Genomic DNA, 57,671 nt, shown 5'->3' with positions numbered 1-57,671 from the left:
GCATCTGCATCATTTTCAGCATCTTTGAATTTTGCCCAGATTAACTGTCCATTTTCGTCTTGAAAAACAAGGCTGTTATCTTTAGGCTCAGCTGTTCCACTGAAAAAGCCTTCAATAACAATTGTCTCGCCATTTTTAAGGCGAATGACTGCATTGGTTCCCTCCCTATTCACTACCAATACATCACTGGCAGCCACTTTTACTAATACCACCGATGCTTCTGTAAGCGATGCGGAAGTTCCCTTGATGGTTGACAAGGTGTCGTGACTATCCTTGGCAATAATTTGTATTTCAGGCATATCTGTATTCCTTTTATATTATTGATTTAAATGATTTTATGTATAATTCTTTTTACTTAATGTTTTCAAGTTTTTGACCTACAACTTAAAAACATTAAGTAATGTGATCATTTTTACATTAAACACTTTAAAATAAAAAAAACAAATACTAAAGTACCTATAGAAAAAATTTTAATTAATACAAATTATATATAAGTCTTCTTTAAGTTTTTCTTGTGTTAATTTAACTAAAAATTGCATTAAATGTTTTATATATAAAACAAATTTAATCTTTTATTATTTACCATTTGTTGAAATGTCATTTAATTAAAATATTCATATAACAATTAATAATATCTTAATAAAATAAAATATATTATTAATGATATATATAGAAAAAAAAGGCTTTAGGTAATATTTTACTATTACACTAAAACCTAATTTTTAAATATCTTATAAAATTTAAAACTGCAAATATTTAGAAATTATCAGGACTCTCAAATCGTTTTACTTCTTGTAACTTATTTGGGTCATGCATTGTTGCAATTCCATCTTCAGTTTTTTGATCTACCAGAATATCCGGATTAAAAACGGTAATTGTTTCTCTACCCAGTGCATCCTCTCCAACAATATATTGAAAGCCTCTCCGATTCATCTTATGACACAATCTTTGATATAGACCTTTTAAACCTTCGGTTTCTTCATTCGGATTGTAATAAAAAGCATTCATCACAGCAGGCAGACCCAAACCACATACAATGCCTGACAACAACACACTAATAAAAGTATAGCCAATCAGGATACTACTATAGGGACTTAATGCAGGAATATTGGCAACTGCCAAAATCAATGCAAGTGAAATTCCGCCTCGTACCCCACCCCAAGATAGAATCGTTAGACTACCATTATAACTTTTCATTTTCCGCATGTTCGGAAAAAAGGCAAAAGCCATAAAGTTGGCAGCAAAACGAGAGATATGAAGTATAAAGAATGCAACAATACCACCTAAAATTAGACTAAAGTTTAAATCAAGAATAAATAACTCTAAGCCAATTAAAGTAAACAGGAATGAGTTGATGATTCCTTCTACGGTATGCCAAAAATGATTAACTTCTTGAATCTCTCGCTCTTCGCGTATTTCTTTCCATTTATTTCCAACAATTAAACCGCCAATTACACAAGCAATCGGTGCTGATGCATGTGCAAACAAAGCAACTAAATATGCTCCACTCGCGAGCAAAGCTGTTGTGAGAATCAGAGACTCCATTTCGTGTTTACCACGTAATAGACGTAACACCCCTACCCCAAATGCCCAACCAATCCCGACCGCAACAACAATTTCATAGAGTAAAGCTTCTAATGTCGCTATCAATGAGAAATGTTCGCCCTGCAAAACATTGAGCAAGGTCATAAATAATGCAATACACATTGCATCATTAAATAGTGACTCGCCTTCTAGCTTAACAATCAAATGATGCGGTGCACGAATCGAACTAAGTACACCTTTAATACCAATAGGATCTGTTGCCCCTAAAGCTGCACCTAAAAGTAAAAGCACCAGAATTGGCACATGATATCCAACCAGTAGTTGAAACCCATAGAGCAATCCACCAAATAAAACGGCGCAAATGACTAATGCAATGGTGGCCAAAATACTGATTTGCTTCCAGTAACTCCTTAAATCAGAAATTTTAAATTTAAGTGCTGAAGAAGTTAGAATAAAACAGATCACCCCATTAATTAAAAAATCGTAAAAGTCGATCTGGCGTACTACTTCCTCAATATGGTGGATATTGATGGTAATAAATTCGTTACCATTTAACAGACTAGCCCCCCATTGCAAAATAAAGACAAAAATTGCCGAAACCAGAGGTACACCAATAGCCTGTGGAAAGCCCAAAATACGCTTATTAAAAATCGTGGTGGCTATTGAGAGCGCAAAAATCACTGTAAATGCTTGTAGTAGAAAAAAATTACCCATGAATACCCTTCTTCTGGGTCAACGACCAAATAAAAGAAACTTTGCTAGATCGACCAAACTGAACAAAAAAACTGGCATTAACAATGCCATAATCTTAAAAACAAAAACTAGGATACAAGTTTAACGAATTGATTGAACAATCCATCACTCTGTTAAATTTCTTAACATTATTTATAGTTATGATCTAAAAAAAATGGATGAGCTTCTTAAATATGTTTAACAAGACTCATCCTAGAAAAGATTACACTGGATTATTAAAAGTATCGCATTGGTTAATATCGCCAGTTTTTAAACCAACCTGAAACCAGTGCATTCGCTGTTCACTACTACCATGAGTAAAGCTATCTGGAACAACCTGACCAGTAGAGCGCTTCTGTAAATAATCATCTCCAATTTTTTGAGCAGCATCCATCGCTTCTTCAATGTCACCTTGCTCTAAAAATTGAGTACGTTGCTGATTATGACTCGCCCAAATACCGGCTAAACAATCGGCTTGCAATTCTTGGCGAACAGATAATTGATTACCTTCTCTCTGGCTTGCTTGTGCACGGGCTTGTTGTACTTGTGAGGAAATACCAAGCAAGGTTTGAACATGATGCCCTACCTCATGGGCGACAACATAAGCTTGAGCAAAATCGCCAGCCTGATCTTGTCTGGAAAGTTCAGATTGGTTTTGCTCACCAGAAATTCCCATCTGCTGACGCATATCTTTAAAGAATTCTGTATCGATATAAACCTTCTGATCTGCCGGACAATAAAATGGTCCCATTGCAGATTGGGCAGTACCACACCCTGACTGAATCACTCCACTAAACAACACTAATCTTGGCGGTGTATATGTTTTACCTAACTGTTTAAATATAGGAGTCCACGTATCCTCAGTATCAGCCAAAACAGTTCCAACAAAATCAGAGGCTTCTTTTTGCTCGGCTGTTAAACTTTCTGGTGCAGTTGCATTTGACTGTTGTGATGCAGTGACCTGCTGAGTTGCCTGATAAGCCTGTTGGGGATCAACCCCAAAAAACTTCCACGCAACAAATGCAACAACCAAACCAATAATGCTGATACCACCTGCTCTAACACCGCCACCACCTCGACGATCTTCAACATTGGTACTAATTCGACGACCTTTCCAGCGCATAATTTCCCTCTTATTTTAGAATGGCATCATGAACCCGATGCTTTTTTTGGCCACATTTTTTGTATTAAGCTCACGATTAATAGAACAATTGCACCTGCAACAAGTCCTATTCCCAAATTAATTAGTGTGGGTGTTAAAGCGCCAATAATATTTCCTACCGCTGGTATAGTCTCAACATGATCAACTGTATTCTCAGTCAGATGGTGAAGTAATGGAATCGTATGGTTAATAATCCCACCGCCTACCAAAAACATCGCGATAGTGCCGACAATAGAGAGTAATTTCATCAAAATAGGTGCAAATGCGAGCAAGCCACGACCTAAAGTCTGCTTAAAAGATGCCGTTTGATCTGTTAGATATAATCCAAGATCATCAATCTTAACAATCATGGCAACCAAGCCATAAACACCAATCGTCATCACAATTGCAATAACACTTAGAACACTTACCTTAGTCATTAAGGTAGCTGTAGCAACTGTACCGAGAGTAATCACGACAATTTCGGCAGATAAAATAAAGTCTGTCCGAACAGCCCCTTTGATTTTATCTTTTTCAAATGTTGCTAAGTCTAATTCTTCACTTTCAAGTTCTGCTTTGGCCTCCTCTGGAGTAGAGGACTTTTTATGCATAATGGTATGAAGAACTTTTTCTACTCCCTCATAACATAAAAACAAACCACCTAGCATTAACAAAGGGTTAATGAGCCAAGGTGCAACCACACTAATTAATAGTGCTAAAGGTACTAAAATGAGTTTGTTAACAAATGAACCCTTCGCCACCTTCCAAACGATAGGTAACTCTCGGTCTGAGCGGACGCCTGTAACTTGCTGAGCATTCAAGGCTAAATCGTCACCTAAAACTCCGGCAGTTTTCTTTGCTGCCATTTTGCTCATTAAAGCAACGTCATCTAAAATTGTTGCAATATCATCTAGTAGTAAAAGTAAGCCACTTGCCATTTCTTATCCAAGTTTGTATTTATTAAGCTATTGTAAGATGATTTTTTTGAATTTCTGTAATTTTACTGAATAAATTCACAATATTATTTTAAGAAAAGTTTACCCAATCGCTGACGAATTTTTTTTATTTCCCGTACAATAATGCCAATCTTTTATATTGCAGGGCTTACTACCCCTGATTAAGCCAATAAGACAGTGGAATAAATAATGAGTAATGTTGATCAGCGTCCAATTATTTTGACAGGCGACCGCCCAACCGGACAACTTCATCTTGGGCATTTTGTCGGTTCTTTGCGTTCTCGTGTAGGTTTACAGGATAGCCATCATCAACATCTCTTATTAGCAGATGCTCAAGCATTAACAGACAATGCAGATAATCCAGATAAAGTCCGTCGCAATATTTTGGAAGTTGCTCTAGATTATTTAGCTGTAGGCATTGATCCAACAAAAACCACGATTTGCGTACAATCATGCTTGCCAGCACTTAATGAGCTCACCATGCTCTATCTTAACTTCGTGACGGTTGCACGCTTAGAACGTAACCCGACCATTAAGTCTGAAATTCAAATGCGCGGTTTCGAGCGTGACATTCCGGCTGGTTTCCTCTGCTACCCTGTTGCACAAGCTGCTGATATTACTGCTTTCAAAGCGACTGTGGTTCCAGTGGGTGAAGATCAGATTCCAATGATTGAACAAACCAATGAAATTGTACGTCGAATAAACCGTCAAATCGGCCAAGACCTTTTGCCTGAATGTAAAGCTTTGCTTTCAAATATGGCACGCTTACCTGGTTTTGATGGCAAGGCAAAAATGTCTAAATCATTAGGTAATACCATTGTTTTAAATGCTTCTGATAAAGACATCAAAAAAGCTGTAAACGCAATGTATACCGACCCAAATCATCTTCGTATTGAAGATCCAGGTCAGGTTGAAGGAAACATTGTATTTACTTACTTAGATGCATTTGATCCAAATAAAGAAGAAGTTGAAGAATTAAAAGCGCATTATCGTCGCGGCGGTCTAGGTGATGGAACTGTTAAAAAACGTCTTGAAGGTGTTTTGAAAGAATTGATCACCCCTATCCGTGAACGTCGTGAAGAACTTGCTAAAGATCCAGATTACATTATGGATGTTTTACGTCAAGGTACAGATAAATGTCGTCTTATTACTCAACAAACATTAGATGAAGTTAAAGACGGTTTAGGATTATTTAAATTCTAATTCCTTTAAAAACTAAAAGCCCTTCGGGGCTTTTTTTTGGCTCATCAGACTCACTTTTTTAGAATTCCTAATATATTCCTTCTTATTCACATGCTTTTACCCTATTAACGTGAAGTAACACTTATTAACGCTAATAGCGATGAAGAATTTCTTAACTATCTCTATTATTTGTTATGTAGGTTACATCATATGAACCTCACGACATTTCTCCTTAAACCGAAACTGTTTTTACAGATTCGTTGTTCTACGCAATGATCACCCCAATCATTGCGTATTTTTTTTGCTTAAACATTTTATTTTGTCTTCTTTAGAAATTTTATTTTTGATTTATAGATAAAAAAACACCGCATCATTTTCAGATGCGGTGTTTTTTAAGATTCAGGGTAAAGCGATTAAGCTAAACCTTTCTCTTTTAAAACTTGCAACATTGTTGAACCAAGCTCAGCTGGGCTACGAGTGTAAGCCATTCCCGCGCGTTCAAATGCAGCGAATTTCTCTTCAGCAGTACCTTGACCACCAGAAATGATCGCACCAGCGTGACCCATACGCTTACCTTTAGGTGCAGTTACACCAGCAATGTAACCTACTACAGGCTTAGTCACGTTAGATTTGATGAATTCAGCAGCTTCTTCTTCCGCTGTACCACCGATCTCACCGATCATGATGATAGCATCAGTATCTGGATCGTCTTGGAACAATTGAAGAGCTTCGATTTGGTTCATACCTGGGATTGGGTCACCACCAATACCGATACAAGTAGACTGACCTAAACCAAGCTTAGTTGTTTGAGCAACAGCTTCATAAGTCAATGTACCTGAACGTGAGATGATACCAATACGACCTGGTTGGTGAATGTGACCAGGCATAATACCGATCTTACATTCGCCTGGAGTGATCACGCCTGGGCAGTTAGGACCAACTAAACGAGTACCGTTACCGTTAGTTTCTAAGTAGCGTTTTGCTTTAAGCATGTCGATTGTTGGAACACCTTCAGTGATCACAACAATTAGGCCAACACCTGAGTCAACCGCTTCAACGATAGAATCTAAAACGAATGGAGCTGGTACATAGATTACAGATGCATCTGCATTTGTTTCACGTACAGCTTCTTTCATTGTGTTGAATACTGGCAAGTCAAGGTGAGTTGTACCACCTTTACCTGGAGTAACACCACCAACAACTTTTGTACCGTAGTCTAAAGCTTGTGCAGAGTGGAAAGTACCGTTTTTACCAGTAAAACCTTGTACCAATACTTTAGTGTCTTTATTAATTAATACGCTCATGATTGATACTCCCCTTACGCTTTAACTGCAGCTACAACTTTTTCTGCGGCATCAGACAAGCCGTTCGCAGAAATTAATTTCAAACCAGATTCATCAAGTAATTTAGCACCTAATTCAGCGTTGTTACCTTCTAAACGAACAACAACTGGAACAGTTACGTTTACTTCTTGAACCGCTGCAATAATCGCTTCAGCAATCATGTCACAACGTACGATACCACCGAAGATGTTGATTAAAACACCTTGTACAGATGTATCAGCAAGGATGATTTTGAACGCTTCGATTACACGTTCTTTAGTTGCACCGCCACCAACGTCAAGGAAGTTTGCAGGCTGACCACCATAAAGTTTAATGATGTCCATAGTTGCCATTGCAAGACCAGCACCGTTAACCATACAACCAATGTTACCTTCTAAAGCAACATAGTTAAGATCAAATTCAGATGCTTTTAATTCACGCTCATTCTCTTGAGATTTGTCACGTAAAGCAGCAACTTTAGGTAAACGGTAAAGCGCGTTAGAGTCGATACCAACTTTTGCATCTACACATAAAATATCGCCATTTTCACGAACTGAAAGTGGGTTAATTTCGAATAATGCAAAGTCATTTTCTACAAATGCTTGGTAAGCAGCAGCCATAATTTTAACAAACTGGCTGATTTGCTTGTCTTTCAAACCTAAAGCAAACGCAACTTCACGCGCTTGGAATGGTTGTAAGCCAACTAATGGATCAACTTCAACTTTGATAATTTTTTCTGGAGTTTCTTCTGCAACTTTCTCGATTTCTACACCACCTTCTGTAGAAGCCATGAAAGTAATACGACGGCTAGAACGGTCTACAACCGCGCCCAAGTAAAGCTCACGCTCAACTGGGTATACGTCTTCAGCAACAATAATGCTGTTTACTGGTTGACCATTTGCATCAGTTTGATACGTTACAAGACGAGTACCAATAATGTTGTTTGCAAATTCGATAACATCTTCTTTAGATTTTGCAACTTTAACGCCACCAGCCTTACCGCGACCACCAGCATGAACTTGCGCTTTCATTACCGCGAATTTACCACCAAGCTGTTCGAATGCAGCAACTGCTTCGTCTGCATTGGTTGCCAAGATACCTTCTTGTACCGGCATACCATATTCTTTCAATAACGCTTTAGCTTGATACTCATGTAAGTTCATTTAGTTACCTACTTAACTTTGTTTGTTGTCTTCAATTTGCGCAACATTCTCATGTTGTATATGCAAATTGCTGTCTACCTCTATCACCTTGATGTTTTTTTAATCACACCATCAAATGTGAAAAAGAGCGGAGAACCGCTCTTTATTTTATTTACGCTTACGTTGAATCGCGTGAATTGCACGACCATCTACAGCAAGTGCAGCTTCATGAACAACTTCAGAGAATGTTGGATGACCAAATGTCATTAACTGAAGATCTTCAACAGAAGATACAAATTCAAGTGCGATCATACCTTGGTGTACGATATCAGATGCAGCAGGTCCAATGACATGCATACCTAATAAACGGTCAGTTTTTGCATCAGCAACAAACTTAACGAAACCAGCACCTTCACCCGCTGCTAAAGCACGACCATTTACAGCAAAACCGAATTGACCAGTTTTAACTTCATGACCTTTTTCTTTAGCTTGTTCTTCAGTTAAACCAACCCATGCCGCTTCCGGATGTGTATAGATAACAGAAATGATTGTGTCATAGTTCACTTGAGCTGCATGACCGTGGATACGCTCAACAGCCATTACACCTTCTTCCATTGCTTTATGAGCAAGCATTGGACCACGAACCAAGTCACCAATTGCATATACACCTTCTACAGAAGTTGCACAGTAATCGTTTACTTCAACTAAACCACGTTCAGTCAATTTAATGCCTGAATCATCTGCCAATAAACCTTCTGCATAAGCTTTACGGCCTACACAAACGATTAATTTGTCAAAAGTTTGAGTTTTTTCTTCGCCACCTTGGGTGTATTTAACAGTCACTTCACGACCATTGATTTCAGTACCAGCAACTTTAGCGCCAATACGAATATCAAGACCTTGCTTAGTTAAAAGTTTTTGATAGTCTTTTGCCAAAGCTTTATCAGCCATTGGTAAAAATGCATCCATTGCTTCAAATACAACAACTTCAGCACCAAGACGACGCCAAACAGAACCAAGCTCTAAACCGATTACACCAGCGCCAATAACACCTAAACGTTTAGGTACTTCTTGGAAGTTTAATGCGCCAGTTGAATCAACAATAATATCTTGATCTACAGGAGCTACTGGAATATTTACAGGTACAGAACCAGACGCAAGAATCACATATTTAGGTTCTAAAACTTGAGTTTCACCTTCGTGCGAAACAAACTCAACTTTTTTACCAGCAAGTAATTTACCAGTACCTTTTAACCACTCAATACCATTGCCTTTAAGCAATTGATCGACACCGCCAGTTAATTGGTCAACAACTTTGTCTTTACGAGCAAGAAGCTTAGCAAGATCAAAATTCACTTCACCTGTAGTAATACCGTGATCAGCTAAATGATGCACTGTATCTTCATAACGATGTGAAGAGTCAAGTAATGCTTTAGAAGGAATACAACCTACGTTTAAGCATGTACCACCTAAAGATGGCTTACCGTTGTGAATACGTTTTTCGATACAAGCGACTTTAAAGCCTAGTTGAGCAGCACGAATTGCAGCTTCATAACCACCAGGACCACCGCCAATAACAACAAGATCAAATTGTTGAGACATTGTTTATCTCCATGGTCCGAGATAGAGGATCGCTCTATCTCGGTAATATTATTCGAAGAAATTAAAGATCAAGGATGAGTTTAGCTGGTTCTTCTAACAATTCTTTGATTGCTACCAAGAAACCTACTGCTTCTTTACCATCGATCATACGGTGGTCATAAGAAAGCGCTAAATACATCATTGGCAAGATTTCAACTTGACCATTTACAGCCATAGGACGCTCTTGGATTTTGTGCATACCCAAGATACCAGTTTGCGGCTGATTCAAAATTGGAGTTGAAAGTAATGAACCGAAAGTACCACCGTTAGTAATAGTGAAAGTACCACCAGTCATTTCTTCGATAGATAATTTACCATCGCGCGCTTTAGCAGCATAAGCACCAATACCTGCTTCAACTTCTGCATAGCTCATACGATCAGTATCACGTAATACTGGAACAACAAGACCACGATCAGAAGATACTGCAACACCGATGTCATAGTAACCGTGATAAACAATATCATCGCCATCAATTGAAGCATTTACCGCAGGATAGCGCTTAAGTGCTTCAGTTACAGCTTTAACAAAGAATGACATGAAGCCTAAACGAGCACCATGACGTTTTTCAAACGCATCTTTATATTGCTTACGCAATTCCATGATTGGCTTCATGTTAACTTCGTTAAATGTAGTTAACATTGCAGTTTCTTGAGTTGCAGAAAGAAGACGCTCAGCTACACGCTTACGTAAACGAGTCATTGGAACGCGTTTTTCGATACGCTCACCAACAGCTACGCTTAACGGAGTAACGTTAGCAGCTGGTTTAGTTTGATGGTTTGCCACATCTTCTTTAGTGATACGACCACCGCGACCAGTACCTTGTACGTCAGCAGCAGCAATACCAGTTTCAGACAAAGCTTTACGAACTGCAGGAGCTTGACCAGATACAGCTTCAGTGCGCTCAACAACAGGAGCCGCACCAGCTTGAGTTTGAGCAACTGCTTGCTCTACTGCAGGAGCAGCCGCTGCACCAGCACCAGCTTCAAACTGAGCAATCACTTCGTCAGAAAGAACTGTATCGCCTTCACCTTTAATGATTGCAACTAAGCTACCATCTGCAGGAGCAACCACTTCTAAAACAACTTTGTCGGTTTCAATATCACAGATTACTTCATCACGTGATACAGGTTCACCCACCTTTTTGTGCCAAGTTGCGATGGTTCCATCTGCAACAGACTCTGGGAATACCGGTGCTTTAATTTCGGTTGCCATTATTGAGAATCTCCTGATTGTTCAGCTTCGATTGCCAATGCATCATTAATTAGCTGAGCTTGTTGTTTTGCATGCAAGTACGGTGAGCCACAAGCTGGTGCAGCAGAAGCTTCACGACCTGCAAAACTGATACGGATTTGTTTGCCAGATTTTAAGATATCGTCGTATAAACGCGGTGCGATAAATAACCAAGCGCCTTGGTTCTTCGGCTCTTCTTGTGTCCAAACAAGTTCTTTCACGTTTGGATATGCAGCCAAGATTTCCGCAAGACGTTGTTCTGGATATGGATATAACTGTTCAATACGTACGATTGCGACGTTAGTTAAGTTTTGTTCACGACGTTTTTCAAGTAAGTCGTAATAAACTTTACCACCACAAAGTACAAGACGAGTTACATCTGACTTGTTAATTTGATCGATTTCGTCAATTACGGTCTGGAATGAACCATTTGCAAGCTCTTCTAAAGTAGAAGTCGCAAGTTTATGACGAAGTAAAGATTTCGGTGACATTACAATCAATGGCTTACGAATTGGGCGTACAGCTTGACGACGTAATGCATGGAAAATCTGTGCAGGTGTCGTTGGAGTGATCACTTGCATGTTATCTTCAGCACATAACTGTAAGAAACGTTCTAAACGAGCTGATGAATGCTCTGGACCTTGACCTTCGAAACCATGTGGTAACAACATTGTTAAACCACAAACTCGTTCCCACTTAGTCTCACCAGAAGCAATAAACTGGTCAATTACAACCTGAGCACAGTTTACGAAGTCACCAAATTGTGCTTCCCAAATAATTAAGCTCTTAGGAATTGTAGTTGCATAACCATATTCAAATGCAAGAACAGCTTCTTCAGATAATAAAGAATCATAAATTGCAAAACGAGGCTGGTTTTCTTTAACGTGACAAAGCGGAATATACGTTGAGCCATCTACCTGATTATGCAATTTTGCATGACGGTGCGAGAATGTACCACGCCCAACGTCTTCACCAGTAATACGAACAAGGTAATCTTCATCGATCAAGGTTGCGTAAGCTAAAGTTTCAGCAGCACCCCAGTTCAATGCAGTTTCACCAGTTTGCATTTTCACACGATCTTCAATTACTTTTTGCACTTGACGCTGCATAACAAATCCTTCCGGAAGTTTGCTCATGCCCTCGCCTAATTCTTTTAAGCGATTTAAGTCAAATGAAGTATCCCAATCATCTGTATAGTCATGGCCCAAATAAGGTGTCCAATCAACAAACATTTTTGTATTTGGTTCAAGCACCAAAGCATTTGCCACATGGTTTCCGGCTTCTAAATCTGCACGGTAATCTTCAACCATTTGATCTGCTTCCGCACGATCAATTACTTTGTTTTGAACAAGTTGATCTGCATAGAGTGTACGAGTTGTTGCTTTTTTAGCAATCACTTGATACATCAATGGCTGTGTACCAGACGGCTCATCTGCTTCGTTATGACCACGACGACGGTAACAGAACAAGTCAAGTACTACGTCTTTACGGAATTCGTGACGGAAATCATGTGCTAATTGAGTAGCAAAGATTACTGCTTCAGGATCATCGCCATTCACATGGAAGATTGGCGTCTGAATCATTTTTGCAACGTCAGTACAATATTCAGTAGAACGCGCATCACGTGGATCAGAAGTTGTAAAACCAACTTGGTTGTTCACGATAATGTGTACAGTACCACCAACCGTATAGCCACGAGTTTGTGACATCTGGAAGGTTTCCATGTTCACACCTTGACCTGCAAATGCAGCATCACCATGAACAATTACTGGTAATACATCATCACCGCCGATGTCTCTACGACGCACTTGACGTGCACGTACAGAACCCTCAACTACAGGACCAACGATTTCCAAGTGAGATGGGTTAAATGCTAATGCCAAGTGAACTTCGCCACCTGGAGTCATTACATTACTTGAGAAACCTTGATGATATTTAACGTCGCCAGAACCTTTCTTATGAATAGCTTTACCTTCAAACTCGCCAAACAAGTCTGCAGGGTTTTTACCCATAATATTAACAAGAAGGTTTAAACGGCCACGATGTGGCATACCAATAACAACTTCTTTACAACCAACAGCACCAGCACGTTGAATGATTTCATTCACCATAGGAATAAAAGATTCACCACCTTCTACACCAAAGCGTTTCGCACCAACGTATTTATTACCTAAGAATTTTTCAAGCCCTTCTGCAGCGGTTAAACGCTCCAAGAACCCTTTCTTTTGATCATTTGTAAAATTAAGCTGACCACGAACACTTTCAAGACGTTGTTGAATCCAACGCTTTTCTTTTGTGTCCACGATATGCATATATTCAACACCGATTGAACCACAATAGATTGCTTCCATTGCTTCAATCATTTCAGCAAGCGTTGCTTCGCTTTTGCCAATCTCAAGATTGCCTGTGTTGAATACTGTGTCTAAATCTGATTTGGTTAAACCATGTGCTGAAAGATCTAAATCAGGAATATCTTCACGCTTAGCAAGACCTAATGGATCTAATTTAGCTTTTTGATGTCCACGATTACGATAAGCAGCAATAAGTTGTAAAACGCCAATTTGACGACGTTCATGCTCAGTACTTACCGTACTTTGTACAACAGGTTGAACACGATTAGCATTACGTCCTAGTAATAGGAATTGCTCACGCACAGCGCCGTGTGGTTGGTCACCCTTTGGATATTTATCGAAATATTGGCGCCAGTCCTCAGCTACAGAGGTTGGGGAAGACAGGTACTGCTCGTAAAGTTCTTCAATATACGCTGCACTATCAGCGGAAAGTTCAGTGTCAAGACGCAATGCGTCAGCAACTTCTTGCATTTGTGGACCCATTTCCTATTGCAAAAAATATTACAGGCTGCCTTTTAAGCACACCCATGATGCATAATGCCAAATTGGTAAAAAAGGCATTACTTACCCAACAGGTCTTTAAGACCATGGGGCGTCATACTACCTAGAGAGGAAACTCCATAGGTAATTAATGAATCACAACACCCTCAATGGCATCATCACTCACCTTATACTCGATTAAAACCGAGCAATTTTTTGCAAATCTTTTTAGAAAAATTAACTTTAAAATTAACTTTTCTAAAATGACTTTAACCATAAAAATTAAGCACAGATCTAAGATCGTGCTACTTAAATTAATTTCACTAGTATACGCTTTTTTCACCTATAACTTTGTGGCAAATCGTATCATGTTCTTAACGAACGATTGATTTTTTTGACACATACCACCTATAAACTGGCGAAATACATATGCGATTTTATCTTTTAATATATGGTGCAATATATAAAAACCTCATCTTTTTCGACCAAAGTCTAAAGTTTACATTATAAAGTTAAAAAAAAACGCACATCAAGGATGTGCGCTTTCTATTTGTGCAGAATTAACCCGCTTGATCTAATAGCATATTACGGATGTGACCGATTGCTTTTGTAGGATTTAGACCTTTAGGACATACTGACACACAGTTCATAATACCTTTACAACGGAACAAACTGAATGGATCGTCAAGACGAGACAAACGGTCTGCAGTAGCAGTATCACGAGAATCAATAATAAAACGGTATGCATTCAACAATGCTGAAGGACCCAAGAACTTGTCAGGGTTCCACCAGAATGATGGGCATGAAGTTGAACAACATGCACAAAGAATACATTCATACAAACCGTTTAAGTGTTCACGCTCTTCTGGAGATTGTAAACGCTCTTTAGGTGGAGCTGGTTGGTTATTAATCAAGAATGGCTGAATCTTGTCATATTGATCATAGAATTGGTTCATATCAACAACCAAATCTTTAACTACCGGCAAACCTGGTAATGGACGAATTACGATTTTCTCTGGTAAATCATTCAGGTTTTCTAAACAAGCCAAACCATTTTTACCATTGATATTCACACCATCTGAACCACAAATACCTTCACGGCAAGAGCGACGGAATGTTAACGTTTCATCTTGAACTTTCAATGCAAGTAATGCATCAAGCAACATACGGTGCTTATCAGTCAATTCAAGCTTGAAAGTTTGCATGTACGGCGCTTTATCCTTATCAGGATCATAGCGGTAGATTTCGAATGTACGAGTACCTCTACTCATCTTTATACTCCCGATTAGAATGTACGTGGTGCTGGCGGAATTGCATCAACAGTCAACGGTTTGAAGCGCACTGGCTTATATTCCAAACGGTTATCTGATGAATACCATAACGTATGTTTCATCCACTCATCATCACGGCGACCGTATGAATAAGTTGGGTGATCAGCTGGTAATTCATAATCAACTACAGTATGCGCACCACGACACTCTTTACGCGCAGCAGCTGAAATTAGAGTTGCTTTTGCAACTTCATACAAGTTTTCAACTTCAAGCGCTTCAACACGTGCAGTGTTAAATACTCTAGATTTATCTTTTAAGTGGATATTACGCACACGTGGCTCAAGAGCAAGGATCTCTTTTACACCCTTATCAAGTAATGCTTGAGTACGGAATACACCAGCGTGATCTTGAACGATATCACGAATTGCATCAGCAACTTCTTGAGCATTTTCACCAGAAGTTGAGTCATCCAACTTACGTACGCGAGCAAGTGTTTGCCCTAATACATCTGTTGGAAGAGGTGCATATTCATCACCATGATGCTTAGTTACGTAATCGATAATGTGCTCACCAGCAGCTTTACCAAATACAACCAAGTCAAGAAGTGAGTTAGTACCTAAACGGTTTGCACCATGTACAGATACACAAGAACATTCGCCAATTGCATAGAAACCTTTTACAGGTTTAGTGTAGTTGTCCGTACCCGCTTCAGGTAAGCACACTTGACCATGCATATTTGTAGGAATACCACCCATTTGATAATGGATTGTTGGTACTACAGGAATCGCTTCTTTTGTAATGTCAACGTTCGCGAATTTTTTACCAATCTCAAATACAGATGGTAAACGCTTCATGATTGTGTCAGCACCCAAGTGAGTCATATCAAGTAAGATATAATCACCTTTTGGACCACAACCACGACCTTCTTTAATTTCCTGGTCCATAGAACGTGAAACGAAATCACGTGGAGCCAAGTCTTTTAAAGTCGGTGCATAACGTTCCATGAACGGTTCGCCGTCTTTATTACGAAGGATTGCACCTTCACCACGACAACCTTCAGTCAACAATACACCAGCGCCCGCAACACCCGTTGGGTGGAATTGCCAGAACTCCATATCTTGCAATGGAATACCAGCACGAGCAGCCATACCAAGACCGTCACCAGTGTTGATATAAGCATTTGTTGATGCACGGTAAACACGACCAGCACCACCAGTAGCAAATAATGTCGCTTTTGCTTGGAATACTGAAATGTTACCAGTTTCTTGGTCAATCGCTGTTACACCAAGAACATCACCAGCTTCGTTACGGATCAAATCAAGAGCGATCCACTCAACGAAGAATTGAGTACCCATTTTCACGTTGCTTTGATAAAGCGTATGCAATAATGCATGACCTGTACGGTCCGCAGCTGCACAAGCACGTGGAACTGGTTTATCACCATAGTTAGCAGAGTGACCACCGAACGGACGTTGATAAATTGTACCATCAGCGTTACGGTCAAACGGCATACCCATGTGTTCAAGTTCATACACAACTTTTGGCGCTTCACGACACATAAATTCAATTGCGTCTTGGTCACCTAACCAGTCAGAACCTTTTACTGTATCGTAAAAATGGAAATGCCAGTTATCTTCTTGCATATTACCTAACGACGCACCGATACCACCTTGAGCAGCTACAGTGTGCGAACGTGTCGGGAAAACTTTAGTCAGTACTGCAACTTTCAAACCCGCTTGAGCGAGTTGGTAAGATGCACGCATACCAGAACCACCACCACCAACGATAACTGCATCGAAAGTGAGGTTTTGAATATTTGAATAATCTTCTTTAGGGGTTATCGCGCCCATGATGTCTTCCTATCAATTCGCCCAGAAAATCTGGATACCCCAGATTGCGTACACAAACACTGCAATAATGACAGCCGTCGTCAGTACAAGGCGTAAACCTTTCGCTGAAGGACCCATTTGACGAGTAGTGACATAGTCAGTAAAAACTTGCCACATACCAATCCATGCGTGTGCGATAAGCGATAAAATTGCCAATAAAGAAAAAATCTTCATTGGTAATGTCATCATGAAACCAGCCCATTGTTGATAGTCAAATCCGCCTTTGCAGAGAATCCAACCCAAAAGAACAACAGTATAGGCTGCTAGTACAACCGCACTTACACGCTGGATAAACCAATCACGAGAACCTGAACCAGTTAAACCTGTAGCACTTTTCATTAGAACATAATCCATACAAAGGCTGCGATAATGGCTACCACAGATAAGATCAATGAAATTGTCGCTGCAATACGACCACTTTGCAGTTCTTCAGCAAAACCTAAATCTGCAAGTAAGTGCTTCACTCCAGCAATAAAGTGGAATAATAAGCCGGCTACAAATACCCAAACGATAAAACGTACAAGGATATTTCCAAACACGACATTTTTAACGTAGTCAAATCCTTCTGGTGAAGATAATGATTTATCTAAAATCCATAATAGAACTGGTACTAATAAGAAAACGATGACACCTGATAAACGGTGTAAAATTGATGCAATAGCCACGGGTGAGCGTAAATTTACCGCTAACACCTGACCCATGGACAAATTGACAGGTCTGTTGCTTTTCACAGCGGGCATCCTGTAGGTAGAAACTCCGACCGGAGTTTGTTGAATTAATTCCAAGGAAAGCTGGCATTGTTAGGCAAGCACAGCTCATGCCTAACCTATAAACGACACTGAATTATAAAACGCGAAGTATCAAAATACAAACAATCCACTTTCCCATTTAAGCAAAAAACAATTAAATAAGAATCATTCACAATGATATCGCCCTATTAACCCTATAAAAAAGGTATACATAGTTCCACCATGTTATTGTTTAAAATAACTTTTTATTTAATTTCATTTTTTCTGAAATTTCTTTTAAATAAGTAAGTTTTAGACTAAAGATAAAGTTATAAATTCATCATATAAATAGAAAAATGTTAGTAACTCCTCATATTTTCAATAAAAGCTACTATTCAAATAAGTGAACATACTTATATTCCACCCAAATCAGTCAATCTAAAATACATTTTAGAAAGCAATTTTTACTGCGAATAAGAGTTTTTATTATTTTAATGCAGTTCAATTAGCTATTTTTTATACAATTAAACTTAAAAAAACAGCAATATTCTTTGTTACAACTAAATAAAAATAGAGTTTTTTTTGATTGGCAATTTGAAATTACACCATGAGTTTTATGATTTTTTTAATTGGATTGGCATTTTCTACCGACTTGTCATTTTTAATCTTGATTTTAAAATTTGCTTACAATTGTACTCATACTTCATTTTTTTTCTGCACGTTCTTGTTGAATTGACTTATTATACCATCCCGATGCAGTGATTTTACTGACTTTTTTGCTCGGGTCTTGATGACTAACTCTCTGTGGGATCGTCATTTTTTATCCATAAGTATAATTGACAAAATTTCAGTACTCACTAATCTTATAGCAAATTTTGACACCGTCTGATTCGCACATGAGAACATTAGGATTTCGGGTCAGATCAACATTCACCAGGACAGGAGATCTATTGAATGTCTGAAGCAAATGGCAAAAAAGCCGTATTACATCTTGATGGCAAAGAAATTGGATTACCAATCTACAGTGGCACTTTAGGTCCAGATGTAATTGATGTCAGCAGCATATTGAAAGAAGGTCATTTTACTTTCGATCCTGGTTTTATGGCGACAGCTGCATGCGAGTCTAAAATTACGTTCATTGATGGTGACAAAGGTATTTTATTACACCGCGGCTACCCAATTGATCAGTTAGCAACTCAAGCAGACTATCTTGAAACTTGTTATTTATTATTAAATGGCGAGCTCCCAACTGCTGAACAAAAAACAGAGTTTGATGCCAAAGTTCGTGCTCACACTATGGTTCACGATCAAGTTAGCCGTTTCTTCAATGGTTTCCGTCGTGATGCTCACCCAATGGCAATCATGGTTGGTGTTGTTGGTGCATTATCTGCGTTCTATCACAACAATCTTGACATTGAAGACATCAATCACCGTGAAATCACTGCGATTCGTCTCATTGCAAAAATTCCAACACTTGCTGCTTGGAGTTACAAATACACAGTAGGTCAACCATTCATCTATCCACGTAATGATTTAAATTACGCGGAAAACTTCTTACATATGATGTTTGCTACCCCTGCTGACCGTGATTACAAAGTAAATCCTGTTCTTGCTCGCGCAATGGATCGTATCTTCACGCTTCATGCTGATCACGAACAAAATGCTTCGACATCTACAGTACGTCTTGCTGGCTCTACTGGTGCAAACCCATACGCATGTATTTCTTCAGGTATTTCTGCACTTTGGGGACCTGCTCACGGTGGTGCAAACGAAGCTGTACTTAAAATGCTTGATGAAATCGGTAGTGTAGAAAACGTTGCCGAGTTCATGGAAAAAGTAAAACGTAAAGAAGTTAAACTCATGGGCTTCGGTCACCGTGTTTACAAAAACTTCGACCCACGTGCAAAAGTCATGAAACAAACTTGTGACGAAGTTCTTGCAGCATTAAATATCAATGATCCTCAATTAGCGCTTGCTATGGAACTTGAGCGTATTGCATTGAACGACCCGTACTTCGTTGAACGTAAACTTTACCCTAACGTAGATTTCTACTCAGGTATCATCCTTAAAGCGATTGGTATCCCTACAGAAATGTTTACGGTAATCTTTGCACTTGCACGTACAGTAGGTTGGATCAGCCACTGGTTAGAAATGCACAGCGCACCTTACAAAATTGGTCGTCCTCGCCAGCTTTATACTGGCCCGACTCAACGCGATATCAAACGTTAATATTCGAAAGAAAATTAATGATAAAAAAGCTGCCTTCTGGCAGCTTTTTTATTGAGATATCTTCAATTCAATCTACAAACCTATTCTTCGTCAAACACACTTAATAAGTGATGACTAATTCCATCAGCTCTCAACCAAGCCAACTCATAACTCGCTTTAGCTAAAGCTAAAACGCGCCTTTCGAATTCAACCCATATTGTTTTGACTTGAGCATCTGAAATACCTAAACCACTTTCTGTTGCCAGATGCTTATTTTTCTCACATATTTTTAAAGCGTGATAGAGCTTGCGGCCTTTGCTCGCCCCTTCCATTAACCGAACACGTTTACTTAAAATAAATCCTTCTACATGCTGCAAGTTCGCATGAGGTAACATGGGCACTAGGATTTGATTCAACTGATCATCTAAACGCCTCCATACAGCCAAACGTTGCTCTGCTGTATAAGTATTCCATTGAATCACTTCATGGTTAAAACGACGACAACCACGGCAAACCTGATCACCAAAAACTGTTGAACAACGCCCTGCACATGGGGTGAGAGAGAGCATTCGATGATCACTACTCAAAACCGACTCCTTAAATAAACCATATACTTTTTATGGTTTTCTCGCTTATTACAAATTTTCGCGCTAAAATATGCGCCTTAAATTTCTATCTTAATACATTTGGAGTTTTCCATGAACGCTACTGTAGAACAGCTTGCACCTGTAGAACAGCAAGCGACCGCGGGTTGGGTTGTTGCAGCACTATATCAATTTAAAGAAGTTCAAGATCCTGCCGATCTTCAACAACGTTTATTAGACTTAGTGAAAACAATCAACCTTTGCGGAACTCTGATTGTAGCAGGTGAAGGAATTAATGGTACTGTTGCAGGCGATCGTGTAGCAATTGATAGTCTCTATCAATTTTTACTCAATGAAGGTTTTGCCTCTATGGAATATAAGGAATCTCATAGCTCTGACAAACCTTTCCGTAAAATGAAAATTAAACTTAAAGAAGAAATTGTGACTTTAGGTGTTGAAGTTAAACCTCGTGACTTAGTGGGCCACTACCTTGATCCAAAAGAATGGAATGATTTAATTGCACGTGATGATGTAATTTTAATCGATACGCGTAATGATTATGAGTATAAGGCGGGTACTTTCAAAGGTGCTATCGACCCTAAAACTGAAACATTCCGCGAGTTCCCAGAATACGTTAAAAAAGAATTAGAACAGCATAAAGATAAAAAAATTGCGATGTTCTGCACAGGTGGTATTCGCTGTGAAAAATCAACCTCTCTACTTCTTCAAGAAGGATTTACAGAGGTTTATCACCTTAAAGGCGGTATTCTTAAATATTTAGAAGAAACCCCTGCCGATGAAAGTTTATGGGAAGGTGAATGTTTTGTTTTTGATGGCCGGACTGCTGTAACTCATGGCGTTGAAGAAGGCGTAAATGTTAAATGTCATGCTTGTGGTTGGCCTTTGACTCCAGAAGAGTCTGCTTTACCAAGCTATGAACATGGTGTTTCTTGTGTGTATTGCATCGACAAGACAACTGAAAAACAAAAAGCTGGCTTCCGTATGCGCCAGTCACAAATTGCGGCTGCAAAACGTAAACGTTTATAAGTCACTATAGCTAGTTTTCTGAAGGCACTTAAATTCTTAAGTGCCTTTTATCTTTATATAAGTAAATTTCTCACAATAAAAAACGCCCTAGAAAGGACGTTATTTACTTAATTTTTAAAGTTTAATTTGGCGTATGATACATTAAGTATAATTCATTCAAATTATCTGGGATTTCTTCTGCCAGTTCATCCATTAACTGTCCATTACGACGGAAAGATTCCATCTGTGGATCTTCTTCATCAATTCCACTAAATACCATCATTGGTAAAGTTAAATCAATTAATTGTTCTTCATATTCAGGTGCAAACCATGCATCTTCATTTAAGAACATTGCATCAACAAATCCCACACTCCAGTCACCTAAGCTAGACTCAACATCAGCTTCTTCAACTTCAAATGGAAATGCAATTCCATTTTCATTTGCTAAATCTTGTCGAATTGACTCCAACCATGCCTTGATTTGCTGAATAATTTCAGCAGGAACCTTCTTATGGTTATTATCAAACAGCTCATCTAACCAACGGTCAAACTGAGGGCCTACTGCAATTGCACACAGAAAGCCATGAGTTGCAGCGAAATCTAAACCATACTCATTGTGGTCTCCATCTAGATATTCACTTAATTGGTCTAAATCTAACGCACTCATTGTGTTACCTGACTATAAAAAAGAAATCTACGATAGCATAGCATTTAAGCTGACGATGCCCTATTCAGATTTGATTAGTCTTCATCATCAAGATCATCATCGTCTAAATCATAATCAAAATCTTTCAACTCACGCTCTAAACGGCGTTGAGCTAATAGATCATCGATTAATCTACGTTTTTCTAATGATTCTTTCGCAGTGATTTTGCCTGATGACTCATCAAAACCGACATCATCATCATCACCGTAGTTATCATCTAGTTCAAAATCTGTAGAAGACACTAAAACTACCTCTAATGAAAAAATGTGAATGGGTCTAGGCGCTATTTATCTCTCTTACAGAACCATGTCAAGTTTTATTTATATTTTTTTCATTAAACTGCATATTTGTACTTTTTTTCACCCAAAAAATTGTGTATTTATAAAACTGAACTATTTTTTTAATCAAGAAAAAATTCTATGATCTTTTCCATGATTTAAGCTTGAAAAAAATGATTTTAGCCCAATATCAAAAAAACAGACGTGAATTCAAAGATATTTTTTATTTAACGGTTACCGATCAAATCCAAAATATTTCAAGCAAATTGTGCTATCATGCACGGTTTTTCACTGCCACAGATTCAACGAAGAGTAAGCAAAGATGAGCGATATGCATTCCCCTACTTCTCAAGTAGCGGCTCTGATTAGCCGAGGCAAAGAACAAGGTTACTTAACTTACGCTGAGGTTAACGATCATCTGCCGGACTCGATTACTGAAAGCGAACAGATTGAAGACATTATTCAAATGCTTCAAGACGTTGGTATTCCTGTACACGAGCGTGCACCTGAATCTGACGATACCATGTTCGGTGAGTCAACTGACACAGCCGATGAAGTTGCTGAAGAAGAAGCTGCTGCCGTACTTGCATCGGTTGAAAATGAGCCTGGGCGTACGACAGACCCTGTACGTATGTACATGCGTGAAATGGGTACAGTTGAACTGTTAACCCGTGAAGGTGAAATCAGCATTGCAAAACGTATTGAAGAAGGGATTCGTGATGTCCTTAATTCAATTGCGTACTGGCCAAATGCTGTTGAAGTTGTATTAAAAGAATATAATGATTTCTTGACTGGCGAACGTCGCCTTGCCGATATTTTATCTGGCTATCTTGATCCAGAAACTGACGAAGATATTCCTGAAGTTCTAGAAGAAGAAACAGAACTTGAGGAAGAAGCAGCGCCAGCTACACCAGCAAAAGAAGTTAAGCTTGACGATGATGAAGAAGATGAAGAGTCAGAAAGCGACGATGATTCTGAAGGTGAGTCTGGACCAGACCCTGAAGTTGCAAAAGTTCGTTTTAATGAACTTGAAGCTGCATGGACTAAAACAAAAGCTATTATTGAGAAACATGGCCGTAACAGCCCAGAAGCAGATGATGCTTTAGAAGCTTTAGCTACTGTGTTCATGATGTTTAAATTTACACCACGTTTATTTGACATCATCTCTGAAATGATTCGTGGTACACATGAGCAAATTCGCGCTAACGAACGTGAAGTTATGCGTTATGCAGTTCGTCGTGGCCGTATGGATCGCACTCAATTCCGTACATCTTTCCCTAAGCAAGAATCTAATCCAGCTTGGTTAGATGAACAGATTGCTAAAGCTCCTGCTGAGATCAAGGCGCATTTAGAAAAGGTTCGTCCGGATGTTTTAGCATTCCAGCAAAAGATTGCAGATATTGAGAAAGAACTTAATTTAAGCGTTGCTGAAATTAAAGATATTTCTAAGCGTATGGCGATTGGCGAAGCGAAAGCACGCCGTGCTAAGAAAGAAATGGTAGAAGCCAACCTTCGTTTGGTAATTTCGATTGCGAAAAAATATACCAACCGTGGTTTACAGTTCCTTGACTTGATTCAAGAAGGGAACATTGGTTTGATGAAAGCTGTAGACAAGTTTGAATATCGTCGTGGTTATAAATTCTCGACTTATGCAACTTGGTGGATTCGTCAGGCGATTACCCGTTCGATTGCCGATCAGGCTCGTACAATCCGTATTCCTGTGCATATGATTGAAACGATTAACAAGATCAACCGCGTATCTCGTCAATTGTTACAAGAAATGGGCCGTGAACCGACACCTGAAGAATTAGGTGAACGTTTAGAAATGGACGAAGTTAAGGTTCGTAAGGTACTTAAAATTGCCAAAGAACCAATTTCAATGGAAACACCTATTGGTGATGATGAAGATTCGCATCTTGGTGATTTCATTGAAGACCAAAACATCACTTCTCCAATTGATGCTGCGACTTCAGAAGGCTTAAAAGAAGCAACACGCGAAGTACTTGAAAACTTAACTGAACGTGAAGCAAAAGTCTTGAAGATGCGTTTTGGTATTGATATGCCAACCGATCATACACTAGAAGAAGTGGGTAAGCAGTTTGACGTAACACGTGAACGTATTCGTCAGATTGAAGCGAAAGCGTTGCGTAAATTGCGCCACCCTTCTCGTTCTGAACACTTGCGTTCTTTCCTTGAAAATGACTAAGTTTTGAAAGCTTGAAATTTCAAAACCAAGCCCCATTTAATAGAAAGAGCTATAAACGCCTGCGATGATGCAGGCGTTTCAAATCATGAGGTAACTTATGTTAGACCGCACTCCATCTCGCGAACTACAAGAACATCTTTGGGTATTTCCGATGGATTATCCAATTAAACTTATTGGCGATGCGGGTGAAGAATTACGTGTTGCTGTACTCGATATTTTGGTAAAACATTTTCCAGACTTCGACCATACAACACTAAAAGTTCAAGAATCTCGCACCGGCAAGTATCATTCTTTAACAGCACAATTGCGCTTTGAAGAATTGGAACAAGTTCATGCACTTTATGCTGACTTGGCTGCTTGTCCGCAGATTAGAACTGCGCTTTAATTTTAAGTTCTTCAATCAATACCACAGTCAGACATTCTTACTGTGGTATTTTTTTGGAAATTTTAAAACCAATCTATCGTGAAAAAACCATACAAAGATTTAGAATTCCTCTTATAAAATCCTTTAAAATTACAAGGTTTTCGGCTTCTATCTTGCAGATATTAACTGGCGCCGCATGAACTAACTTATAGGAATATTTTGTGATGAGCCTTGATAAACCCAACTTGATCATTCGGCAATGGAACGATTTACAAGATTATCAAAGCAAATTTGAAACCATGAAACTCTTAACAAACGAGCGTGATCAAGATACGCCTGATGAGCTGTGGTTACTTCAACATCATAATGTGTTAACTCAAGGTCAAGCTGGTAAACCAGAACATATCCTAATTTCATCAGACATTCCTATAGTACAAACTGACCGTGGCGGGCAAGTGACTTGGCATGGTCCAGGTCAACTCGTCGCTTACTTCATGTTTGATCTTAATCGTCTAAAATGGAACGTACGCACATTGGTCAGTTTTGCTGAACAATTCATGATAGATGTTTTGAAAAAATATGGAATTGAAGCTTATGCCAAGCCTGACGCACCCGGAGTATATGTAGATGGCCGCAAGATTGGTTCCTTAGGTTTTAAAATTCGTCGTGGCCGTAGTTACCATGGGTTAGCACTCAATCTGGACTGTGCCTTAACTGGGTTCCAAACAATCAATCCTTGCGGTTATGCAGGCTTAGAAATGGTACGGATACAAGATTTAGTGACTCCTTATCCATCATTTGGTCAACTTTGTCAGGACTTTATTGAGTATATTAATAGCACTGGGTACTTTAATGACCCTAAAGTCAAATATGAATAAATCGCTTTGCGATGAAATAAAAATGGATTAGAGTAATTACTCTAAATTTGCTTTCGCATAATTTTAACAAGGGATACGCGAGTGATTTCGACAAAAGCGGTAAAGCCGACTCTGCAACTTGCCTACGTTAAGCTCATGATGGATGTTATTGGTCGTGGCTTAGTCATGGCAAGTCAAGTGGACAATGAAATACAAGAGGAAGTATCTAAATTTCCTGTTCACTTTGTACTTTCAATGAATGTTTTCCCAAATGGACCAGCATTTTTTGCTCGAGTGACAGAAGACAAACAGTTAGAGCTACTTGAAAGAGCTGAAAAAAAACCAGATTTAACGATTACATTCAAACATGTCACTCATGCCTTTTTAGTGTTTTCTTTTCAAGAAAGTACTGCTCAGGCATTTGCCAATGATCGAATGATTGCCGATGGTGATGTATCTGCTGCGATCCGCTTGGTACGCTGCCTAAATAAAATGGAATCTCTTATTTTACCTAAATTGGTTGCTTCCCTAGCAGTCAAAGAATACCCAACCGAACTTACCCTAAAAGAAAAATTCAACGAGGCTGCAAATATTTACTTAAAAGTAGCCAAGTCCTATTTCAAGCGGAGCGCATAACATGGCCAAACCATATTACGAATTTTTTTGTCCTGTAAAAGTCATTGCTGGTAATGCTGCGTTAGAACATATTCCGTTTGAGCTTGCGACTTTAGGTGCAAAACGTCCTCTTATCATTACAGATAAGGGTGTTCGCGCAAATGGGTTATTAAATCCGATTGAAGCTGCATTTAGCACAACTGATGCTGTCATTGGTCATGTTTTTGATGATGTACCACCCGATTCGAGTTTAGAAGTCGTTCGTCTTGCAGCAGAAGCTTATCGTACAAACAAATGTGATGCGATTATTGCTGTAGGTGGCGGTTCAGTTATAGACACATCTAAAGCAACCAACATTTTGGTATCTGAAGGTGGAAATGACTTATTGCAATATGCAGGTGCTCATAACCTACCGAAACCATTAAAACCATTTTTTGTGATTCCAACAACTTCGGGTACTGGCTCAGAAGTAACGATGGTCGCTGTGGTTTCAGATACTCAAAAGAATGTTAAGTTAGCATTCGCTTCTTATTATTTAATGCCACATGCTGCAATTTTAGATCCACGCATGACGCTTACATTGCCTCCTCATTTAACTGCAATGACAGGTATGGATGCGTTAACGCATTGTGTTGAAGCATATACATGTATGGCTGCGAATCCATTGAGTGATGCTTATGCAAGTGCAGGAATTAAAAAGATTAGTGAAAATCTATTTAATGTCTTAGAAAACCCAAATGATGCTCAAGGTCGTTTAGAGCTAGCTCAAGCTTCAACAATGGCAGGTATTGCATTTTCTAACTCAATGGTCGGCCTAGTTCACTCTCTAGGGCATGCTTTAGGTGCTGTTGCCCACCTGCCCCACGGTTTATGCATGAATTTATTCTTACCATATGTGCTTGAATATAATAAACAAATAAATGGTCAGAAAATTGGTGAGTTATTATTGCCACTCGCTGGTGCAGATATTTATGCACAAACTCCAGCAAGCCAGCGCGCAGATAGAGCAATTACGACTATCTTAGCAATGCGTGATCGCCTATTTACTTTAACAAAGTTACCACGCACTCTACGTGAAACAGGTAAAGTAACAGAAGCACAGCTTGATGAAGTTGCAGAAAAAGCACTAAATGATGGCTCAATTATTTACAACCCGAAAGAAGCAAGCTTAAAAGATATCCGAGAGATCTTACAAAAGGCATGGTAATTCGATAAGCTAAGCTCGAGACTTAACACTAAAGACCTGATTTTTATATAAAATCAGGTCTTTTTTATAACTGTGAATTTTTATTCATCTTTTTATTTGGAAATATGGCAAAAAATTTGCTAAAAAATCGATGAAAGTACTGACAATTTGCATCAATTTAGGATAGATTGGCGCACTTTATCTTTTTCTGTAGGGGGGATCGTTCGTCTCAAACGATCCTTAACACCAAGCTGATCCTTGATCAACGATTATGAGGATAACGCCGTTGACAAATTTATCTGGGACTAAACCAACAGGCAAGCTTCAAAAGAATCTTGTACTTTGGCATATTGTTATTATTGGTTTAGCTTACATTCAGCCATTAACGTTATTTGATACTTTTGGTTTAGTGTCAGAACGAAGTGGTGGTCATGTACCAACTTCCTACATTTTTGCATTAGTCGCAATCTTATTAACATCGATCAGTTATGGACATATGATTAAGCGCTACCCTTCTTCAGGGTCGGCCTATACATATGCTCAAAAATCAATTCATCCTAATGTTGGCTTTATGGTGGGTTGGTCTTCTTGGTTAGACTATCTACTGTCACCGCTTGTTAATATTATCTTGGCAGATATTTACCTAAGAGCTCTTTTTCCAGAAGTAAATAACTGGTTATGGGTGATTGGTTTAACAACGCTCATGACTGTTATTAATTTATTTGGTGCACGGTTCGTCGCACGTTTTAACAGTACGATTGTTGTTATTCAGCTTGGCGTAATTTTTTATTTTGTTTATCAAGTATATATCTTACTTACCCAAGGTGTATATGCAGATGGAACTTTAAATCCAGATAAAGCGGCATTGTGGTCATTAACTCCTTTTTGGAACGATATGACGTCTGTAAGTGCTTTAATTGCTGGTGCAACTGTACTGTGCTTCTCTTTTACCGGTTTTGATGCTTTATCTTCTCTTGCTGAAGAAACAAAAGATGCAGAAAAAACGCTACCAAAAGCTATTTTTTCTACAGCATTACTTGCAGGTATTATTTTCATTGTAAGTACTTACTTCATCCAATTATATTTCCCAAGTAACCCAAACACTTACTTTAATCCTTTAGATGAATCACAACCTGTGATGGTCGCTGCGATTGGTAGTCTGATGTTTAAAACTTTGGTTTTATATTTTGCTGTAGTCGCTGTGATGGCATCAGGTATTTCTGCCCATGCGGGTGTATCACGTTTAATGTATGTGATGGGACGCGATGGGGTCATCAACAAGAAATTATTTGGTCATATCAGTCCAAAATTGCACACCCCAACTTACAACATTCTTATTGTTGGTGTAGTTGCGTTATCTGCTGGCTTTTTAGATCTTGAGCATATTGTTAACTTGATTAGTTTTGGTGCCTTAACTGCTTTTAGTTTTGTTAACTTCTCTGTAATTTCACGCTACGCATTAAGAGATGGCAAAAATAAAACGCTTAAAGACATCATCAATTATATTGTTATACCAACGCTTGGTTTTGCCAGTGTGTTTATGATGTGGTTAGAGATTGATAAGCTTGCCTTACAAATTGGCTTAGCTTGGGCCGTGATTGGTGTAGGTTATCTTGCCTATAAAACCAAAGGCTTCAAATATAACGCTCCGCAACATAACGAGCATGAGTAATAAAAAAGGCGCTTTAAGCGCCTTTTTTATGGTCAAATTAACCGTAAATTTTATTCACAATGCTTTGTACACGTTGAGCATAAACTTTTGCTGTTTCCAGATCACCTGTCGGAATTTCTTCCACACTTGCATCTGAAGGCGATTGAACTAAAAGCCCAACTGAACCACCTAAGTTGTTTACATCTTCACGTGTTGCGTTTTTTGTATTTGCAGGTAATAAACCAAGACTCACCCAAATCCCCCCATGCTGTGCTGCTAAAGTTTGTAATTGGATAAGAGTTACTTGCTTATCCCCATTTAAGCTCGCGCTGTTTGTAAAACCTGCAAATACTTTATCTTGCCAGCCACGTGTAAACCATACTTTTGAAGTTGCATCAGCAAACTTTTTAAACTGCCATGGTGCTGTACCCATATAAGTCGGAGCACCAAAAACAATCCCCTTCGCATCATTTAATGTCTGCCAATCTTGATCAGTAATATTCCCCTCCTGATCAATCTGGATGAGCTGAGCATTAATCTCGTTTGCAAACGTTTCAGCAACAACTTTTGTGTGGCCATAACCAGAGAAATATACAACCGCGATATTAGAGTTAGACATGGGAGCAAACCTTTGTTTTATTAAATTCCACTTTATGATATATTTTAGAAACTAGGTGTCAATTAGTTACTAGTTGGTAACTAGTGTAATTTTTCAAAAAATTATAGGTAAATGGTATGAATGAATGTCTAAAATATAATATTTTTCAACAACATTGCCCTGCTCGTCTATTTTTTGAAAAAATTGCAGATAAATGGGTTTTATTGATTTTAAATGTTCTTGAAGAAGAAACTCAGCACTTCAATTTGCTCAAAAAGAATATTCAAGGCATTTCACCTAAAGTCTTATCACAGAAGTTAAAAATGCTGGAAAGAGACGGTTTCATCGAGCGTAAAATCCAGAATACATCCCCAATTCGCGTTGATTACTCACTTACTTCTTTAGGGCAAAATGTAGCTTCAATGGCGTTCCAATTAAAGGAATGGGCCGAAACCAATATTGAACAGGTTTTAGCAGCCCAAATAACTTATGATGAAAAAGTGCTAGAGCAAGCTTAACTCATGCTTTCTTTAAAATTTTATTGAACTTTATCGATTAAGCTTTGTTCTTATCTTAAAGTTGACTCAACTTAATTGATTTTAATCGGATCAGGTGGCGCACTTATTTTAAATTGAATCGTTAAAGGTTCGCATTGTTTTAACTCCTGATTATTTTTCAAATAGGTACTTTCCAGACCATATTTCCAAGTACCATTCATGACTTCAAATGCGGGATAATTAACAATAAACGTTTTTGTTTCAGTAGGTTGATACTCATATATTTGAGTCTCTTTACAATCATTTTCCGGATAAGAACGTTTGGTATTTCCAAGTAAATAGAGTTCTAAAGGTACATGACAAGCAGGTTGTCGTTCTTGTATTTTTTCTAAGCCCATATTCGTTTGAGTAATCTGTAAAGCAAGAGTACCGTTCAAAGTTAATTGCTGTGCGTATTTAAAAACTGTTTCTTTTTCAATTGGTTCTCTTGTTACATTATTAAGAAATTCTAATTTACGATGCAAGCCATTACAGTCATCTTCACTTGGTGCAGGTAACCAAATTTCATTATCTTTTGAGTCACCTTTATCTCCATCGGCGGGAGTTTCATAATCACCTGGTTTACCGGGTTTAGTTGGATATCCTGACCCACCCAAACTGGCACCACCTGCGAATAAATCCTCTCCGCAAGCAGTCAAAAGGCTGCCTATCATAATGAAGCTCATGGATATTATTAATTTTTTATAAGTTGTTTTAGTCATATTGATAAGCTCCGAAACGGAAAGTTTTGGTTGCACCCTCTTTTCCTTCATCGAGTGCACAACGTTCAATGGCTAACTTGAGTACTTGTAGTGATAGATCTTCCCATAAGCGTAAACTTGCTTCTTTGAGTAAAGTGATCGATTCATCTGTTAGTTCATCAGCAAAAATTGCTTGTTCTAAATAGGGTTCTTTTTCTGGCTGAAATAAATTATGAACCCCGGCAGCTAAATGTGCCTCTAAGTTATTCGTTAATAATTTTCGGACCTCGAATTGCTCTACATCAGGCATAAAACTTCGCTGCTGTAACGATACAATACCATCTTCTTCTTTCACTATATTTAAACGCTCAAGTTCATTCAAAATAGATCTTGGATGTTTTTCGGTTGAAACTTTCTTTACCAAACTTTCAAAGCTAATCTGATCTTGGCTAATAAAAGGAATTTTTTCTGCTAAGCCCTCTGCAAGCCATAAACCAATCACCCGAGCAGGAACACTCACTGGCTCTGCTACTTTTGCTTCAGTTAAAGGCTGCCCAGCCTGTGTCGCTTTTTTAAAAGCACTAACATCTTTACGATGTAAACCAGAAAGTAGACTAACTGCCGAATCAGTAGTTTTTTGATCTATACGTTCTAGCTCAGCTAAAGACTGCTGATAGAAAACGGGTTTTAAAGCAGTAACAAAGTCGTTATATCCAACTCCCGAACGAATTAACCATTGCGTCAGATATTCCATTAACTGCAATACCTGCTTTTGGTTAAGTTCTGCATTATTCGTTTGGAGTGTCGACATAAGTTAACAATTTTCCTTCATCTTTGAAAAACAGTATGAGCTGAGCAATTGTCACACTGAACGGTTTAAGATGCAATTTTCATTCTTAGGCCTCCTTTGGAAACCGATGAACAAAATGATTTGGCGCATTAAAATTGGTAAAAGAAATACTCATTGAAACATCCAGACTTTCTACACTATGCCACCAACCAATAGGGATAAACAAAGCTTCCCCTGCATTCAAAATACATTCCACTGGGGTAATCGATTTTGCTAAAGGATATTTTTTAAAATCAATTTCATTTGGATTACTCAGCTCACTAAACACCCAATGATCGTTATATAGATGAGGTACTTGCAAAGCCGGAATCAAAGTTACTTTTTTGCGCCCATAAATTTGAACTAACATATTATTCGTTAAATCGTGATGCAAGGGCGTAAAGGTTCCCTTCGGCCCGAACCATAAAAAACTACGCTCATCTTTTAAAGCCAAGTTGCTGTAGCCATCTGCAAAATCGCCTATATCTAAAAATAATTCCTGAAGCATTTGATGGCTATTGGTCGCATTATTTGCAGTCATATAGAAATCGTTGCTCGCTTCGACAGACATAACTTTTGATACAAACTCCGACATTTTCATGGTCTGCTTTAACAAAGGAGAGTGCCTTTCAAATTGCTCATCTTTATTTCTATTCATTTGAACTTCAACTAAATGCTGACCAAATTGAGTTGCAAAATATTCAGGTGTCCACTTATGTAAAGCAGGCCAGTGCTCTACCCCTTTTTTCAAAATCACAGGACGGTGTTGACTGTAATAATCTTTAATAAAATCTGAGAAGATTGGTGCAGGGATTGAAGGTATATCTTTACAGTAATTCGAATCTAGCTGGGCCAGTTGGTCTAAAGTTTCTATTAACCACTCACGTTTCTTAAATTGGTGGTGCTTTTTCTTAAGAATTTTATATAACTGATTATTTTCTAAATTACCTAAATATTCTTCTACTTGTTGCCGATGAAGCCCCCGCTCTACCAATCTTTTCACTATTTCCGCAGATGGCACCTCATTCAAAATTTGTTCAATTATCCATTCCTGATCTTGGTCAGATAAGCTTAGGAAATTCGGCTCACTCGTTTGAAAAGTTAATCCAAATCCATTTTCTTTTAAAACATCGACTAATTGCTCGATCGAACATCCTTTTTCTAAATTTTCTTCAAGCCATTTTTTCCATTCAAATGGCAACTGATCAAACCATTTCTGGCTTTGTTGGAATATTTCAATTTGATTGTAAGCTGCCATGTTGAACCTTTTTTCAAATTTGATCTTTACAACTGCATTATAATTGATCTATTTTAAAAATGTTAAATTTTCACATTTTTATAAAAAAAGGGCTTACGTGATGAATAACATAGTAAAAGGAAGCAGCATTGCTTTGATTTTTCTAGCATTAAGTGGGTGTGGGTCTGACGATAATGATTCGACACCAACACCAACACCAACACCGACACCAACACCAACACCAACACCAACACCAACACCAACACCAACACCAACACCAACACCAACACCAACACCAACACCAACACCAACACCAACACCAACAACGGTAGCAGATCGCTTCGTTGGAAGTTGGCTAGCAGGTAAAGGAGCTTGTATTAATGGCTCTGCTCTAAAAATGAATGTTATTAAAGTTTCTGATAACAGTGTGCGATTTGCCAGTGAAACCGTACGCTATGAGAATGAAGCAAACTGTACTGGCAACATTGTGGCAAGTTACCGCCAAGCTACAGATTTTAGTCTGGTTTCAAATATTGGAGCGCCACAAACTGTACAAACTTCAAGTTATAACAAGGTAGATTGGCAGCTTGTAGTTGCAGGAAAATTAACTCAGAAACAACCAGCCATTCTGGGCTTTAAAAATGCAAATCAATTCTGTTTAGTACCTACAGATGAGCCAAGTGCAATACATAATTATCTACAGCAAGCAAACTTTGATCTGACAAATACATGTTTCACCAAAACTACTCCTCCAGCAAGTATGCAAAAACCAACCCAAGTACTTGCAACAGCCACTTATAGATTCGGAGATAATAAAGAATCTTGGGCAGACGTATTAAGCCAACTCAATGACCAAGGGCGTCAAGGCTATGCTCTTCTTACTCCATCAGTGGAATTAGACGATCCCGATGGAAGTTTTACACTGTATAAAAATCTGTATGTTAAAAATAATAAATCCACTGACACATATACCTATAAAACGGTTGATGTTAAAACGACATCAGTGGCAAATCGTTATTTACTATGGGTCAATGAATTAAACAAACAAGGTAGCTTAGGCTATATATATAAACTTTCATTTGGAGAAGTGGCATCAAACACAAACAAATATTTATTTGTAAAAAATGATAAAAAACCAGCAACCTACGCCTATTCCAACAGATTCTTAACAAATACTTCTCGGACTAGCATCTTAAATGCTTTCAATGAACTTGGTGCGCAAGGGTGCAAATTACTCTACGCAAACTCGACATTTACCAATAACGGTACAACAAATGGCACATTCTACGTACCAACATGTGTAAATAGTAGTACGCATAACGGTACTTATGCTTATCGTTATTTTGAAGTTCCACAACATATTCCATTTAACAAAGATGATGCAATAAAGCTTGAAAAACTTCTTAAAGAACAAGCTGCAGAAGGTTATCGACTTGTTGATGCCAGTAATAATATTGGTTTCTTTAATGTTGATGGTTATCTATTTGAACGTGACAGTGAAAATACAGGACCTATTGAATATAAAGTCTTTGCAGAAGATGCAGCATATGAGTTAGATGAGCCTTATATCGTTGAAAACCGTATTCAAGATCAAGGCAAATTAGGATGGTTCTTTGCTGTCCGACTTGGCTCAGTTTATACCAACTCACCGACCAACTATGATTTAGCAAGTGGTGTGGTTTTCCCTAAATAAGAAATCTAACAACAAATAAGGCCATTATTGTGGCCTTATTTTTATTTAAAACTTAGTCAGTTATCCTAAGTTTTTGAAACCTTGCTGACGCCATGCTTCATAAACAATGACGGCTGTGGCATTAGACAAATTTAAACTTCTTGAGTTTTCAGCCATCGGCAACCGAATCCATTGTTCTTGCGGAAACATTAAGCGAACATGTTCAGGCAAACCACGTGTTTCTGGTCCCATCAATAAAGCTACAGGTCGGTTTAAATCAACTGTATGCGGGGTTGCAGAACCTTTAGTAGTGAGCGGAAAAACATGCTCAACACCTTTAGCTTTTAAGTCTGCAAGACATAGTTCAATATCGTCCCAAATCTGCATACGTGCCCATTCATGATAATCCAATCCTGCACGCTTGAGCTTTTTATCATCTAGCTCGAAACCCAAGGGTTTGACTAAATGCAACTGTGCGCCCGTATTAGCACATAAACGAATGATATTGCCTGTATTGGCAGGAATTTCAGGCTCGTATAGGACAACATGAATCACAAATTTTCTCGACTTTAATAACAAACAATAAATTCAGATGAACTTATTGCCATTTTAACTGTTCACGTAAACTCACTACTTCACCAATAATGGTTAAAGTCGGCGCTACGATATGATGTTCAGACACTTTAGTCGCAATATCGGCTAATGTTCCAACGATAACTTTCTGTTCTGGTGTGGTTCCTTTAGAGATTAAAGCCACTGGCATATCAGCACGTTGACCATGAGCAATAAGTTGCTCACAAATGCGCTCTAATCCAACCAATCCCATATATAAAACTAAAGTTTGATTTTCATAAACCAGTTCATTCCAAGGAAGTTCAGGTGAACCTTCCTTTAAATGCCCAGTTAAGAAACGGACACTTTGTGCATAGTCACGATGTGTTAGTGGAATACCCGCATAAGCGGAACAGCCTGAGGCTGCCGTAATACCTGGTACTACTTGGAAAGTGACATTTGCTTCAACCAGCTCTTGAATCTCTTCGCCACCACGGCCAAAGATAAACGGATCACCACCCTTCAAACGACAAACACGTTTTCCCTGTTGAGCATATTCAACCAGTAGAGCATTAATACCATCTTGTGGAACCGAGTGATTTGAACGGGCTTTACCGACATAAATCTTAGTCGCATCACGGCGGCAAAGCTCTAAGATGGGTTCAGACACCAAACGATCATAAATCACAACATCTGCTTGTTGCATAAGACGTAATGCTTTTAATGTCAGTAGCTCAGGGTCACCCGGCCCAGCACCTACCAAGTAAACCTCACCTTTAGGCGCGGTCCATTCTGTTAAGGCTTGCTGAATTAAATCATTTGCCACATCCAGATTGTCATTAAAAACTTGTTCTTTTAATGGACTGGCATATAAGTTTTCCCAAAAGATTCGACGCTCATCGGGGTTAGTAATCTTTTCTTTTACCTGCTTACGCCATTGACCTGAAAACTCAGCGAGTTTCCCCATACCATGTGGAACTATTGTTTCTATTTGAGTACGAAGTTGTCTAGATAAGACTGGCGATGCGCCATTTGAGGCAACAGAAATGATCAATGGAGAACGGTCAATAATGGCTGGAACCATAAAACGGCAGTGTGGAATATCATCTACACTATTAACCAGCAAGTTACGCGCTTCACATTGTTCAAAAACGGCTTTATTCACTTGTGCATCATTAGTCGCAGCAATCACTAAGCGATAAGGCGTATTTAATATTTTTTCGACAAAGGGCTCAGCAAAATACTGCCCACCTGTCGTTTTGACTAACTGTAAAAGCTGCTCTTCAATTGCAGGAGCAATAATATCAATTACTGCTCCTGCTTTGGCTAATAAGTTTGCTTTGCGCAACGCAATATGCCCACCACCCACAATCAGACAACGTTGCTCTTGCAACTTTAAAGAGATTGGAAAAATATCCACCTTAAACCTCTACATTAATCATCTGATTATGTTTAAGCAAAAACCGTGCACAATTTAGATGCAAAGCTTAATCAATAAATGTTAAACCACCCATATATGGGCGTAATACTTCTGGAACCTCGATAGAACCGTCTTCACGTTGGTAATTTTCCATTACAGCAAGCAAAGTACGTCCAACCGCAAGACCAGAACCATTTAAAGTATGCACCAATTCGATCTTCTTTTGATCCATTCTGTAGCGTGCTTTCATGCGGCGCGCCTGAAAATCACCCATATTAGAGCAGCTTGAGATTTCACGGTAAGTATTTTGACTTGGAACCCAAACTTCTAAGTCGTAAGTTTTAGTCGCACCGAAACCCATATCACCACCACAGAGCAAAATTTTGCGGTATGGCAAACCAAGTGCCTGTAAAATGCCCTCAGCATGTGCAGTGAGTTCTTCAAGTGCTTGCATAGAGGTTTCAGGTTTAACGATTTGCACCATTTCAACCTTGTCAAACTGGTGCTGACGAATTAAACCACGTGTATCGCGACCATAAGAACCTGCTTCGCTACGGAAACAAGGCGTATGCGCAGCATATTTTAATGGCAAGCGTTCGCTATCAATAATCTCATCGCGAACAAAATTAGTGATGGGAACTTCTGCTGTAGGGATGAGGTAATACTCTTTTTCGCCTTGAAGTTTAAATAAGTCTTCTTCAAATTTCGGCAACTGACTAGTACCACGTAATGAATCAGCATTTACCAAATACGGTACATAAGCTTCTGTATAGCCATTCTTTAAAGTATGGGTATCGAGCATGAACTGTGTTAATGCACGTTGTAAGCGTGCTAAAGAACCTTTCAATACGCTAAAACGTGAACCAGTCAATTTAGTAGCAGTTTCGAACTCTAAACCACCCATCCACTCACCTAAATCAGTATGATCTTTGATTTCAAAAGCAAACTGACGAGGCGTGCCCCATTTTGAGATTTCAACGTTATCATCTTCATCTTTACCAGCAGGAACAGATTCATCTGGTAAGTTAGGAATGCTAAGCGCTTTTTGCTCAATCTCGTTTTGTAGCTCTGACAACGCAACTTCAGCAGCTTTGATTTCATCACCAATGGCTTGCATACGCGCCATGATTTCAGAAGCATCGCCACCGGATTTTTTAATCTGACCCACTTGTTTTGCACCGGCATTACGTTCTGCCTGCAATTTTTCAGTTTTTGATTGCAAATCTTTACGGTGAGTTTCTAAAGAAGCCCATTCTTGAACATCTAATTGAACACCACGTTTTGCCAAAGCCGCATTAACGGCTTCAATATTATTTCTGAGTAACTTAGGGTCGATCATAATCAATCATAATATGGGTAAAAAACTGGCTATAGTGTAAGGCCTTCACACTAAAAAATATAGTGATCATCTTCATAACGAATAGCTTTCACACAATTGTTAGAATAGATCACCTATTTTACAAGTTATAGTTTGGCACACTTGGCAAATACTCAGGTTTAATGAACTTAGCTGCCTCAGAATATGGCAATGTTAATTCAGTCATCCCTTCTGCATAAGAAGCTAATTCATAGATCGGATAGACAAAAACAATACCATTAGCGCCATAGTAGAAATTATCACTTAATTGCAGTTTTTCACGGCCAATATTGTGCTCTTGAAGCCAATTGGTATTCGCATCAAAAAGTGAATCAACTAATTGCTTTTCCACATCTGGCTGAATAAGTTCGGCAACAGTAATGTGCTTTTTATTTAATAAATCAAAATTCACGAATTCTTGATGAGACATGCCATGTGCTGCACCAGCAGAATATGAATAGGTCTGGAATGCAAAAGTTGCAAGGTTATAATTTTGCCCTAAATAACGGACATAAATTGCACTTTGACTCGAACGAGGCTCACCTTCAGGTACATCGACTGGCTGATCAGCTAAATTTGCAAAAGCATTCGGATCTGCTTTCTTTATACGATTGGTAAAGTAATCATTAATCCACTTTTGATTAGTTTGTACTGTTTGAAAGTCATACTCTGTACAACCATCTTCTAAACAAACTTTTGATTTCGGCAATTTTACTGGGATTACTTTTGCCTGAATTACAGGCACGCCAACCTCTTTTGTCTCTTTAACTTTTGCAGTCGAAGCGGCTTGCTCCTCTTTAGCTGCCGACTTGGGTTGGCAACCACTCACAATTGCCATTGCAGCCATTAATGGAAGAATACAAATAATTTTCTTATCGTAAAGTCGCATAATAATCCCCATGAATTTACCTCTATCACTATACAAAGCGTAAGAATAAGACGGGGTTAAGAAATGTATCTATCTCTCTAATATAAAAAAAGCTACCGTGAAAGGTAGCTTTTTTGAGAAGGATTAATTATTGGTCAATAACATCTGTGCCTTTTGGTGGCGTAAAGTTAAAGACAGATGCTGGAATTGAAGCATTTACTTTCACGTTTTTAAAGCGCACATAGGTAGTCTGGCCTAATGAGTCTTGTAACACCATAAGCGTAGGGGCTTTATTTGCTCCAAAACTAATCGTTAAGCTTTGGAAAGCACCATCTTCTTTTTTAGGGAATAATGTGAAATATAATTTAGATTTATCTGGCTGTGTTACACGATAAGACTTCATGATTTGATTGGTATTACCAGATAATAATAATGCTGGTGTATCTGCAACCTGATCATCTAAGCTTTGACGTACAGCTTGTTGTAAATCTGGGTCATAAATCCAAACTGTTTTCCCACTCGTTACAATCGTTTGTTTAGACGGACTCACCGTTTCCCAATAAAATTTCCCAGGGCGTTCAACTTTCATTGAGCCTTTGAATGTCTGGTTCATATGCTGTGCACTTAAACTCTTTTTCTGTGCCACAGTTTTTGTATTGGCTTTCGTTGTTTGTTCAAAATCGGCAGTTAAACGCTGTAATCCTGATAACTGATTAACTAGGTTCCCAATTGCCTGTTGCTCCGGTGCTGCTACAGGCGCAGCAAACACTGTAGTACTCATTACAGGAGCAAGCACTGACGCGCTGAGTGTAATAGCACACATAGTTTTACGAAGCATATTCATGTCATCACCTTTTTAGTTGCTGTAAGACAACTTGCCATCTTTCAAAGTTATAAAAAATTAGCAAGCTCTTAATTCAAGACTCATATTAACCGACAAACTCTGTGCTAATCATTGAGAAAATAAGATATTTTGTTATGTTATTCATGTTGTTTGTAGAATTTCATTCATCATGATGAAGATAAACCAGATTAGATTCCATAAAAAAAGCCCACAAAATGTGGGCTTTTTTTGAAGCTAAAACTTAAACAGTTTCAACTTTTACGTAGCGACGGCCAAATTGACCTTTCACTTCGAATTTTACTACGCCGTCAGCAGTAGCAAATAAAGTATGGTCACGGCCCATACCAACATTTGCACCAGCGTGGAACTCTGTACCACGTTGACGAACGATGATGTTACCAGCAGTTACAGCTTGACCGCCGTAAACTTTAACACCTAACATTTTTGGGTTTGAATCACGACCGTTCTTCGTCGATCCACCGGCTTTTTTAGTTGCCATGTCTCTTACTCCTCGTGATTAGCCTGAAATACCAGTAATTTTCAACTCAGTGAACCATTGACGGTGACCTTGTTGTTTACGGTAGTGTTTACGACGACGCATTTTGATAATGCGGATTTTGTCGTGACGACCATGACCAACCACTTCTGCAGTTACTTTAGCGCCAGCTACAACTGGAGCACCGATTTGAATGCTGTCACCGTTTACAACCATTAATACATCATCAAATGTAATAGTCGCGCCAGATTCAGCTTTCAATAATTCAACTTTAAGGGTTTCACCCTCAACTACACGGTGCTGTTTACCACCGCTTTGGATTACTGCGTACATAATGTACTCCAATTAGCCCGTGTCGACGTGCCGATAAGGGATATATCGATCTTAAAACGCTCGCCACTGGGGTTATATAAGGCGACAGATTTTAAGTGAAATTTGATCAAACGACAAGTATTTTCTATTTATCAGTAAAGTCTATTGCCCTATTTTTACAAAATCAACGAGCAGCTTAGATTGGAATTTAGCAGTTTTCATTGATTCTGAATGAAAATTAAAATACAGTTCCAGACACAAATTGCGACAAGAACAAGTTGTATTAATGCTGATGTCATTAAATTTATTGTTTTGCCGGAAATATCATGTTTTGCTTAAATAAAGAACAAAGAACGCATAAAGACAATAGAAATGATTAATATCAGCCACTTGTTAACCTGTGCAACACACCTTTACTTGATACACTAACGCCACTTATCTACCAATACGGGGTTTTTCTTCATATGGTCATCGATTTCAAGCAAGACATTCTTGCGCCTGTTGCCTCAGACTTTGCTGCGATGGATCACTTGATTAATGAAGGAATTAGCTCAAAAGTCGGTTTAGTCATGTCTGTCAGCAAACATGTTGTTGAGGCTGGCGGAAAACGTATGCGCCCAATCATGTGCCTACTCGCTGCTCGCGCATGTGGCCTAGATAACATGGCAAACGCACAGCGTCTGGCTGCAATCATTGAAATGTTGCATACCGCGACATTAGTCCATGATGATGTGGTAGATGAATCTGGGCTTCGTCGTGGTCGACCTACAGCAAATGCGACATGGAACAATCAGACAGCCGTATTAGTCGGTGACTTCCTCATTGCACGTGCTTTCGATTTACTGGTCGATTTAAACAACATGACTTTATTGAAAGACTTTTCAACAGGTACATGTGAAATTGCGGAAGGTGAAGTATTACAACTTCAATCGCAACATCAACCAGATACAACAGAAGAAACTTATTTAAAAATTATTCACGGTAAAACTTCTCGTCTGTTTGAACTGGCTACAGAAGGCGCTGCTATTTTGGCTGGACAAGAAGCGTATCGTGAACCTTTGAGATTATTTGCCGGTCATTTTGGTAATGCATTCCAAATTATTGATGATATTTTAGACTACACTTCAGATGCTGAAACATTAGGTAAAAATATTGGTGATGATTTAATGGAAGGTAAGCCAACTTTACCGTTAATTTCTGCATTAGCACACTCAACAGGTGATGAGCATGCGATTATTCGTCGCAGTATCGCAACTGGTGGAGTGGACCAATTATCTCAAGTTATAGAAATTGTACAGAAGTCTGGTGCTTTAGATTATTGTCACCAACGTGCCCAAGAAGAAACAGAAGCAGCACTGCAAGCTTTATCAAACCTACCCGATACACCATATCGTCAGGCTTTGATTAACTTAACTCAGCTTGCGTTACATCGAATACAATAGATATTATTTTGCCTATGCATATAAATTTTTCAGATCATTTTTTAAAAATACATAAACAGCTTGAGGATACTCAAGCTGTCATTGATGAAAATCCAATCATTGAATTAGTCAATGCCATTCGTCCAGCCGATCCTCATGATACGGATGAGATAAAGCAAAAAATACAGGCTTTAATTGAGAGCCTATTACGCACACCTACAGCCCCCTTCCTACTACAAACTTTTTTATTACGTATAATTAATCGTTATAAACAAGTCAGCTTGTATGCCGATAGCGGAATTTTATCTTTAGATGGTTTCTGGAACCAACTCGGGCAAAGACTCGGAGCACATTTTTTACCGTTAATCGAAGATGCAAGCCAACTCAAAATATTAATTGGTCGAATTTTTTATTTAGAAAGTGACAAAATCTGGCTCAATAATATTGATGATGAAGATTGGGCAAATTTATTCAGTCTTATTGGACAAAGCCAAAGTAATGTAGATGAAAAGCTTGTCATTCAAAGTGAAATGATTAAAGCAATTACCGTCTTAACTTATCGAATTAGTGGAATTGGCCTTTACCCTGAATTTATTAATGCTCAACCGGAATTAACTGAATATGAATCACCATTTTTAGTTCAGAACCGTGAAATTATTGAGTTTATCGAAAAGTACAAAAAACAAGAACTTTCTGAACATGAAATTGCAGTTATTTCTCCTCCGGATGCATCCCAAGCATTTGTTATGCTGGAACAATGTCGGGATGTGGTTTTAAAGATTCGTCGTGCTACCAAAAGAATTGGTGTTAGCTTAAGTTTGACTTATTTACTGTCGTTACTTGAGCAGTGCCTCGACCGAATTGAATTACTGCTTTATTTGGTTGTAGATAACAGTAAAGGAAAATATGTCTCTTTAGGACATCTTATTTCCGATTTAACCAAGGCGCACTACAGTGAAAAAAGTGTTCGCTCTTTATTAAGTACGACAAGTGAACTCATTGCCTTTCAAGTGACTGAAAATGCTAGCCGAACAGGCGAACATTATGTAAGTACCGATACAAAAGGTTTCTGGGGCATGTATAAAGCTGCCGCTGGAGCGGGTGTCATTATTGCCTGTATGGCATCTTTAAAAATTCTTGCAGCAAGAATGACCATGGCTCCGCTCATGCAAGCCTTTACTTTCAGTATGAATTATTCTCTAGGGTTCATTCTGATTCATGTTCTGCATTTCACAGTTGCAACCAAACAACCCGCAATGACTGCTGCTGCCCTTGCTGCAACTGTACAACAACGCAAAGGCTCTAAAACAGCTCAAATTGCAGAGTTAGCAGCTCTGATTATTAATATTATTCGAACACAATTTATTGCTATTTTAGGCAATATTTCAATTGCGATTCCTACTGCCGCGCTCATTACTTTTGCTTGGCAGTTCTATCTTGATGAGCCTTTATTAACTCATACTAAAGCAACTTATTTGTTGCACAGCCTAAATCCCTTCACCTCTTTGGCAGTTCCGCATGCAGCCATAGCTGGAGTTTGCTTATTTTTGTCAGGCCTTATTGCAGGATACTTCGACAATATGGCTGTTTACCGAAAAGTCGGTCCACGCCTTAGAGCACATCGCCGTTTAGCAAACTGGTTAGGACAAGATCGCCTCAACCGTTTTGCTGAATATATTGAGCGTAATTTAGGAGCTTTAGCTGGTAACTTCTTATTCGGGATTATGTTAGGAAGTATGGGCACCATAGGTTTTATTCTAGGTTTACCTTTGGATATTCGCCATATTGCCTTTGCCTCGGCTAACTTTATTCAAGGTTTAATGACAATTAACGGCAGCCCAGATATCGGACTGATTATCGTGTCCTTTTTAGGCGTGTTATGTATTGGTCTCACTAACTTATTCGTTAGTTTCACCTTAACCATTATTGTGGCACTACGGGCACGTCGAGTTCGCTTTGAACAATGGAAACCTTTAGCTAAACTGGTAATGACCCATTTTCTGACTCGCCCAAGCGATTTTTTCTGGCCACCAAAACAACCTCTAGAACTTGAAGAAAATACGACAACAAATAATGGAAAAAAGGTAGAACATTAAGAATTTTGCTTTGTACACAAAATGTGAATTCCGTCAATTTTGTTGTGATTGTTTTTCCAAATGTTAAAAAATTTTCAAAATGAATTTACGATGATCTATCAGGCTTGAAAAAAAGTGTACTGGCAAGTACACTTTTAACGGCTTTCAGTAGTGGACACTGCTTGAATAAGCAAAGGTATATACATGCCCTATATGTTGCTTTTTATTGGTTGTATTTTTTTTGGATTAGGTGTGCTTGGTCTTTTTGTACCAAGACTTCAATCTATGGATCTCCTGAGCGTTCAAATATTGAGTGAACACCGATCAGATTATCTTAACTTTATTACGATCTTTCTGGCACGTGTAGGTGGTATGCCTTTTGTATGTTTTTTATCCTTTCTGGTATGTATATATCAGGCATGGTATAAAAAATATATTACTGTTATTTTCATTAGCGTGGGAGTTATTGGCAGTATCACCATGGGTTGGCTGCTCAAGTGGTGTGTTGACCGCCCAAGACCCCCACAGGTATATCATATTGTCGAAAGTTACGGTGCATCGTTCCCAAGTGCACACAGTGTTTATGCATCAACACTGACCTGTCTGGCAATGATAATGTTATGCCATAAGCCCAACACTAACTCTCCTTATATCATTTTGATCTCCTGTCTTTGGTTTATCTGTATGGGGCTTTCAAGAATATATGCTGGAGTTCATTTTCCAACAGATGTACTCGCCGGTTGGGGCATAGGTTTTATTTGGATTGCACTGCTTTGGCTCTGGTTATTACAAACACAAAGTAGGTTAAGTAAAAAACAAATATATTTTTAGATTTTATCTAACGAGGTGGAACAATGATGTCGGCTAAGCTTTGGGCTCCTGCCCTTACTGCTTGCGCATTAGCAACAAGTATCGCACTTGTTGGTTGTGGCAAAGGCTCCGATGAGAAACAGCAAGCTGCTGCTGCTCAGAAAATGCCGCCTGCTGAAGTAGGTGTTATTGTTGCTCAACCACAAAGTGTTGAACAAAGCGTTGAACTTTCTGGTCGTACTTCAGCATATCAAATTTCTGAAGTCCGCCCTCAAACAAGTGGCGTAATTTTAAAACGCTTGTTTGCTGAAGGAAGTTATGTTCGTGAAGGTCAGGCTCTTTATCAACTTGATTCTCGAACTAACCATGCAACGCTCGAAAATGCAAAAGCAGCACTTTTACAACAACAGGCAAATCTAGCTTCCCTACGTACTAAGTTAAACCGTTATAAGCAACTTGTTTCGAGTAACGCTGTATCTAGACAAGAGTATGACGACTTACTTGGTCAAGTTAACGTTGCAGAAGCACAAGTTGCTGCAGCGAAAGCTCAAGTAACAAATGCAAACGTAGATCTAGGTTACTCTACAATTCGCTCACCAATTTCTGGTCAGTCTGGACGTTCTTCTGTAACAGCTGGTGCTTTAGTCACTGCAAACCAAACTGATCCTTTAGTGACGATTCAACAGTTAGATCCAATCTATGTTGATATTAACCAGTCTAGCGCCGAGTTATTACGTTTACGTCAACAATTGAGTAAAGGTAGTTTAGACAATAGTAACAACACGAAAGTAAAATTGAAGCTCGAAGATGGTTCAACCTATCCAATCGAAGGACAACTTGCTTTCTCTGATGCTTCTGTAAATCAGGATACAGGAACGATTACTTTACGTGCCGTATTCTCGAACCCGAATCATCTGTTACTTCCAGGCATGTACACAACTGCGCAAATTGTTCAGGGTGTAGTTCCAAATGCTTATCTGATTCCTCAAGCTGCAATTACACGTTTACCGACAGGTCAAGCCATTGCAATGCTTGTTAATGCAAAAGGTGCTGTTGAGAGTCGTCCTGTTGAAACTTCTGGTGTTCAAGGACAAAACTGGATTGTGACCAATGGTCTCAAAGCTGGTGAGAAAGTGATTGTTGATGGTGTTGCCAAAGTTAAAGAAGGGCAAGAAGTGTCAGCAAAACCTTACCAAGCTCAACCAGCAACCCCTCAAGGTACAGCTCCAAATGCGACAAAACCGGCTCAATCAGGTAAACCTCAAGCAGAACAGAAAGCATCTAATGCATAAGGGGTAGATTGAATGGCACAATTTTTTATTCATCGCCCCATTTTTGCGTGGGTGATTGCACTAGTCATTATGTTGGCGGGTATTCTCACGCTCACAAAAATGCCTATTGCACAGTATCCGACGATTGCACCACCGACAGTTACAATTGCTGCAACTTATCCTGGTGCATCGGCTGAAACTGTTGAAAACACCGTAACCCAGATCATTGAACAACAAATGAATGGTCTAGATGGTTTACGTTATATTTCATCTAACAGTGCGGGTAACGGTCAGGCCTCTATTCAATTAAACTTTGAACAAGGTATTGATCCAGATATTGCACAGGTTCAGGTTCAAAACAAACTGCAATCTGCAACTGCTCTTTTACCTGAAGATGTTCAACGTCAAGGTGTGACAGTTACCAAATCTGGTGCAAGCTTCTTGCAAGTTATTGCATTCTATTCACCAGACAATACCCTTTCAGACTCAGACATTAAAGATTACGTAAACTCGTCAATTAAAGAACCACTTAGCCGTGTTGCTGGTGTTGGTGAGGTACAAGTCTTTGGTGGTTCATACGCTATGCGTATCTGGCTCGACCCCGCAAAATTGACTAATTACCAGTTAACACCAAGTGATATTGCGACTGCTTTACAAGCGCAAAACTCACAAGTTGCTGTAGGTCAGTTAGGCGGAGCACCAGCAGTACAAGGTCAAGTGCTTAACGCGACAGTGAATGCACAAAGCTTGTTGCAAACTCCTGAGCAATTTAAAAATATCTTCTTAAAGAACACAGCATCAGGTGCTGAGGTTCGTTTAAAAGATGTTGCTCGTGTTGAGTTGGGTTCTGATAACTATCAGTTCGATTCGAAGTTTAATGGTAAACCTGCTGGTGGTCTTGCAATTAAAATTGCAACTGGTGCCAACGCACTTGATACCGCTGATGCTGTTGAACATCGCTTAACCGAATTACGTAAGAACTATCCAACAGGTCTTGCAGATAAACTGGCTTATGACACTACTCCATTTATTCGTCTTTCAATTGAAAGTGTTGTACACACATTAATTGAAGCGGTAATTTTAGTATTCATTGTCATGTTCTTGTTCTTGCAGAACTGGCGTGCAACCATTATTCCTACACTTGCAGTACCTGTTGTTGTATTAGGTACATTTGCTGTCATCAATATCTTTGGATTCTCAATTAACACCTTAACCATGTTCGCTATGGTATTGGCAATTGGTCTTCTGGTCGATGACGCCATTGTTGTAGTGGAAAACGTTGAACGTGTCATGAGTGAAGAGCATACCGATCCGGTCACGGCGACTTCACGATCAATGCAACAGATTTCTGGTGCGTTAATTGGTATTACAAGCGTATTGACAGCGGTATTCGTACCGATGGCATTCTTTGGTGGTACAACTGGTGTAATTTACCGTCAATTCTCGATTACCCTTGTAACAGCAATGGTTTTATCGTTAATTGTGGCGTTAACCTTCACCCCTGCACTTTGTGCAACCATTTTAAAACAGCATGATCCTAACAAAGAACCAAGCAATAATATTTTTGCTCGTTTCTTCAGAGGATTTAACAACGGTTTTGACCGCATGTCGCATAGCTACCAAAATGGTGTTAGCCGCATGCTTAAAGGCAAAATCTTCTCTGGCGTACTTTACGCTGTAGTGATTGGTCTATTGGTGTTCTTGTTCCAGAAACTCCCATCTTCATTCTTACCAGAAGAAGATCAGGGTGTGGTCATGACACTTGTTCAATTACCACCAAATGCAACGCTTGACCGTACAGGTAAAGTGATTGACACCATGACAAACTTCTTTATGAATGAAAAAGATACAGTGGAATCTATTTTCACCGTTTCTGGTTTCTCATTCACGGGTGTTGGTCAAAATGCTGGTATTGGCTTCGTTAAATTGAAAGACTGGAGTGAACGTACTTCACCAGAATCTCAAATTGGTGCGTTAATTCAGCGTGGTATGGCATTAAACATGATCGTCAAAGACGCATCTTACATCATGCCATTACAGCTTCCAGCAATGCCTGAATTAGGTGTAACTGCTGGTTTTAACTTGCAGCTTAAAGACTCAAGTGGTCAAGGCCATGAGAAACTGATTGCAGCACGTAACACAATTTTAGGTTTGGCTTCACAAGATAAGCGTCTTGTAGGGGTACGTCCTAATGGTCAAGAAGATACGCCTCAGTATCAAATTAACGTAGATCAGGCTCAAGCTGGTGCTATGGGCGTTAGTATTGCTGACATTAACAACACGATGCGTATTGCGTGGGGTGGCTCATACATTAACGACTTCGTTGACCGCGGTCGTGTGAAAAAAGTTTATGTTCAAGGTGATTCGGGTAGCCGTATGATGCCTGAAGACTTAAACAAGTGGTATGTACGTAATAGCAAAGGCGAAATGGTACCGTTCTCTGCATTTGCTACAGGCGAATGGACATATGGTTCTCCTCGTCTTGAACGTTATAACGGCGTGTCATCGGTTAACATTCAAGGTACACCTGCACCTGGCGTAAGTTCTGGTGATTCCATGAAAGCCATGGAAGAAATTATTGCTAAGTTACCATCTATGGGCTTACAAGGTTTCGACTATGAATGGACAGGTTTATCACTTGAAGAACGTGAGTCTGGTGCTCAAGCTCCATTCCTTTATGCTCTTTCATTGTTAATCGTTTTCCTTTGCTTAGCTGCATTATATGAAAGCTGGTCTATTCCGTTCTCGGTTTTACTTGTAGTACCACTTGGTATTATTGGTGCAATCGTATTGACTTACTTGGGTATGATTATTAAAGGAGATCCAAATCTCTCAAATAACATTTACTTCCAAGTAGCGATGATCGCGGTAATTGGTCTTTCTGCAAAAAATGCGATCTTGATTGTTGAGTTCGCAAAAGAGTTGCAAGAAAAAGGCGAAGACCTACTTGATGCAACTTTACATGCTGCAAAAATGCGTTTACGTCCAATTATCATGACTACCCTTGCCTTCGGTTTTGGTGTACTTCCACTTGCCCTTTCAACAGGTGCTGGTGCAGGAAGTCAGCACTCTGTCGGCTATGGTGTACTCGGTGGCGTAATCAGTGCAACGTTCTTAGGTATCTTCTTTATCCCTGTATTCTATGTGTGGATTCGTAGTATCTTTAAGTACAAACCAAAAACCATAAACACTCAGGAGCATAAATCGTGATGCAAAAAGTATGGTCTATTTCAGGTCGTAGCATTGCGGTATCTGCACTTGCGCTTGCTTTGGCAGCTTGTCAAAGCATGCGCGGCCCAGAACCAGTCGTGAAAACCGATATACCACAAAGCTATGGATATAACAGCGCTTCTGGTACGTCTATTGCAGAACAGGGTTATAAACAGTTCTTTTCTGACCCTCGTTTGCTCGAAGTGATTGATTTGGCTCTTGCCAACAACCGTGACTTACGTACAGCAACGCTCAATATTGAACGTGCTCAACAGCAATATCGAATTACTCAAAATAACCAGCTTCCAACAATCGGAGCAAGTGGTAGTGCAATTCGTCAGGTTTCTCAAAGCCGTGATCCGAATAACCCCTACTCTACCTATCAGGTGGGTTTGGGTGTAACTGCCTATGAGCTTGATTTTTGGGGCCGCGTTCGTAGCTTGAAAGATGCGGCATTAGATAGTTATCTTTCAACGCAAAGTGCACGTGATTCGACACAAATCAGTCTGATTAGTCAGGTTGCTCAAGCATGGTTGAACTATTCTTTTGCATCGGCGAATCTAAAGCTTGCAGAGCAAACGCTTAAAGCACAGCAAGATTCTTACAACCTCAACAAAAAACGTTTTGATGTGGGTATCGACAGTGAAGTTCCACTACGTCAGGCACAGATTTCAGTAGAAACTGCGCGTAACGATGTAGCGAACTACAAAACTCAGATGGCTCAAGCACAAAACTTGTTGAACTTGTTAGCAGGTCAATCGATTCCGCAAAACTTGTTGCCAAACCAACCTGTAAAACGCATTACTCAACAGAATGTATATACAGCTGGTTTACCAAGCGACTTACTTAACAATCGTCCAGATGTAAAAGCTGCCGAATATAACTTAAGCGCTGCTGGTGCGAATATTGGTGCTGCAAAAGCACGTTTATTCCCAACAATTAGCTTAACGGGTTCTGCAGGTTACGCATCAACTGACTTAAGTGATTTATTTAAGTCTGGTGGATTTGTGTGGTCAGTTGGGCCAAGCCTAGACTTACCAATCTTTGACTGGGGCACACGTCGTGCCAATGTAAAAATTTCTGAAACCGATCAGAAAATCGCATTGTCTGATTATGAAAAATCAGTTCAGTCTGCATTCCGCGAAGTTAATGATGCGCTTGCAACTCGTGCCAATATTGGTGAACGTTTAACAGCTCAACAACGTCTAGTAGAAGCGACTAATCGCAACTACACTCTTTCAAATGCTCGCTTCCGTGCTGGTATTGATAGTTACTTGACAGTTCTTGATGCACAGCGTTCATCTTATTCAGCAGAACAAGGTTTATTGTTACTTCAACAAGCTAACTTAAACAACCAAATCGAGTTATATAAAACTCTAGGTGGCGGTTTAAAAGCAAACTCTTCAGATACAGTGGTTAATCAACCATCAAGTGCTGAACTTAAAAAGCAATAAGTTTTAAATAACTTATCTATAAAAGCTCACTTCGGTGGGCTTTTTTATTGCATCTCATGTGAATATTTCTTATCTTGAAACCTTAAGAGATGTAGATTGATAAAAAATAATGTTACTGAGTAATTTAGAAAGTGTTCCAGGCCACCAGATTTTAAAACAGCTTGATGTTGTTTATGGCAGTACAGTCCGTAGTAAGCATGTTGGCCGTGACTTGATGGCGAGTTTAAAAAATATTGTGGGTGGTGAACTTACAGGTTATACCGAATTATTAGAAGAATCCCGCCAAGAAGCCATGAATCGTATGATTGCCAAAGCCCAGCAACTGGGTGCGAATGCAATTGTTGGTATTCGTTTTTCAACTTCAAATATTGCTCAAGGTGCTTCCGAACTATTTGTATATGGCACCGCTGTGGTTGTGCAACCTCAAGCACCCCATCTACCAGATCCATTTAGTGCATAGGTAGAAAATGGAAAATCTTATTTTTCAGCTTGTTATTTTTCTGATTCTTTTCAGTATTGGTTGGGGTTTTGGGCGCCATATTGAACGAAAACATTTGAAAGAACTTCTAGAAAAAGAGCAGCGACTGGCCCATATCAGAATTGATACGAATCGTTTTGCGACAAGTGATCAGCTAGGCCATTTCATTAGCAGTAATGTTGTGATTTCTCACGATTACTTTAAATATGTATTGGCATCCATTAAGAATGTTTTGGGTGGTCGCCTCACCAGTTATGAAAGTGTGGTTGAGCGTGCTCGCCGTGAAGCGATTGTCCGTTTAAAACAACAAGCCCATACCGCAGGAGCTAACCATATTATGGGAGTTCGGCTGAGTACAACCGAACTAGGAATGCAGGGCGGAATGGTCGAAGTCTTTGCCTACGGTACAGCAGTAAAAGATTAATACTGCCCTACACTAGAAAAATGAATGCGTGGATTGCCAATATTTTTAGTTAAATGTTGGCAAATTCCGGTAATTTTCCAACTGCCCTGTTGTTTTGCCAAAGTAAAATAATAACGACCAAAAGAGTGAAAATAATCATTTTCTGAAAAACGATAAATTTGATAATTACATTCTAACCATGCCCGATCTTGTTCAATACGGATGATCGGATTACTTAAGTTATGTTGCAACCGAAGATGCGACAACGCCTGTTGCCGAGAACCTTTATATTCATGACAAGACACGACACATAAAGGCTCTCCCCTAAACTGGAAATAGTCCACCTCAAGTTGATCTGCCAATAACTCATCAAAAGCGTCCCAATTTTTCTGGTCAAAGACCAATTGAAAACGCGTAATGACTTCTAAAATACGGTGATAATCTTGATCCATGGTGAACCTTCTATGCGGGTTTTCCATCAATTTAGCATGGCAAAAACACTTTTTTATTTTACTTTTGTTTTCCGAATCATTTTATAGAGAAGTTTTGGAGACATCCGAGAAACCATAACCCCTAGTTTTTCTTTTGCTCCACCAACAACAATATATTCTTGGCCTTGCATTAATGCTTTTACAGATTGCTCTGCAAATACATCTGCCTCTAAACCATTCTCGATGGCTTCATCTTGATGACCTTGAGGTTGTCCAGCACCATTTAACGCATTAAAAGAAACGTTAGTTTTTACAAAGCCCGGGAAAATAACTGAAACTTCAACGCCTTGATCTGCAACCTCGGCTCGTAAACTATTGGCCCACATATGAATTGCCGCTTTAGCAGCCGAGTAGCTTGCACGGTACTGTGTTCCTAACAGACCTGCCACGCTAGAAACAAACACAACTCGCCCAGACTTTTGTTTTAGCATGGTCGGAAGCACAGTTTTGGTTAACGCCACTTGTGAGAAATAGTCGACTTCCATAATGGCCCGTTCAGTTGCCATTGTTGTATCTTCAATTAAAGCACGTTGGCTTAAGCCTGCATTATTAATAAGCCAGTCAATTCTGCCTTTCGCTTTTAAAATCTGCTTATAAGCCTCATCAACTTGTTTTTCATCAGTAATATCTGCAACCACAGACAAATGATGATCTGGGTTTAACAAACCAACCCGAACTGCTTCTAATTCATCAAAACGACGCGAGGTCAAAATCACCTCCGCCCCTTGCAAGGCCAACTCCCCTGCCAAGGCCTTACCTAAACCAGAAGATGCTCCCGTAATCCATACCACTTTATTTTGCAAAGTATCAAGTTTGGCCATGCTTTATGTTCCTATTATCTTTTTAAATTATGCTGCTTGATGCATGAAGGCCAAAAAGTGGTTGATATAATGAGTTGCTGTGGTCTGATCGACCTGTGTACCTAACTTTTCCAAACGTTTATAGCCTAAATGCGTCGTCATGTTGATCACCCCATTCAGGGTTTTATCGACAACTAAATTAAATTTTAAACGCTTTTTAGGTTCACGTACTAGGCTTGTTACGCCTAAATCTACAATTTGAATGAGGGTATCAAAAGCAGCTGCAACACTCTGCATATTCCCATCACGAATTTGCTGCGTAAGAGTTTCGGCTTGTTGCACGAGTTGGAGGGTAACCGGATAGGTAATATAAACTTGCTGCCCCTGTTCTTTCATCAAGGATGTCATGTAGTCAACTAAAGGTAAAAGACGTTCATTTCCAAAGAATGAAACTGACCAAGGCATATATTTTCGAAAAGTCTCTAAAACTTGCTGAACTACTTTTTCAGACTCAGCTTGCTGTTTTGGGGACATGCTTGTATTCCCTGACTGTAAAAGTACAGAAAAAACCTGCTCAATAATTTCACAAGAAAGGTCAGACAATACATCCCCTAAAGGTTTTGCCTGACTTTGGCTTACCCCATCATGCAGTTTCTGCCGAATGGTCTCAAATTGGGTATAAGTTGAATCGGAAATTTTCAAAAAAACTTCATAACTCATGAGCAACATCCTTTTTCAATTCTTTTGTAATTTTTCTGCCGTGTCTCTACACGATTAAATTGTGATCCATCTTTCATAAATCTACCGTTTTTTGAAAAAAATACAAAACCGTTTATCTGTTTTCAGCACATTAATTTCGAGGCATTTTTTTGCTACAATAGGTGCAATTTTTTATGCATATTCGATCTAAGCTACTATGACTGACGCTCAAACCGCTCAAAATATTGCGACCACATACGATCCAACCGAGATCGAAAAGAAGTGGTACCAAACGTGGGAAGAACAAGGTTACTTCAAACCTTCTGGTCACGGTGAATCATTCTGTATCATGATTCCGCCACCAAACGTCACTGGTAGTTTGCACATGGGCCATGGCTTTAACAATGCCATTATGGATGCCCTCACCCGTTATAACCGTATGATGGGTAAAAACACCTTGTGGCAACCAGGTACTGACCATGCGGGTATTGCAACTCAAATGGTTGTTGAGCGTCAACTTGGCTTACAAGGTGTGACTCGTCATGACTTGGGCCGTGATAAGTTCATCGAAAAAGTTTGGGAATGGAAAGAACAATCTGGCGGCACGATTACGAAACAAATTCGTCGCTTAGGTTCATCTGTAGACTGGTCACGTGAACGCTTCACGATGGACGAAGGTTTATCAAACGCAGTTAAAGAAGTATTCGTTCGTTTGCACGAAGATGGTTTAATTTACCGCGGTAAGCGCCTTGTAAACTGGGACCCTAAACTTCAAACTGCTCTTTCTGACCTTGAAGTGGAAAGCAAAGAAGAAAAAGGCTCACTTTGGCACTTTAAATATTTCTTTGAAGACAAATCAGTTAAAACTCAAGATGGCAAAGACTATCTAGTAGTTGCAACGACTCGTCCTGAAACTTTACTCGGTGATACTGCCGTTGCTGTTCACCCTGAAGATGAGCGTTATGCACACCTTGTTGGTAAAAATATTGTATTGCCAATTACTGGTCGTTTAATTCCGATCGTTGCCGACGACTACGTTGAAAAAGATTTCGGTACTGGCTGTGTAAAAATTACTCCTGCTCATGACTTTAACGACTATGACCTAGGTAAACGCAATAGCTTGCCAATCATTAATATCTTCAACAAAAATGCCGAAGTTTTAGGTGAGTTTGAATATATTGCCAAAGCGGGCGAACAAATTTCTAAAACCATTACTGCACCTGCGGAATACGCTGGTTTAGAACGTTTCGCAGCACGTAAAAAATTAGTTGCTCAAGCTGAAGCTGAAGGCTGGTTAGATCAAATCCAACCGTATGACTTGAAAGCTCCACGCGGCGACCGTTCAGGCGTGATCATTGAGCCATTATTAACTGACCAATGGTATGTAAAAATTGCTCCGCTTGCTGAACCTGCAATTGAAGCAGTTCAAGATGGCCGTATTAAATTTGTTCCAGAGCAGTACAGCAACATGTACATGGCGTGGATGCGTGACATTCAAGACTGGTGTATTTCACGTCAGCTTTGGTGGGGTCACCGTATTCCAGCTTGGTACGATGCTAATGGCAATATCTATGTTGGTCGTAACGAAGAAGAAGTACGTGCGAAAAACAACATCGCTGCTGACGTTGAACTTAAACAAGACGAAGACGTTCTTGATACATGGTTCTCTTCTGCACTTTGGACTTTCTCAACTTTAGGTTGGACTGGCGATGCGAAGCAAGATGAAGTCAATGATTTCTTAAAAACTTTCCACCCAACAGATGTGTTGGTGACTGGTTTTGACATCATTTTCTTCTGGGTTGCCCGCATGATCATGATGACCCTACACTTCATGAAAAATGAAGATGGCTCATCTCAGGTTCCATTTAAGACTGTTTACGTTCACGGCTTGGTACGTGATGGCGAAGGTCAAAAAATGTCGAAGTCTAAAGGTAACGTACTTGACCCATTAGACTTGATTGATGGTATTGATTTAGAAAGCTTAGTTGCAAAACGTACGACTGGCCTAATGAACCCGAAAGATGCAGCGAAGATTGAAAAATCAACGCGCAAAGAGTTCCCAGAAGGTATTAATGCTTATGGTACTGACGCAGTTCGTTTTACTTTCTGTGCCCTTGCAAACACTGGTCGTGACATCAAGTTCGACTTAAAACGTGTTGAAGGTTACCGTAACTTCTGTAACAAAATTTGGAACGCGACTCGTTTCGTTCTAATGAATGTTGAAGGTCAAACTGTTGGTACCGACGCTCGTCCTGATCTTTGGGAACTTCCAGAACAATGGATTATGAGCCGTCTGCAAAAAGCTGAAGCTGCTGTACACCAAGCGTTTGCAACCTACCGTTTAGACCTTGCTGCACAAGCGATTTACGACTTTATCTGGAATGAATACTGTGACTGGTACGTTGAGTTAACTAAACCAGTTCTGAACGATGCAGAAGTTGCAGAAGAGCGTAAAGCTGAAGTACGCCGTGTATTGCTTGCAGTGATGGAAGCTTCTTTACGCTTGGCTCATCCGTTAATGCCGTATTTGACAGAAGAAATCTGGCAAACACTTGCACCAATGCTTGGTCAAGGTGGCCCAACGATTATGACTGCTCAATACCCTATTCCTGAGCAAGCAAAAATCAATGAACAAGCTGAAGCAGATATGCAATGGCTTCAAGGTTTGATTGGTGCGGTACGTAACATTCGTGGTGAGTTAGGCTTAGGTAATGCACGCTTGTTGCCAGTATTACTTCAAAACACATCTGACGCTGAACGTGAACAAATTATTCGTATTGAAGCATTGTTCAAAGCATTGGCTAAAGTTGAAAGCATTGAATTCTTGAATAAAGACCAAGAGCCACCATTGTCTTGCTCTAGCGTTGTTAGCCATGCATCGGTATTTGTACCAATGAAAGGCTTAATCGACCCTAAAGCTGAGCTTGCTCGTTTGCAAAAAGACTTGGACAAAATCCAAAAGCAACACGACCAAATCGCGGGCAAACTTGCAAACGAAGGCTTTGTATCTAAAGCACCAGCAGCAGTTGTTGAAGGTGAAAAAGCGAAGCTTGCTGAGTTTGCTGCTCAGTTAGAGAAAGTTAAAGGGAATATGGAGCAGATTGCTGCGCTTTAATTTATGGGTAATTTAATCTAAATCGTAGTATAAAGGGCTGATTATTCAGCCCTTTATTTTTCATAGTTTAATAATCTTGAATAACTTCTAAATAGATTTGGTCGTGCTCAGTATCGTAGAGAAAATCACATCCTACATATTCGATTACCATTTCGGATAAAAATCTAGAAGCTAAGTCATGCTCAGCAACATATTCATCCTCAAAATAATAACATTTATAACAATCTGCCCATTCTTGAATATCACCGTTCGCATCTAATAAATCATTAGCTTTAAGTCCTTCAAAATCTAAATATTCTGATTCATCTTCCTCATTAAAATATTCAAAAAATACAGGTGAGTTTATAATTTTTTGCTCTAATTCAGATAACTTACCTTCTATTTTAAAATCATCGACCATCTGAAAAACCGAGCGTACAAACTCCCCATACTGAAAAAATGAATATCCATATGTACCACCACTATCATAAGCAGCAAAAAATAATACCCATTCTGTTAAATTACTTTCTTTAAATCGCTTTGCCCATAATGAGTGATCATCCATTGCAGAAAATAAAAAATCTGCATGATAAATTATCAATACATTATTAAAAATCTTTAAACTTATACAATTATCATATCGCGTATCAAAATCTGTTCGCTCACTCAAACTAACAACATTAATAGTTCTATTCTTCCAACCTGAAACTAACTCTATTGCATTTTCCACTGTCCCATTAAATGGTACAGC

Annotated in this window: 52 protein-coding genes and 1 pseudogene (2 of these 53 cut by a window edge); 21 read left to right on the top strand and 32 right to left on the bottom strand. The window is 39.2% G+C overall.

The features are described 5' to 3' along the window. The 4 genes from MKL38_RS13995 to MKL38_RS13980 form a co-directional block, all read right to left on the bottom strand. The coding region annotated (locus MKL38_RS13995; RefSeq protein ID WP_270903549.1) for a BapA/Bap/LapF family prefix-like domain-containing protein crosses the window boundary (this coding region is incomplete at its 3' end): on the bottom strand, nt 1-299 show 299 of its 1,642 nt. The annotated region extends 1,343 nt beyond the left edge of the window. A gap of 457 nt (nt 300-756) precedes the next feature. After that, nucleotides 757-2,259, bottom strand: a complete 1,503-nt coding sequence (locus MKL38_RS13990) for a cation:proton antiporter (RefSeq protein ID WP_151743335.1) — start codon at nt 2,257-2,259, stop codon at nt 757-759. Between the two features lie 241 nt (nt 2,260-2,500). Continuing rightward, entirely contained in the window at nt 2,501-3,400 is a 900-nt protein-coding gene (gene ypfJ / locus MKL38_RS13985; protein WP_270903548.1) for a KPN_02809 family neutral zinc metallopeptidase, read from the bottom strand. A 26-nt stretch (nt 3,401-3,426) separates the two neighbouring features. After that, entirely contained in the window at nt 3,427-4,356 is a 930-nt protein-coding gene (locus tag MKL38_RS13980; RefSeq protein WP_231762675.1) for a DUF808 domain-containing protein, read from the bottom strand. A 207-nt stretch (nt 4,357-4,563) separates the two neighbouring features. On the opposite strand from MKL38_RS13980, the gene trpS reads away from it, so the two are divergent. After that, on the top strand, nt 4,564-5,577 hold the full coding sequence (gene trpS, locus MKL38_RS13975) for a tryptophan--tRNA ligase (RefSeq protein ID WP_003655481.1): 1,014 nt from the start codon (nt 4,564-4,566) through the stop codon (nt 5,575-5,577). 392 nt (nt 5,578-5,969) lie between these two features. On the opposite strand, the gene sucD is transcribed toward trpS, so the two are convergent. The 10 genes from sucD to sdhC form a co-directional block, all read right to left on the bottom strand. Next, a complete protein-coding gene (gene sucD / locus MKL38_RS13970; RefSeq protein ID WP_003655479.1) occupies nt 5,970-6,860 on the bottom strand; it encodes a succinate--CoA ligase subunit alpha in 891 nt (296 codons plus the stop codon). Nucleotides 6,861-6,874: 14 nt separating this feature from the next. Continuing rightward, nucleotides 6,875-8,041 carry an ADP-forming succinate--CoA ligase subunit beta gene (gene sucC, locus MKL38_RS13965; protein WP_003655470.1) on the bottom strand — a complete coding sequence of 389 codons (1,167 nt, stop codon included), beginning with the start codon at nt 8,039-8,041 and terminating at the stop codon, nt 6,875-6,877. Nucleotides 8,042-8,188: 147 nt separating this feature from the next. After that, the gene (lpdA, locus tag MKL38_RS13960; RefSeq protein WP_005036509.1) at nt 8,189-9,622 is read right to left on the bottom strand and encodes a dihydrolipoyl dehydrogenase; all 1,434 of its coding nucleotides are present in this window, start codon (nt 9,620-9,622) and stop codon (nt 8,189-8,191) included. Nucleotides 9,623-9,683: 61 nt separating this feature from the next. Further along, nucleotides 9,684-10,874, bottom strand: coding sequence for a 2-oxoglutarate dehydrogenase complex dihydrolipoyllysine-residue succinyltransferase (odhB, locus tag MKL38_RS13955; RefSeq protein ID WP_003655463.1), 1,191 nt, complete (start codon nt 10,872-10,874; stop codon nt 9,684-9,686). Further along, entirely contained in the window at nt 10,874-13,714 is a 2,841-nt protein-coding gene (locus MKL38_RS13950; RefSeq protein ID WP_151743337.1) for a 2-oxoglutarate dehydrogenase E1 component, read from the bottom strand. Before MKL38_RS13950 ends, odhB begins: the two co-directional genes overlap by 1 nt. Nucleotides 13,715-13,871: 157 nt before the next feature. After that, entirely contained in the window at nt 13,872-14,000 is a 129-nt protein-coding gene (locus tag MKL38_RS13940) for a hypothetical protein (RefSeq protein WP_002116082.1), read from the bottom strand. A gap of 283 nt (nt 14,001-14,283) precedes the next feature. Beyond that, a complete protein-coding gene (locus tag MKL38_RS13935) occupies nt 14,284-14,994 on the bottom strand; it encodes a succinate dehydrogenase iron-sulfur subunit (protein WP_003655458.1) in 711 nt (236 codons plus the stop codon). A 14-nt stretch (nt 14,995-15,008) separates the two neighbouring features. Further along, nucleotides 15,009-16,844, bottom strand: a complete 1,836-nt coding sequence (gene sdhA, locus MKL38_RS13930) for a succinate dehydrogenase flavoprotein subunit (RefSeq protein ID WP_144734960.1) — start codon at nt 16,842-16,844, stop codon at nt 15,009-15,011. Between the two features lie 12 nt (nt 16,845-16,856). Then, nucleotides 16,857-17,222: a succinate dehydrogenase, hydrophobic membrane anchor protein gene (gene sdhD, locus MKL38_RS13925; protein ID WP_003655454.1), complete on the bottom strand. Its 366-nt coding sequence runs from the start codon at nt 17,220-17,222 to the stop codon at nt 16,857-16,859. After that, complete coding sequence (sdhC, locus tag MKL38_RS13920) at nt 17,222-17,623, bottom strand: succinate dehydrogenase, cytochrome b556 subunit (RefSeq protein ID WP_003655453.1); 402 nt, start codon at nt 17,621-17,623, stop codon at nt 17,222-17,224. Before sdhC ends, sdhD begins: the two co-directional genes overlap by 1 nt. Before the next feature lie 497 nt (nt 17,624-18,120). Between sdhC and MKL38_RS19300 the strand changes: the two are divergent. Next, nucleotides 18,121-18,222 (top strand): annotated as a pseudogene (locus MKL38_RS19300) (hypothetical protein); the annotation flags it as partial. A gap of 343 nt (nt 18,223-18,565) precedes the next feature. Continuing rightward, entirely contained in the window at nt 18,566-19,840 is a 1,275-nt protein-coding gene (gltA, locus tag MKL38_RS13915) for a citrate synthase (protein WP_003655451.1), read from the top strand. 80 nt (nt 19,841-19,920) lie between these two features. Here gltA and MKL38_RS13910 read toward each other — a convergent pair whose 3' ends face one another. Further along, a complete protein-coding gene (locus tag MKL38_RS13910; RefSeq protein WP_005036497.1) occupies nt 19,921-20,406 on the bottom strand; it encodes a DUF1289 domain-containing protein in 486 nt (161 codons plus the stop codon). 111 nt (nt 20,407-20,517) lie between these two features. On the opposite strand from MKL38_RS13910, the gene trhO reads away from it, so the two are divergent. Continuing rightward, nucleotides 20,518-21,450 (top strand): oxygen-dependent tRNA uridine(34) hydroxylase TrhO, encoded by a 933-nt coding sequence (gene trhO, locus MKL38_RS13905; RefSeq protein ID WP_005036495.1) that lies wholly within the window; start codon nt 20,518-20,520, stop codon nt 21,448-21,450. A 121-nt stretch (nt 21,451-21,571) separates the two neighbouring features. Here the strand turns inward: trhO and MKL38_RS13900 are convergent, their stop codons facing one another. Further along, complete coding sequence (locus MKL38_RS13900; protein ID WP_003655445.1) at nt 21,572-22,096, bottom strand: YecA/YgfB family protein; 525 nt, start codon at nt 22,094-22,096, stop codon at nt 21,572-21,574. 74 nt (nt 22,097-22,170) lie between these two features. Continuing rightward, entirely contained in the window at nt 22,171-22,377 is a 207-nt protein-coding gene (locus MKL38_RS13895) for a PA3496 family putative envelope integrity protein (RefSeq protein WP_002116495.1), read from the bottom strand. 358 nt (nt 22,378-22,735) lie between these two features. Here MKL38_RS13895 and rpoD point away from each other — a divergent pair, with 358 nt between their 5' ends. From rpoD to MKL38_RS13865, 6 genes are all read left to right on the top strand, one after another. After that, entirely contained in the window at nt 22,736-24,619 is a 1,884-nt protein-coding gene (rpoD, locus tag MKL38_RS13890) for an RNA polymerase sigma factor RpoD (RefSeq protein ID WP_151743339.1), read from the top strand. A gap of 97 nt (nt 24,620-24,716) precedes the next feature. Continuing rightward, a complete protein-coding gene (locus tag MKL38_RS13885; RefSeq protein ID WP_045435226.1) occupies nt 24,717-25,004 on the top strand; it encodes a YbeD family protein in 288 nt (95 codons plus the stop codon). A 203-nt stretch (nt 25,005-25,207) separates the two neighbouring features. Next, complete coding sequence (gene lipB, locus MKL38_RS13880; RefSeq protein WP_270903547.1) at nt 25,208-25,861, top strand: lipoyl(octanoyl) transferase LipB; 654 nt, start codon at nt 25,208-25,210, stop codon at nt 25,859-25,861. 81 nt (nt 25,862-25,942) lie between these two features. Continuing rightward, nucleotides 25,943-26,476, top strand: a complete 534-nt coding sequence (locus MKL38_RS13875; RefSeq protein WP_003655436.1) for a hypothetical protein — start codon at nt 25,943-25,945, stop codon at nt 26,474-26,476. A 1-nt stretch (nt 26,477) separates the two neighbouring features. Continuing rightward, nucleotides 26,478-27,662: an iron-containing alcohol dehydrogenase gene (locus MKL38_RS13870; RefSeq protein ID WP_270903546.1), complete on the top strand. Its 1,185-nt coding sequence runs from the start codon at nt 26,478-26,480 to the stop codon at nt 27,660-27,662. Between the two features lie 265 nt (nt 27,663-27,927). Continuing rightward, complete coding sequence (locus MKL38_RS13865; RefSeq protein WP_270903545.1) at nt 27,928-29,313, top strand: APC family permease; 1,386 nt, start codon at nt 27,928-27,930, stop codon at nt 29,311-29,313. 37 nt (nt 29,314-29,350) lie between these two features. Here MKL38_RS13865 and MKL38_RS13860 read toward each other — a convergent pair whose 3' ends face one another. Then, on the bottom strand, nt 29,351-29,911 hold the full coding sequence (locus MKL38_RS13860) for a flavodoxin family protein (protein ID WP_005036479.1): 561 nt from the start codon (nt 29,909-29,911) through the stop codon (nt 29,351-29,353). A 116-nt stretch (nt 29,912-30,027) separates the two neighbouring features. On the opposite strand from MKL38_RS13860, the gene MKL38_RS13855 reads away from it, so the two are divergent. Further along, complete coding sequence (locus MKL38_RS13855) at nt 30,028-30,408, top strand: winged helix-turn-helix transcriptional regulator (RefSeq protein ID WP_005036475.1); 381 nt, start codon at nt 30,028-30,030, stop codon at nt 30,406-30,408. A 71-nt stretch (nt 30,409-30,479) separates the two neighbouring features. Here MKL38_RS13855 and MKL38_RS13850 read toward each other — a convergent pair whose 3' ends face one another. The 3 genes from MKL38_RS13850 to MKL38_RS13840 all read right to left on the bottom strand — a co-directional run bounded on the left by MKL38_RS13850 (nt 30,480) and on the right by MKL38_RS13840 (nt 33,214). Next, nucleotides 30,480-31,112, bottom strand: a complete 633-nt coding sequence (locus MKL38_RS13850; RefSeq protein ID WP_270903552.1) for a hypothetical protein — start codon at nt 31,110-31,112, stop codon at nt 30,480-30,482. Nucleotides 31,113-31,140: 28 nt separating this feature from the next. Continuing rightward, on the bottom strand, nt 31,141-31,938 hold the full coding sequence (locus MKL38_RS13845; protein ID WP_270903544.1) for a DUF6502 family protein: 798 nt from the start codon (nt 31,936-31,938) through the stop codon (nt 31,141-31,143). An 85-nt stretch (nt 31,939-32,023) separates the two neighbouring features. Further along, nucleotides 32,024-33,214, bottom strand: a complete 1,191-nt coding sequence (locus MKL38_RS13840; protein WP_270903543.1) for a cupin-like domain-containing protein — start codon at nt 33,212-33,214, stop codon at nt 32,024-32,026. 100 nt (nt 33,215-33,314) lie between these two features. Between MKL38_RS13840 and MKL38_RS13835 the strand changes: the two genes are divergently transcribed. Continuing rightward, nucleotides 33,315-34,886 (top strand): PT dipeptide repeat lipoprotein, encoded by a 1,572-nt coding sequence (locus MKL38_RS13835; RefSeq protein WP_270903542.1) that lies wholly within the window; start codon nt 33,315-33,317, stop codon nt 34,884-34,886. Between the two features lie 60 nt (nt 34,887-34,946). Here the strand turns inward: MKL38_RS13835 and MKL38_RS13830 are convergent, their stop codons facing one another. The 7 genes from MKL38_RS13830 to rplU all read right to left on the bottom strand — a co-directional run bounded on the left by MKL38_RS13830 (nt 34,947) and on the right by rplU (nt 40,735). After that, nucleotides 34,947-35,420, bottom strand: a complete 474-nt coding sequence (locus MKL38_RS13830; RefSeq protein WP_270903541.1) for a tRNA (cytidine(34)-2'-O)-methyltransferase — start codon at nt 35,418-35,420, stop codon at nt 34,947-34,949. Between the two features lie 43 nt (nt 35,421-35,463). Next, complete coding sequence (cysG, locus tag MKL38_RS13825; protein ID WP_270903540.1) at nt 35,464-36,837, bottom strand: siroheme synthase CysG; 1,374 nt, start codon at nt 36,835-36,837, stop codon at nt 35,464-35,466. Between the two features lie 67 nt (nt 36,838-36,904). Continuing rightward, nucleotides 36,905-38,176, bottom strand: coding sequence for a serine--tRNA ligase (gene serS / locus MKL38_RS13820; RefSeq protein WP_270903539.1), 1,272 nt, complete (start codon nt 38,174-38,176; stop codon nt 36,905-36,907). A gap of 118 nt (nt 38,177-38,294) precedes the next feature. After that, nucleotides 38,295-39,095 carry an RsiV family protein gene (locus MKL38_RS13815; protein WP_270903538.1) on the bottom strand — a complete coding sequence of 267 codons (801 nt, stop codon included), beginning with the start codon at nt 39,093-39,095 and terminating at the stop codon, nt 38,295-38,297. A gap of 115 nt (nt 39,096-39,210) precedes the next feature. After that, the gene (lolA, locus tag MKL38_RS13810) at nt 39,211-39,906 is read right to left on the bottom strand and encodes an outer membrane lipoprotein chaperone LolA (RefSeq protein ID WP_003655415.1); all 696 of its coding nucleotides are present in this window, start codon (nt 39,904-39,906) and stop codon (nt 39,211-39,213) included. Nucleotides 39,907-40,147: 241 nt separating this feature from the next. Next, nucleotides 40,148-40,405 carry a 50S ribosomal protein L27 gene (gene rpmA / locus MKL38_RS13805; RefSeq protein ID WP_002116037.1) on the bottom strand — a complete coding sequence of 86 codons (258 nt, stop codon included), beginning with the start codon at nt 40,403-40,405 and terminating at the stop codon, nt 40,148-40,150. Nucleotides 40,406-40,423: 18 nt separating this feature from the next. Continuing rightward, the gene (gene rplU / locus MKL38_RS13800; RefSeq protein ID WP_004639133.1) at nt 40,424-40,735 is read right to left on the bottom strand and encodes a 50S ribosomal protein L21; all 312 of its coding nucleotides are present in this window, start codon (nt 40,733-40,735) and stop codon (nt 40,424-40,426) included. Between the two features lie 443 nt (nt 40,736-41,178). On the opposite strand from rplU, the gene sdsA reads away from it, so the two are divergent. The 8 genes from sdsA (at nt 41,179) to MKL38_RS13760 (ending at nt 51,857) form a co-directional block, all read left to right on the top strand. Next, nucleotides 41,179-42,156, top strand: coding sequence for an All-trans-nonaprenyl-diphosphate synthase (sdsA, locus tag MKL38_RS13795; protein WP_003655412.1), 978 nt, complete (start codon nt 41,179-41,181; stop codon nt 42,154-42,156). Between the two features lie 14 nt (nt 42,157-42,170). Further along, nucleotides 42,171-44,231, top strand: coding sequence for a site-specific recombinase (locus MKL38_RS13790; protein ID WP_270903537.1), 2,061 nt, complete (start codon nt 42,171-42,173; stop codon nt 44,229-44,231). Nucleotides 44,232-44,414: 183 nt separating this feature from the next. Further along, nucleotides 44,415-45,041: a phosphatase PAP2 family protein gene (locus MKL38_RS13785; protein WP_270903536.1), complete on the top strand. Its 627-nt coding sequence runs from the start codon at nt 44,415-44,417 to the stop codon at nt 45,039-45,041. A gap of 23 nt (nt 45,042-45,064) precedes the next feature. Beyond that, on the top strand, nt 45,065-46,312 hold the full coding sequence (gene adeI, locus MKL38_RS13780; RefSeq protein WP_270903535.1) for a multidrug efflux RND transporter periplasmic adaptor subunit AdeI: 1,248 nt from the start codon (nt 45,065-45,067) through the stop codon (nt 46,310-46,312). Nucleotides 46,313-46,324: 12 nt separating this feature from the next. Then, nucleotides 46,325-49,501, top strand: a complete 3,177-nt coding sequence (gene adeJ / locus MKL38_RS13775; RefSeq protein ID WP_151743352.1) for a multidrug efflux RND transporter permease subunit AdeJ — start codon at nt 46,325-46,327, stop codon at nt 49,499-49,501. Continuing rightward, the gene (gene adeK, locus MKL38_RS13770; RefSeq protein ID WP_005036452.1) at nt 49,501-50,955 is read left to right on the top strand and encodes a multidrug efflux RND transporter outer membrane channel subunit AdeK; all 1,455 of its coding nucleotides are present in this window, start codon (nt 49,501-49,503) and stop codon (nt 50,953-50,955) included. The genes adeJ and adeK overlap by 1 nt, the downstream gene beginning before the upstream one ends. 109 nt (nt 50,956-51,064) lie before the next feature. After that, nucleotides 51,065-51,415: a YbjQ family protein gene (locus MKL38_RS13765; protein WP_003655405.1), complete on the top strand. Its 351-nt coding sequence runs from the start codon at nt 51,065-51,067 to the stop codon at nt 51,413-51,415. 7 nt (nt 51,416-51,422) lie between these two features. Further along, nucleotides 51,423-51,857 carry a YbjQ family protein gene (locus tag MKL38_RS13760; RefSeq protein ID WP_003655403.1) on the top strand — a complete coding sequence of 145 codons (435 nt, stop codon included), beginning with the start codon at nt 51,423-51,425 and terminating at the stop codon, nt 51,855-51,857. Here MKL38_RS13760 and MKL38_RS13755 read toward each other — a convergent pair. Genes MKL38_RS13755 through MKL38_RS13745 form a run of 3 tightly spaced genes read right to left on the bottom strand, consistent with a single transcriptional unit; the run spans nt 51,854 to nt 53,847 of the window. Beyond that, nucleotides 51,854-52,288: a nuclear transport factor 2 family protein gene (locus MKL38_RS13755; protein WP_005049894.1), complete on the bottom strand. Its 435-nt coding sequence runs from the start codon at nt 52,286-52,288 to the stop codon at nt 51,854-51,856. The two genes, MKL38_RS13760 and MKL38_RS13755, sit on opposite strands and share 4 nt — an antisense overlap. A gap of 53 nt (nt 52,289-52,341) precedes the next feature. Beyond that, a complete protein-coding gene (locus MKL38_RS13750; protein WP_270903534.1) occupies nt 52,342-53,148 on the bottom strand; it encodes an SDR family NAD(P)-dependent oxidoreductase in 807 nt (268 codons plus the stop codon). 27 nt (nt 53,149-53,175) lie between these two features. After that, nucleotides 53,176-53,847 (bottom strand): hypothetical protein, encoded by a 672-nt coding sequence (locus tag MKL38_RS13745; protein WP_209831908.1) that lies wholly within the window; start codon nt 53,845-53,847, stop codon nt 53,176-53,178. Nucleotides 53,848-54,043: 196 nt separating this feature from the next. Between MKL38_RS13745 and MKL38_RS13740 the strand changes: the two genes are divergently transcribed. Continuing rightward, nucleotides 54,044-56,941 carry a valine--tRNA ligase gene (locus MKL38_RS13740; RefSeq protein WP_270903533.1) on the top strand — a complete coding sequence of 966 codons (2,898 nt, stop codon included), beginning with the start codon at nt 54,044-54,046 and terminating at the stop codon, nt 56,939-56,941. 67 nt (nt 56,942-57,008) lie between these two features. Here the strand turns inward: MKL38_RS13740 and MKL38_RS13735 are convergent, their stop codons facing one another. Beyond that, a protein-coding gene (locus tag MKL38_RS13735) for a hypothetical protein (protein WP_270903532.1) crosses the window boundary here: on the bottom strand, nt 57,009-57,671 show its 3' portion. Its footprint extends 24 nt past the window's final position; 663 of the gene's 687 nt are visible here — the last part of the coding sequence; its start codon lies beyond the right edge, outside the window — the gene reads right to left on this strand; it ends in the stop codon at nt 57,009-57,011.

Origin of the sequence: Acinetobacter sp. AOR14_HL (genome assembly GCF_027855175.1) — a bacterium.
In the GTDB taxonomy this organism is placed as follows: domain Bacteria; phylum Pseudomonadota; class Gammaproteobacteria; order Pseudomonadales; family Moraxellaceae; genus Acinetobacter; species Acinetobacter calcoaceticus.
The sequence above is the reverse complement of the archived record's forward strand: the minus strand, read 5'-3'. Positions and strand labels throughout refer to the sequence as shown.

Bases quoted from the DNA above. Each gene is read 5' to 3' on its own strand.
- sdhA (WP_144734960.1), bottom strand. From the start codon at position 16,844: ATGGGCGCGATAACCCCTAAAGAAGATTATTCAAATATTCAAAACCTC.
- trpS (WP_003655481.1), top strand. From the start codon at position 4,564: ATGAGTAATGTTGATCAGCGTCCAATTATTTTGACAGGCGACCGCCCA.
- MKL38_RS13900 (WP_003655445.1), bottom strand. From the start codon at position 22,096: ATGAGTGCGTTAGATTTAGACCAATTAAGTGAATATCTAGATGGAGAC.
- sdhD (WP_003655454.1), bottom strand. From the start codon at position 17,222: ATGAAAAGTGCTACAGGTTTAACTGGTTCAGGTTCTCGTGATTGGTTT.
- MKL38_RS13750 (WP_270903534.1), bottom strand. From the start codon at position 53,148: ATGGCCAAACTTGATACTTTGCAAAATAAAGTGGTATGGATTACGGGA.
- lolA (WP_003655415.1), bottom strand. From the start codon at position 39,906: ATGAATATGCTTCGTAAAACTATGTGTGCTATTACACTCAGCGCGTCA.
- MKL38_RS13835 (WP_270903542.1), top strand. From the start codon at position 33,315: ATGAATAACATAGTAAAAGGAAGCAGCATTGCTTTGATTTTTCTAGCA.
- ypfJ (WP_270903548.1), bottom strand. From the start codon at position 3,400: ATGCGCTGGAAAGGTCGTCGAATTAGTACCAATGTTGAAGATCGTCGA.
- MKL38_RS13745 (WP_209831908.1), bottom strand. From the start codon at position 53,847: ATGAGTTATGAAGTTTTTTTGAAAATTTCCGATTCAACTTATACCCAA.
- lipB (WP_270903547.1), top strand. From the start codon at position 25,208: ATGAGCCTTGATAAACCCAACTTGATCATTCGGCAATGGAACGATTTA.
- MKL38_RS13990 (WP_151743335.1), bottom strand. From the start codon at position 2,259: ATGGGTAATTTTTTTCTACTACAAGCATTTACAGTGATTTTTGCGCTC.
- trhO (WP_005036495.1), top strand. From the start codon at position 20,518: ATGAACGCTACTGTAGAACAGCTTGCACCTGTAGAACAGCAAGCGACC.
- sdsA (WP_003655412.1), top strand. From the start codon at position 41,179: ATGGTCATCGATTTCAAGCAAGACATTCTTGCGCCTGTTGCCTCAGAC.
- MKL38_RS13850 (WP_270903552.1), bottom strand. From the start codon at position 31,112: ATGAGCTTCATTATGATAGGCAGCCTTTTGACTGCTTGCGGAGAGGAT.
- sucD (WP_003655479.1), bottom strand. From the start codon at position 6,860: ATGAGCGTATTAATTAATAAAGACACTAAAGTATTGGTACAAGGTTTT.
- gltA (WP_003655451.1), top strand. From the start codon at position 18,566: ATGTCTGAAGCAAATGGCAAAAAAGCCGTATTACATCTTGATGGCAAA.
- MKL38_RS13765 (WP_003655405.1), top strand. From the start codon at position 51,065: ATGTTACTGAGTAATTTAGAAAGTGTTCCAGGCCACCAGATTTTAAAA.
- rpoD (WP_151743339.1), top strand. From the start codon at position 22,736: ATGAGCGATATGCATTCCCCTACTTCTCAAGTAGCGGCTCTGATTAGC.
- MKL38_RS13860 (WP_005036479.1), bottom strand. From the start codon at position 29,911: ATGTCTAACTCTAATATCGCGGTTGTATATTTCTCTGGTTATGGCCAC.
- lpdA (WP_005036509.1), bottom strand. From the start codon at position 9,622: ATGTCTCAACAATTTGATCTTGTTGTTATTGGCGGTGGTCCTGGTGGT.
- MKL38_RS13870 (WP_270903546.1), top strand. From the start codon at position 26,478: ATGGCCAAACCATATTACGAATTTTTTTGTCCTGTAAAAGTCATTGCT.
- MKL38_RS13785 (WP_270903536.1), top strand. From the start codon at position 44,415: ATGCCCTATATGTTGCTTTTTATTGGTTGTATTTTTTTTGGATTAGGT.
- MKL38_RS13815 (WP_270903538.1), bottom strand. From the start codon at position 39,095: ATGGGGATTATTATGCGACTTTACGATAAGAAAATTATTTGTATTCTT.
- MKL38_RS13855 (WP_005036475.1), top strand. From the start codon at position 30,028: ATGAATGAATGTCTAAAATATAATATTTTTCAACAACATTGCCCTGCT.
- rplU (WP_004639133.1), bottom strand. From the start codon at position 40,735: ATGTACGCAGTAATCCAAAGCGGTGGTAAACAGCACCGTGTAGTTGAG.
- sucC (WP_003655470.1), bottom strand. From the start codon at position 8,041: ATGAACTTACATGAGTATCAAGCTAAAGCGTTATTGAAAGAATATGGT.
- sdhC (WP_003655453.1), bottom strand. From the start codon at position 17,623: ATGCCCGCTGTGAAAAGCAACAGACCTGTCAATTTGTCCATGGGTCAG.
- rpmA (WP_002116037.1), bottom strand. From the start codon at position 40,405: ATGGCAACTAAAAAAGCCGGTGGATCGACGAAGAACGGTCGTGATTCA.
- MKL38_RS13935 (WP_003655458.1), bottom strand. From the start codon at position 14,994: ATGAGTAGAGGTACTCGTACATTCGAAATCTACCGCTATGATCCTGAT.
- MKL38_RS13885 (WP_045435226.1), top strand. From the start codon at position 24,717: ATGTTAGACCGCACTCCATCTCGCGAACTACAAGAACATCTTTGGGTA.
- MKL38_RS13845 (WP_270903544.1), bottom strand. From the start codon at position 31,938: ATGTCGACACTCCAAACGAATAATGCAGAACTTAACCAAAAGCAGGTA.
- adeI (WP_270903535.1), top strand. From the start codon at position 45,065: ATGATGTCGGCTAAGCTTTGGGCTCCTGCCCTTACTGCTTGCGCATTA.
- serS (WP_270903539.1), bottom strand. From the start codon at position 38,176: ATGATCGACCCTAAGTTACTCAGAAATAATATTGAAGCCGTTAATGCG.
- adeK (WP_005036452.1), top strand. From the start codon at position 49,501: ATGCAAAAAGTATGGTCTATTTCAGGTCGTAGCATTGCGGTATCTGCA.
- MKL38_RS13980 (WP_231762675.1), bottom strand. From the start codon at position 4,356: ATGGCAAGTGGCTTACTTTTACTACTAGATGATATTGCAACAATTTTA.
- adeJ (WP_151743352.1), top strand. From the start codon at position 46,325: ATGGCACAATTTTTTATTCATCGCCCCATTTTTGCGTGGGTGATTGCA.
- MKL38_RS13740 (WP_270903533.1), top strand. From the start codon at position 54,044: ATGACTGACGCTCAAACCGCTCAAAATATTGCGACCACATACGATCCA.
- MKL38_RS13950 (WP_151743337.1), bottom strand. From the start codon at position 13,714: ATGCAAGAAGTTGCTGACGCATTGCGTCTTGACACTGAACTTTCCGCT.
- MKL38_RS13755 (WP_005049894.1), bottom strand. From the start codon at position 52,288: ATGGATCAAGATTATCACCGTATTTTAGAAGTCATTACGCGTTTTCAA.
- MKL38_RS13840 (WP_270903543.1), bottom strand. From the start codon at position 33,214: ATGGCAGCTTACAATCAAATTGAAATATTCCAACAAAGCCAGAAATGG.
- MKL38_RS13760 (WP_003655403.1), top strand. From the start codon at position 51,423: ATGGAAAATCTTATTTTTCAGCTTGTTATTTTTCTGATTCTTTTCAGT.
- MKL38_RS13790 (WP_270903537.1), top strand. From the start codon at position 42,171: ATGCATATAAATTTTTCAGATCATTTTTTAAAAATACATAAACAGCTT.
- odhB (WP_003655463.1), bottom strand. From the start codon at position 10,874: ATGGCAACCGAAATTAAAGCACCGGTATTCCCAGAGTCTGTTGCAGAT.
- MKL38_RS13940 (WP_002116082.1), bottom strand. From the start codon at position 14,000: ATGGTTAAAGTCATTTTAGAAAAGTTAATTTTAAAGTTAATTTTTCTA.